Genomic DNA, 55,586 nt, shown 5'->3' on the forward strand with positions numbered 1-55,586 from the left:
CGATCGCCTTGCCGCGAACCGCCGGCGGCAGATTCCGCATCGAGGGCGGATAACGCTCGTCATTCCACGGCATGATCGATTCGACTCCTGCACGTTCGCGCCGGTCCGCACCTGCCGCTCAGCGCGGCAACGCGGCAGGATCGTAGCGATTGCGCGGATTCCACAGCATCCAGCCGTCCGTGCCCGCCGCATCGGCCGCATCGACCTGTGCGCGGATCTCGTCGGCATCGAACGGCCGGCGATCGAACGCATAGTCGCGAAACGCCTGGAGCCACGGCCGAAACCGGACACCGTCCAGTCCGGTCCGGCGCTTCGCCTCGGCCAGCGACCGTGCGACGATCTCGCCGGAATGTTCGGTGGGCTTCCGGCAGCCGGGCAAACCCCACGTAAAGCCCGATGGATAGAGCATCGGCGACACATAGTCGACGACCGGTCCGAGCGCATCGAGCCGCTGCCCGATCGAGGTGTCGTCGCTGTTCCAGCAGACGTACCCGAAAATGTCCGCCGACACGTAGAGGTTGTACGGACGCAGCCGTTCACGCGCACCGATCAGGAATCCGGTGATCGCCGCGACCCGGTTGGCCTCGGTATTGGGCTCGGCGAACCGGAGGCCGTTGGCGTCGGGAAAACGCAGGTAGTCGAACTGGATTTCGTCGAAACCCATGCGGGCGGCCTCTTCCGCGACGTCGTAGTTGTGTTGCCAGGCCGCGCGCGACGTCGGGTCGATCCAGCGCTGATGCTCGCGGTCCTGCCAGATCTCGCCGGCTGCATCGCGCACGGCCCACTCGGGGTGAGCGCGAGCCAGCGGGTCGTCCTTGAACACGACGATGCGGGCAATCAGGTAGAGACCGCGCGCGTGGAACGTCCGCAGCAGATCCGGCAGATCGGGCGGACGAACGATGGCACCGGCGACATTGCTCGCGGCACCGGAGATCTCACGCGCCAGGCTGCGATATGGCGTCACGCCGCTGTCGCCCTTCACGTCGATGACGAGCGCGTTGATCGCCGTCTTGTCCTGAAGGGACAGCGCCGCCTCGCGCAGCGTGCGGTCCGCGACGCCGTAAGCGGACAGATAGACGGCTTTCGGACGCATCGGGGTCAACCGGATTGTTTGTGCGCCCACGGCGGGTGCCAGTGTGACTTCGGTTCGCGCGTAGCCCGGCGCACGCACGCTCAGGCGTGTAACCGCCGCGTCGATCTCCAGTGAAAACGCGCCATCTCGATCCGCGGTACGGTTCGCGCCCGACGCATGGCCGATCGCGCCGGCCAGCGGGTGCCCGTTCGTCGCATCGACGACGGTGATCTTGACGGGCGCCGCGTGGACGGCGAATCCGGCGAGCGACACGAGCAGACAGGCGATCAGGCGTTCAATCATGACTTCCCCCGGCGGTTCTCAGCAATCCGTTCATGCATCGTGTGTCGCAGGCGTCCGTCATCAGATAGCGCGGCAGCGCCATTGCCGGGTCGGTGACGCGAACGGGGCGCGCATCGAGCGTGAATGCCGCGATGTAGCCCTGGCGAGCGGCCAACTGGTCGGTCTGCGCATCATGGACGCCGAACGGCCAGGCCAGCATCCGGACCGGCTGGCCGGTTTCGGACTCGAGCCGTTCGCGCGACCGGCTCAACTGGAACGACACGAAGCGCAGGTAGTCGTCCGGCGTGAGTCGGGCGCGTTCGGTGCGGAAATTCGGATGCCAGTACGTGTGGGACTCGATGTCGAACCCGCCGGACTGCCCGAGCACGCGCAACTGGTCCCATGTCATCGCATAGCTGGCGTTGGAAATGGCCGAGGGATAGATGAACAGCGTGACCGGCACGGGATGTGCAGCCAGCAATGGGCGCAGCACGTCGTAGACGGAGCGATGGCCGTCGTCGACGGTGATCGCGACCGCTCGCGCCGGCACGGCATCGGCCTGGCCGCCATGCCAGCGCACGACGTCGGCGAGCGGCACGATGCGGTAGCCGTTCGCCTCGATCGCCTGCAGCTGGTGGCGGAACGTTTCGGTACGGACCGTCATCGAATCCAGTCGCGCGGTGGCGAACCGGTGGTAGACCAGGATCAGCACACGCTGAGATGGCGAATCGACGGTCGCGACGTCGGCGGACGAAACCGGCGGCACGCACGACAACAGGAGCAGGCAGGCGAGCAGGCGAAAGGCCATGGAAGATCTCGTGGAATGGCTGCCCCATTTTTCGCGATCGCGGCGCGAAAACCGCTGAGCCAGATCAACGATTGATCGTACGGGGACGCGATCGTGCGTGCGTCAGGCCACCTGGTCGTCAGCTTGCCTGCGCAACCAGTTCGGCATGAATCCGTTCGACGTCGTCGCGCGTGCACAGCGCCGTGCCCGGGTGCTCGACCGACGCAGCCGATGCCGCCAGCGCATAGCGGCACGCTTCGTCGAACGGCACGCCGCGCGCCAGCGCCCAGACCATGCCGCCGACGAAACTGTCGCCGGCGCCGACCGTGCTGCACACCGCTGCCGGCCTGCCGGGCAGGCGCAGCGCGCCGTCGCGCGTGACGACCCATGCGCCGCGCGCACCGAGCGTCAACGCGACGATGTCGGCTTGCCCGCGCGCCACGAGTTCGCTCGCCTTCCGGCATGCCGACGTGTCGTCGAGCGGTTCGCCGGCCAGCGCGCTCAGTTCGCCGAGACTGGGCTTCACGAGATGAACACCGGCCTCGAGGGCCGCTTGCAGCGCCCGGCCCGCCGCATCGACCACGACCCGGCTGCCCCTTGCCCGTGCCGTCCGCGCGAGCGTCGCATACAGGTCGTCGGGCGCGCCGGGCGGCAGGCTGCCGCTCAGCACGAGATAGCGCGGCGCAGGTTGCATGGCGTCGATGCGGGCTGCGCAGTCGCGCCACTCGGCCTCTGTGACCAACGGCCCCGGCATCAGGAACCGGTATTCGCGCCCGGTCGCGGTCTCGGTCACGCAGACGTTCTCTCGCGTCTCGCCGGCGATCCTGATGCGCACGGCCGGCAGGCGCTCGGCTTCCAGCAGCAGCGTCAATACGTCGCCGGTCGGGCCGCCTGCCAGGTACAGCGCGACGCAGTCGCCCCCGAGGCGGTGAATGGTTCGGGCGACGTTGATCCCGCCGCCGCCGGGGTCACGCCGCGGGCGTGCGCAGCGCAGCTTGTGCGTATCGACGATGTGCTCGACGGACGTCGCGACATCGACGGCCGGATTCAAGGTAACGGTAACGATATCGGTCATGTGCGTGGTTCGCAGTCGATGGCTGGCGCGACGGCGCGGCGATTCGCGGCAACCGCCGCGTGCCGGCCGTGCCTCCACCTTACGTTCGACGCCGGTGACGGCGTTGACCGCCGTCAAGCGATGTCGCGAAGGGACACGGTTGCGCTCGATCAACGACACGTTCGGGCAGGCTCCTACAGTGAGTCATTCATCGTCGCCGAGCCCCGTCATGGACGAGCAGCCGCTTTGCACCACCGTGTTCGCCGAACGCTACGCGCAGCCCGGCGAGACGTCTCGCGCGGCCGTTTTCCATCGCGTCGCCCGTGCACTGTCGCTCGCCGAGCCGGCCGAGCTCCGTGCACAGGTGGAGCGCGCGTTTTTCGTGAACCTGCAGCGTGGCGCGATCGGCGCGGGCCGCATCCTCGCGAATGCCGGCGCGCATACCGGCGGCACGATGATCAATTGCTTCGTCCATCCGCTCGCGATTCCGGCCGACACGCCCGTTCATGACCTCGACGCAGCGCTCGCGCATGCACTCGACGACGCACGGGTCACGCTGGCGATGGGCGGCGGCATTGGCTACGACTTCTCGCCGGTGCCGCCCGCCGACGCGTACGAACGGCGCCTGTCATCCGGGCGCGGCGCATGCGCGGCGATTGACCGCTTCGATACGATGTGCCGCGCGCTGCCGTTTTCCGGCCCGCGCCGGGGCGCGCAAATGGGTGTGCTGCGCTGCGATCATCCGGACCTCGTCGCATTCGTCGCGGCCAAGCGCGGGCGCTCGCGCTGGCCGACGTTCAACCTGTCGGTCGGCGTCACGGACGCGTTCATGCAGGCGGTCCGGCACGACCTGCCGTGGGCGCTCGTCCATCACGCACCGCCAGGCTACGTATTCGGCACACCGCCCCGGCGGCCGGACGGACGTTACCTTTACGCGACGGTTCAGGCCCGCACGCTCTGGCACGAGATCGTCAACGCCGCACGCGACAGTGCCGAACCCGGGCTGCTGTTCCTCGACACGATCCGCGACGCGAATCCGCTGCGCGAACACGAGCGGATCGACGCGACGAACCCGTGCGGCGAACAGCCGCTGCCGTCGTACGGCAGCTGTGTGCTCGGGCCGATCGACCTGTCGCGGTTCGTTCTACATCCGTTCGGTGTCGACAGGAAGCCGCGCTTCGACTTCGCGACACTCGCCGACGCGGTGCGCATCCAGGTCCGCATGCTCGACAACGTGCTCGACCTGACCGCGTGGCCGCTCGCCGCGCACGAGCACGAGGCGCGGCGGACACGGCGCATCGGGGTCGGCGTGACCGGGCTGGCCGACGCGCTGACGATGCTGCGGCTGCGCTACGACAGCGTGGAGGCACGCACGCTCGCACGCGGGATCGTGCTGACGATGCGCGAGCATGCGTTTGCCGCATCGGCCGCGCTTGCAGCCGAGCGCGGCGTGTTTCCGGCCTACGACCCGGCCGCCTATCTGACCGGCCCCGCATATCGCACGCCGTTGCCGCTGAAGGTGCATCACGCGATCGCGCGGCACGGGCTGCGCAACAGCCATCTGCTGTCGTTCGCGCCGGCCGGCAGCGTGAGCCTCGCGTTCTGCGACAACTGCTCGAACGGGATCGAGCCGGCCGTCGGCTGGACGCAGCGTCGCATGGTCCGCACCGCCGACGGGCAGGTCCGGTCGTTTCGTGCGGAGAATCACGCTTACCGGCTGTTCCGCGAGCTGCATGGTGAGAGCGTCAAGCTGCCGGGCTATTTCGTCACGGCCGCGGACATCGCGCCGGAGGATCATGTCGCGATGCTCGCGGCGCTGCAGCCGTGTGTCGACGCCGGCATCTCGAAGACCGTGACGATGCCCGGCCAGTGTTCGCTCGCGGAGGTCGACGCGTTGTTCTTCCAGGCGTGGCGCGACGGGCTCAAGGGCATCACGGTTTTCCGGCCCGATCCGCGGCTCGCGTCGGTCGTGACCGATGACGCGGCGCACGCGCGGCGCGACGGCCCTGTCTGCATCGGTTGTTGAGCGATAACGATAGCCGACGGCAGGCGTCCGGTGCGATCGCGGCGGTCGTTCCTTCAGGCGGAGACGCCCGTGGTCGTTTCCGAGTCGGTTTCCGCCGGCCGGGGTGTGTCGCCGGCATCGTCCGCCGGCGCGATGAGCGCCACCAGCATGTCGTGATCGATCGATTCGTGCTGCAGCAAGCTGCACGCGATCCGTTCGAGCGCATCGCGCTGCTCGCCGAGCGTTACCGTGACCCGCGCATGCGCATCCTCGAGCAGCGCGCGCACCTCTTCGTCGATCAGTTGCGCCGTGTGCTCGCTGCAGTGACCGTCGCCCGGCGTCCACACGCCCGGCGCCGCGCCCTGGCGTGCGCCATCGTCGAGCGTCACGAGGCCGACCTTCTCGCTCATTCCGTACTGCATCACCATGTGACGCGCCAGCGCGGTCGCCCGTTCGAGATCGTTCTGCGCGCCGGTCGACACGTCGCCGAATATGATCTCCTCGGCCACGCGTCCGCCGAGCAATACGTCGAGCCGATCAAGCAATTCGCTCCGGCGCAGCACGTAGCGATCCTCGGTCGGTACCTGCTGTGTGTAACCTAGCGCCGCGATTCCGCGCGGGATGATCGACACCTTCTTCACGGGATCGCAGTGCGCGCGGCTTTGCGCGACGAGCGCATGCCCCGACTCGTGGTACGCGATGGTCCGCTTTTCCTGTTCGTTCATCACGCGGCTCTTGCGCTCCATGCCGCTCATCGCGCGATCGATGGCTTCGTCGAAATCGGCCATCCCGATCGCGGGCTTGCCCAGTTCGGCCGCATGCAACGCGGCTTCGTTGACGACGTTCGCGAGATCGGCGCCGACGAAGCCCGGCGTGCGCTGCGCCAGCTCGGCCAGGTCGACTTCCGGCGCGAGCTTCACGTGCTTCGTATGCACGGCCAGGATCTGCTTGCGCCCGATCAGGTCCGGCCGGTCGATCGCGATGTGACGGTCGAAACGCCCGGGGCGCAGCAGCGCGGGATCCAGGATCTCCGGCCGGTTGGTCGCGGCCATGATGATGACGCCCGAATTGGCCTGAAAGCCGTCCATCTCGACGAGCAACTGGTTCAGCGTCTGCTCGCGCTCGTCGTTACCCGACATCAGGCCGACACCGCGCGCCTTGCCGAGCGCATCGAGCTCGTCGATGAACACGATGCACGGCGCGCTCTGCTGGGCCTGCTCGAAGAGATCGCGCACACGCGCCGCGCCGACGCCGACGAACATCTCGACGAACGCCGAGCCGCTGATCGTGAAGAACGGCACCGCGGCCTCGCCGGCGACCGCACGGGCCAGCAGCGTCTTGCCGGTACCGGGCGCACCGACGATCAGCACGCCCTTTGGGATCTTGCCGCCGAGCCGCTGGTAGCGTTCGGGGTTGCGCAGGAACGCGACGATCTGCTGCAACTCGGCCTTCGCCTCGTCGATGCCCGCGATATCGTCGAACGTGATGCCGGTTTCCTTCTGCACGTACACGCGGGCGCGGCTTTTGCCCATGCCGCTCAGGTCCCTCATCCCGCCCGGCCTTCGCATCATGAAATTCCAGATCAGGACGAAGCCGATCAACGGGAAAATCCATGACGCGAGCGTCCCGATCCAGCCCGTATCGGTCGCGCCGCGGTAGCGAATCCCGGCAGTCGTCAGCGTGGCGACCAGGCCTTCGTCGCTCACCCGGTTCGTCGTGAAGCGCCACGGCGGGCCGGCTCCCTTCACCTCGGCCGCGTCGGACGCGGGCAGCGCGGCGCCGGCCTCCGGCATGCGCAGCGTGCCAGAGATCGACGTTTGGCCGATCTCGAGATCGTCGACGAGCCGTGCGTCCACCAGGTGGTGAAAATCGCTGTAGGAAATCGACGTCGCCGCCGGCTGGCGCGCCAGCAGTTGAACCGCCACCAGCACGGCGAACGCGATCGGGATCAGCAGCCCGGAGTAGTCGAATGCTTTTTTCATGGGATCGAACCTGACCGGTGGACTACCACACGCTCACGCGTCGTCGCGCTTCCAGTGCGCTCGCAGCACGTCCTCGCCGTCGCGATAGTTGATCTTGAGATCGCCGTGGTGCGCGTGCAGCAACGCTTCGCCGAGGCGGCGGACCATATGCATGCCCGTCGTTCGAACGATGAGCGAATCGGCGGATTTCTCGATGTCCATGATGCGTTCGAGCGCGTGCTCGCTCGTCTCCAGATCGGCCTGACGCTCCAGCAACTCGAGAATCGTCGACCGGTGCGCGCGCAGATACTCGCCGTTCAACACCAGCTCGCCCGCTGGCACGTTTTCCCGCATGCGCTTGCAGGCCGGGCATTCGAGCTGGCGCCGATCGAGCGTGGTCGCGGACCAGGTCCAGCGGCCCGCCTCGCAGACCGCGCCGCAGCCTTCGCAGATGTGGTCGCCTGTCGGCCGCTTCGGATCACGGTAACTGTCCTTCGTATGCGGCTGCATGCGCTTGTCGCGGCGCAGATGGTTTCGGCCGGGGCCGGTATGCGAACGGTTCATCGCTGTTTCTCCTGGTAGTAGACAGCACGTGCAAGCCGGTCAGGAAACGGTCAGCCGGTCGACGACCTGCCGGACCCCCTTCACCGACCCGGCCGCGCCGCATGCGGCGCGCTTTTCGGCCAGCGACGCGACCGTGCCCGTCAGCGTGACGATGCCGTCGGTTGCGTCGATCGAAATTCCCGCGGTTTCGCGCTGCGCACGACGCGCAAGCGCCTCGGCGATCCGGACGCCGACGTCCGGCACCGTATGGTCGGCGCGCACCCGGATGCGGTTCGCCACGCCGACGACGCCGATCATCCGGCTCACCATCGCTTCCGCTGCCCGGCTCTGATACGCATGATCGACTTCGCCGTCGAGCGTCACGCAGCCGTGATCGACCTCGACGCCGATCTTGTGATCGCGCAGCGCATCCTGCCATCCGAGCGCGAACGTGATTGCGATCGCCAGTTCCTGGTCCGCGCAGGCGTTCTCCGGCGGGTCGACATTCAGCTCGAGCACCAGCGCACGCGCATCGGCGATGTGCAGTGCCGTTTTCTGCGCCTCGAGCTTCTGGGCCCAGCTGTCGACCGTGCCGCGCAACGTCACGATCCGGTCGCGGACCTCGACGTCGATCCGGCGCGCATCGATCGCCGGATTCCAGAACAACGCCTGCTCGACATCCTGCTTGAGTACTGCATCGGACTTCATGTCGGTCTCCCGTCGGCCCGTGCCGGCCGCAAAGCTCGCGAGCGAATGCGTGCGACACCGTGTTCAGCATCGCCCACGGCCGCGCCGGCGGCTTGACGAGGATCAATCAAAGGCGGGCTGGCGGCAGAGTCTGGCGGGCAGGCGATGGCCGGTTTGCCCGTTGACGCAGATCAACCGCGCGACGAGGCGCGACGCGATCATGAATCCGCAGACGTCGCCAAAACCGCAGCAACACGGACGTTTCGCATTCGTATGAACGTCGACGTCCACCGCTTTCCGGGAGACCGTCATGATCCACAAACAGTACCGCATCATGCTCGCGACGCTCAGCGTGTTCATCGCGATTGCGTCGCTGGTCGGCATCGTTCACGGGATGCTGTTCGACGAGGAGGTGTTCAGGTACTCGATCGTCACGCTGATCTCCAGCATCCTCGCGTTCGTCGTGCTGCTCAATCTCAGGCCGGGCGACCGCCCGTGACGGGCACCGCGTGGTTCCGTCCGGCACGCCATCACGAAACCGGCCGAGGCACGCGGCGACCCGCGCGTCAAGCGAGGGGCCGCTCGAAACGCATTCCCGCCCAAGTGACACAGATCAAGGGGAAACCCGGCATTCGTCGGATATAAGTGAATCCGAATCGGCGACGCCTGGAGGGCTGCGCCATCCCGTATTCCTGCATTTTCGTATTCGACGAGGCATCCCATGCGCGCTGCCGCGCCTCCCGTTCGCTTTCATCCTGCCGCCGTGCGGCGCCTGCGTGCCATTGCGCTCGCGGCGGGCATGGGGCTGCTGTCGGGCTGCCTGTCGCTTGCGCCACCGGACGAGCGTCCGGTCGCGCCGATTCCCGCATCCTTTCCGGATCCTTCCGCCGACGCAACAGCGGCGGCGCCCGTGCCCGAATGGCAGGCTTACTTCGTCGACGCGCGCCTGCGCGCGTTGATCGGGCAGGCGCTCGCCAACAACCGGGATCTGCGCGCGGCGGTTGCACGCGTCGAGCAGGCTCGTGCGGTCTACGGCATCCGCAGCGCGGATCAATGGCCGACGATCGGTGCGGGCGCGGCCTATGCACGGTTTCGCACGCCGGGCGGCTTCCTCTCCCCGGCGCCCGTCATCGGCCAGGTCTATGAGGTCCAGCTGGCCGAGACGCAATGGGAGATCGATTTCTGGGGCCGCGTGCGCAACCTGAAAGCAGCGGCGCTCCAGCGCTACCTCGCGAGTGATGCGGCCCGGCAGGCGGTGACGCTGAGCGTCGTCACCGGCGTAGCGGACGCGTATCTGACGCTGTGCGAGATCGACGAACGCATCGCGCTGACCCGCGCGACGATCGACACACGCCGCGAATCGCTGCGGATCTTCCGGCTCCGTCACGCGGCCGGCGCCATCTCGCGCCTCGACCTGACGCAATCGGAGATCCTGCTGCAGCAGGCGGAATCGCTCGGCGTCCAGTTGCAGCAAGCCCGCGCGGCGGCGGCCGATGCGCTGGCGTTGCTCGTCGGTGCGCCGCCCGCGCTGGCCGCCACGCCGCTCGCGCTCGACGACGGTGCGGTGCTGCCGTCGCTCGCCCCCGGCCTGCCTTCGTCGCTGCTGACCCGGCGTCCGGACGTGATCGCGGCGGAGCATGAACTCGAGGCGACCCGCGCGAACATCGGCGCGGCGCGTGCGGCATTCTTTCCGCGCATCGCATTGACGAGCGCGATCGGTTCGGGAAGCGGCGCGCTGCATGACCTGCTGTCGTCCGGAGCGGGCGTGTGGTCGGTGATTCCCAACGTCACGCTGCCGCTCGTCGACGGCGGCCGCAATCGGTCGAATCTCGCGCTCTCGCACGCGCAACGCGACGAGGCGCTCGCGCAGTACGAGAAGACGCTCCAGCGCGCGTTCCGTGACGTGTCCGATGCGCTCGCGGCGCGCCACTGGCTGGCCGATCAGGTCGCCATCGAGCGCGCCACGCTGGCGTCGCAGGCCGAGCGGGCACGCCTCGCGAAGCTGCGCTACGACAGCGGGGCGACCCGCTTCCTCGAAGTGCTCGATGCGCAACGGGACCTGATGAACGCCGAGCAGCAACTGGTCATGACCCGTCGTGCGCTGCTCTCGAGCCGCGTCGCGCTGTACGGCGCCCTCGGCGGCGGCGTGATCGACACCGGCAAGACCGCCGCGGCAACGGCTCCCCTTTCGACAGACTCGGACAACACACCATGAAAACCATCCCGCGCCCTCTTCTGATCGGTGTCGGTGCGGCCGTGCTCGCGATCGGCCTCGCGTACTACGGGTGGACGCGCTGGCGCGACGGCCAGACGGATGCGGGGCTCGCCAGCGGCAACGGCCGCATCGAGGCGACCGAAATCGACGTCGCGACCAAGCTGCCGGGGCGCGTCACCGCCATGCTCGTCGACGAAGGCGACTTCGTGACGGCCGGCCAGCCGCTCGCCCGCATGGACGTCGTCGTCCTGCAGGCGCAGCTCGACGAGGCACGGGCGCGGGAGCAACAGGCGGTGAACACCGCGGCGAGCGTCGACGCGCAGGTCGCGCAGCGCCGCAGCGACAAGGCCGCGGCCGCGGCCGTCGTCGTGCAGCGGGAAAGCGAGCTGGACGCGGCCACGCGGCGGCTCGCGCGGTCCGAAACGCTGTCGCGCGACGGGGCGTCATCGATGCAGGAACTGGACGACGATCGCGCGCGCGCCGGCAGCCTGCGCGCGACCGTGAACGCCGCGCGCGCCCAGGTGGAAGCGGCCCAGGCCGCTGTCGATGCAACCCGGGCCCAGCTCGTCGCGGCGCGCTCGGCCGTGACGGCCGCGCAGGCGACCGTGGCGCGCGTGCAGGCCGACATCTCGGACAGCGAACTGACGTCGCCGCGCGACGGGCGCGTCCAGTACCGGATTGCCGAGTCGGGCGAAGTCCTGCCGGCAGGCGGCAAGGTGCTCAACGTCGTCGACCTGTCCGACGTCTACATGACGTTCTTCCTGCCCGAAGCGGTCGTCGGCCGGGTCCCGCTCGGCGCCGACGTGCGGATCGTGCTCGATGCGGCACCGGAATACGTGATTCCCGCACGCGTGTCCTATGTGTCGAGCACCGCGCAGTTCACGCCGAAGACGGTCGAGACGGCCACCGAGCGGCAGAAGCTGATGTTCCGGGTCAAGGCGCGCATCGATCGCGATCTGTTGCAGCGCCACCTGAAACTCGTGAAGACCGGGTTGCCGGGCGTCGCGTGGCTGAAGACCGATCCGCACGCGGGCTGGCCGGATCGCCTCGCGATCAGGGTGCCGCAATGAATGCGACGACGCCCGTCGAGACGGATGCGGGATCGATCAACGGTTCGCCGGTGTCGGCCGAGCCGCGCATGGTCGCCCGGCTGTCCGGCGTCTCGCTGCGCTACGGCGACAAGTACGCGCTCGACGACGTGACCCTCGACATCCCCGCCGGCTGCATGATCGGGCTGATCGGGCCGGACGGCGTCGGCAAGTCGAGCCTGCTTGCGCTCGTGTCCGGCGCGCGCGCGATCCAGCAGGGCCGCGTATGGACGCTCGACGGCGACCTGTCGTCGCGCCGTCATCGCGCGCGCGTATGCCGGCGCATCGCCTACATGCCGCAAGGCCTCGGCCGGAACCTGTACGCGACGCTGTCGGTCGAGGAAAACCTGCAGTTCTTCGCGAGACTGTTCGGCCACGATGCCGCGGAGCGCCGCCGCCGGATCGACGCGCTGACGCGCAGCACCGGCCTGCAGCCGTTCCTGGATCGCCCGGCCGGCAAGCTGTCCGGCGGCATGAAGCAGAAACTCGGCCTGTGCTGCGCGTTGATCCATGATCCCGACCTGCTGATCCTGGACGAACCGACGACCGGCGTCGATCCGCTGTCGCGCGCGCAGTTCTGGGAGCTGATCGGACGCATTCGCGCCGCCCGCCCGGCGATGAGCGTGCTGGTCGCCACCGCGTACATGGACGAGGCTCGACGTTTCGACCGGCTGATCGCGATGGACGCGGGCCGCGTGTTGGCAACCGGCAGCCCCGGCGAGCTGCTCGAACGCACCGGTTGCGACACGCTGGAAGCCGCGTTCATCGCGTTGCTGCCGGAGGCCCGCCGGCGCGGACACCAGCCGGTCGTGATCGAGCCGTTCCAGCCCGATCAGGCGGCCGGCTACGCGATCGAGGCCGATGCGCTGACGATGCGGTTCGGCGATTTCGTCGCGGTCGACCACGTGAGCCTGCAGATCCGCCGCGGCGAAATCTTCGGCTTTCTCGGCTCCAACGGCTGCGGCAAGTCGACGACCATGAAGATGCTCACCGGCCTGCTGCCCGCGTCTGAAGGTACGGCGACGCTGTTCGGCCGGCCGATCACCGCGAACGACATCGACACGCGCAGGCGGGTCGGCTACATGTCGCAAGGGTTTTCGCTCTATGGCGAACTGACCGTCCGGCAAAACCTCGTGCTGCACGCGCGCCTGTTCGGCGTACCGGAATCGGATGTACCCGCACGCGTGACCGAAATGATCGCGCGCTTCGGGCTCACGGACGCACTCGACGCGCTGCCCGAGCGCCTGCCGCTCGGGATGCGGCAGCGGCTGTCCCTCGCGGTGGCGATGGTGCACAAGCCCGAGCTGCTGATCCTGGACGAGCCGACGTCGGGCGTGGACCCGGTCGCGCGGGACGACTTCTGGCGGCTGATGATCGAGCTCGCGCGCAACGATCGCGTCACCATCTTCATTTCGACGCACTTCATGAACGAGGCCGCGCGGTGCGACCGCATCTCGCTGATGCATGCGGGCCGCGTGCTCGCGAGCGCCGCGCCCGAGGAACTGGTGCGCCTGCGCGGCGCGGCCACGCTCGAGGACGCGTTCATCGGCTACCTGAGCGACGCGCAGAAAGCGGATGGCGCGGGCGGTTCGGACGGCACGGCGGCCGATGCGCCGTCCGACGCCGGCTGGCTCGCCGCGCCGCCCGCAGCGGCCGGCGCCGGCCATGCGGCCGCATGGTTCAGCCCGGCGCGCGCCGGCAGCTATCTGTGGCGCGAAGTGCTGGAACTGAGGCGCGACCCGTTGCGCGCGACGCTGGCGCTGTTCGGCTCGCTCGTGCTGATGTGCGTGATCAGCATCGGGATCAGTCTCGACGTCGACAACCTGACGTTCGCGGTGCTCGACCGCGATCAGTCGATCCTGAGCCAGGACTATGCGCAGAATCTCGCCGGTTCCCGCTATTTCGTGCCGCGCGCACCGCTCGCGGACGACCGCGACATCGAGCGCCGCATGCGCAACGGCCAGCTGTCGCTCGCGCTCGAGATCCCGCCCGGTTTCGCGCGCGACGTCGCGCGGGGCCGCCGCGTGGAGATCGGCGCATGGGTCGATGGCGCGATGCCGATGCGCGCGGAGACGATCCGCGGCTACGTGGCCGGCATGCACGAAAACTGGCTGCGCGACCAGGCGAAGCGCCGCCTCGGCGTGTCGCTCGTCCCCGCCGTGGACATCGCGATCCGCTATCGCTACAACCCCGACGTCAAGAGCCTGCCGGCGATGATTCCGGCGATCATGCCGATGCTGCTGCTGATGCTGCCCGCGATGCTGACCGCGCTCGCCGTCGTGCGGGAACGCGAGCTCGGGTCGATCGTCAACCTCTACGTGACCCCCGTCACGCGGGCCGAATTCCTGCTCGGCAAGCAGGCGCCGTACGTCATGCTGGCCATGTTGAACTTCCTGCTGATGGTCGTGCTGGCCGACGTCGTGTTCGGCGTGCGGATCAAGGGCAGTTTCGCGACGCTGGCGGCCGCGGTGCTGATATTCAACGTCGTGGCCACCGGCATCGGGCTGTTCGCGTCGACGTTCACCCGCAGCCAGATCGCCGCGATCTTCATGACGATCGTCGGCACGCTGATTCCCGTCGTGCAGTTTTCGGGCCTGCTCACGCCGCTGTCGTCGCTCGAGGGCAGCGGCAAGTGGATCGGCACCGTCTATCCGGCCACCTACATGCTCGCGATCAGCCGCGGCGTCTACAACAAGGCGCTCGGGCTGGCCGACCTGTCGTCCCAGTTCTGGCCGATGCTCGCGGCCGTGCCGGTCATCCTGGTCATGACCGGCGTGCTGCTGCGCAAGCAGGAGCGCTGACCATGTCCCGCCTGCTCGTCGTTTTCCGGCTCGGGGTCAAGGAACTGTGGAGCCTCGCTCGCGACCCGATCCTGCTCGCGCTCATCGTCTATACGTTCAGCGCGTCGATCTACGTCGCCGCCACCGCCCGCCCGGAAACGCTGCACAAGGTGCCGATCGCGATCGTCGACGAGGATGCGTCGCCGCTGTCGGCGCGCATCGCGGCGGCGTTCTTCCCGCCGCAATTCGCACCGCCGCCGATCGTCGACGCCGGCGCGGCCGATCGCGGGCTGGACAACGGCGACTACACATTCTCGCTCGACATTCCGCCCGACTTCCAGCGCGACGTGCTCGCCGGCCGCCACGCGACGGTTCAGCTCAACGTCGATGCGACCCGCATGACGCAGGCGTTCACCGGCGGCGGTTACGTCCAGCAGATCGTGGCGGGCGAGATCGATGCCTTCGTGCGGCGCCATCGCGGCACGTCCTTGCCGCCCGTCGATCTCGCGATGCGGATGCGCTTCAACCCGAATCTCGACGAAGTCTGGTTCGGCGCGCTGATGGAGCTGATCAACAACGTGACGATGCTGTCGATGATCCTCACCGGGGCCGCACTGATTCGCGAGCGCGAGCACGGCACGATCGAGCATCTGCTCGTCATGCCGGTGACCGCGGCGGAAATCATGCTCGCGAAGGTCTGGTCGATGGGGCTTGTCGTCGCGACGGCGGCAGTCGCGTCGCTGACGCTCGTCGTGGGCGGCGCGCTGCACGTGCCGATTCCCGGGTCCGTGCCGCTGTTCGTGGCCGGCATGGCGTTGCACCTGTTCGCGACCACGTCGATGGGGATCTTTCTCGCGACGCTTGTGCGCAGCATGCCGCAGTTCGGCATGCTGCTCGTCCTCGTGCTGCTGCCGCTGCAACTACTGTCGGGCGGACTGACGCCGCGCGAAAGCATGCCGCCCGTCGTGCAGGACATCATGCTGGCCGCGCCGACCACCCATTTCGTCGAGCTCGCGCAGCGCATCCTGTATCGCGGCGCCGGGCTCGATGCGGTGTGGACCCAGTTTGCCGCGCTGTTCGCGATCGGCTGCGTGCTGTTCCTGCTGTCGCTCACGCGATTCCGCAAGACGATTGGTCAGATGACTTGATCGACGAGTCGCGCCCGTGACACCGGAATTTGTCCGTTGATACAGATCAATCGTGCCGGAGCGCGGCACGCGATCATGACGCCATGTCTTGCGCAACCAGTGGCAGCTACGTTGACGGCAACGCCGTCCACGGCGGCCGCTTCCCGGGAGAACGTCATGATGGGCCTGCCATACCGAAGCGCGCTTGCGACGCTCTGCGTGTTCATCGCGCTCGCTTCGCTGCTGGGCGTCGTGCATGCGATGCTGATCGACGAGACGGTCGTTCCGTACGCGATCATTGCGCTGGTGTCGGGCATCGTCGCGTTCATCGCGCAGCTCGATCCCGCGTCGTCCGGACATCAGCGGCACGGACCGAACGCGCTGGATTCGTCATCGTGAACGGTATCCTCCGTCTCGCGTTCAAGCTGCTCGTCAACGACAGTGCGAAATTCACGGCGTTGACCGTCGGCATCACCTTCTCGGTGCTGCTGATGATCGAGATGACGTCGCTATTCGCCGGCATCCTGAACAAGTCGTCGGCGTCGGTCATCAATATTGGCGCGAAGGTCTGGGTGATGGACCCGGCCGTGAAGACGATCGCGAACAGCATCGGCATGCCCGACTACGTGCTCGACGCCGTGCGCAGCATCGACGGCGTCAAGTATGCGGTGCCGCTTTATTCCGGCGGCGCGCTCGTCAAGCTGCGTTCCGGCACCTACCAGGCCGTGACGGTCGTCGGCCTCGACGACGCCAGCCTGTTCGGCCGCCCGACGATGCTGCAGGGCCGCATCGAGGACATCTACGCGGAAAACGGCTTCATCGCGATTCAGGATCCCGAGTTTCGGAAGCTCGAGAATCCGTCCGTCGGCACCGATTTCGAGTTGAACGATCATCGCGGCGTAATCGTCGGCATCGCGAAGGTCGCCGCGAGCGGCCTGTTCGGCACGCCGACGCTCTACACCACGTACGCGCGCGCGATCCGCTACATTCCGTCGCCGCGCTTCACGACCTCGTACATCCTCGTCGAGCCGAAGTCCGATGCGGACGTTGCACACATCAAGGCGGTGGTGACGTCGCTCGGCTATCGCGCGTACACGCGCGACGAATTCATCGCGCAGATCGCGCGCTTCTACAAGTACGAGACGGGCCTCGGCACCAACATCATGCTGATGACGATCATCAGCTTCATCATCGGCCTGTCGATTTCAGGGCAGACGTTCTACGCGTTCATCCTCGAGAACCTGGACAAGTTCGGCGCGCTGAAGGCGATCGGCGCGAAGAGCCGCGAGCTGGTCGCGATGATCCTGTTCCAGGCGACCTTCACCGCGCTGACCGGCTACGGTATCGGCGTCGGGCTGTGCGTGCTGATGATCACGGTCGCCAAGCTGAGGATTCCGGACTACGCGGCGCTCATCACTTACGGCAACCTGTCGCTCGCGTTCGGCATGGTGGTCGTGATCGCAACGATCTCGAGCTATCTCGGCGTGCGGCGCGTGCTGCGCATCGAGCCGTTCGACATCTTCCGGGGCTGACGATGGCCGGCATCGCGATCGACGCGCGCGGCGTCAGCAAATGGTTCGGCGAAGGCGATGCACGCACGCAGGCGCTGCGCGACGTATCGATCCAGGCGAACTTCGGCGAGATGCTGCTGATCGTCGGGCCGTCCGGTAGCGGCAAGACAACGCTGCTCAGCGTGATCTCGGGCATCCTGCGGCCGGATGACGGCTCAGTGTCGATCGACGGCGTCGATCTGTGGGCGCAGTCGAACGATTCGATCGCCGATTTCCGGCTGAACCGGATCGGCTTTGTGTTCCAGGACTACCACCTGTTCCCGCGGCTCACGACCGCGGAAAACGTCGCGATCCCGCTGATCCTGAAGCGCCGGCCGTGGGATGACGCGATCAAGGAAGCGCACACGTACCTGGATGTCGTCGGGCTCGCGAACCGCGCGCAACTGCCGCCCGTCAAGCTGTCCGGCGGCGAGCAGCAGCGCGTCGCGATCGCGCGCGCGATCGTCAGCCAGCCCGACCTGCTGATCCTCGACGAGCCCACCGCGTCGCTCGACGGCGACACGGGCCGCATGATCATCGACTTCGTCAAGCACAAGGTGCTGAGCGACACGCGCTGCATCGTGATCGTCACGCACGACGCGCGGATCTTCGAATACGCGGATCGCATCCTGCGGATGGAAGACGGCAGGCTGAACGGGATCGAGCGCGGAGGTGCGCGATGAAGCACCGCCTCGTGTTCGTGCTGGCCGTGCTCGGCTTCCTGGCAAGCGTCGCCGCCGCGTGGCTCTACAGCCGCCAGGAACCGCCGCAACCGCCGGTATTCAAGCCGGCCGCCAATCCGTACGCGCGCGGCGTCTATGCGAACGGCATCGTCGAGAGCGAGCAACCCGCCGGCGCGAACGTGAACGTCTATCCGGACGTCTCGGGCGCAGTGACGCGCATCCTCGTGCACGACGGCGATCCGGTGAAGGCCGGCGACGCATTGCTGACGATCGACGACGCGGTACAGCGCGCCACCGCCGCCCAGCTCGCGGCGCAGGCCGACGCGGCCGTCGCCCTGCTCGACGAACTGAAGGCGCAGCCGCGCCGCGAGGTGCTCGACGTGGCCAGTGCGCAGACCGCGGCCGCGCAGGCGAGCCTGAAGCTCGCCCAGGACCAGTACGACAAGCAGCGGCACGCGTACGACATCGATCCGAAGGCGGTGAGCCGCGACGCGCTCGACACGGCCGCGAACGCGGTGCGCGTCGCGGCGGCCAACCTGGACGTCGTGACGCGGCAGTATCGCCTGACGAAAGCCGGCGCCTGGGGCTACGACGTGCGCAACCAGGAAGCGCAGGCCATCGCGCTGCGACGCGCGGCGGATGCGGCGGCCGCCCTGCTCGCCCGCTACACGCTGCGCGCGCCGGCCGACGGGACCGTTCTGGCGATGAACGCGGCGGTCGGGGCCTACCTGAACTCGCAGGGGCTCTACGACACCTATACGCGCGGCAGCACACCGGTCGTGGTGCTCGGCACACCGGCCGACCAGCTGCAGGTGCGCTGCTACATCGACGAAATCCTGATCCACCAGCTACCCGACCTGCATGCGTTGAAGGCGCACATGTTCGTGCGCGGCACGTCGGTCGAGGCCGACCTTCAGTTCGTGCGCGTGCAGCCGTACGTCACGCCGAAGATCGAGCTGTCCGACCAGCGCACCGAGCGCGTCGACGTGCGCGTGCTGCCGGTCATTTTCCGTATCGTGCCGAACAGGAACGTGCGGCTGTTTCCCGGGCAGATCGTCGATGTCTACGTCGCAGGCAAATAACGGAGCGCGTCGCGCACCCGCGCTGCGCCGCGGAGCCGGCGCGCTGGCCGTCGCCGTGCTGCTCGCCGGATGCACGGTCGGGCCGAATTTCGTCCCGCCGCACGCGCCGCGCGTCGCGCACTTCGTGCCGCCCGACGATCCGGGCGCGGCGTCCGGCCCCTGGACCGGCGATGGACGGACGCAGGCCTTGTCGGCGGACACGGCGCTCACGCGCGACTGGTGGACGCGCTTCGGCAGCCGCGCGATCGACTTGACCGTCGACGAAGCACTGACCGGCAGCCCGACGCTCGATCTCGCCGAAGCGACGCTGCGGCGCAGCGAGCACGCGCTGCGGGCCGGCCAGGGGATCTTCTTTCCGCAGGTGGATGCACAGGCCGGCGCGGCGCGCCAGCGCGCCACGCCGCTGCGCACCGGCCAGGCATTGCCGGCATCGATCTTCAACCTGTTCACGCTGTCGGCGACGGTCAGCTACACGCTCGACCTGTGGGGCGGCGAACGGCGCCAGGTCGAAGCGCTCAAGGCCGACGTCGATGCGCAACGGCAGGCGCTGGCGGGCGCGTATCTGATGCTGACCGCGAACGTCGTCAATACGATGGTCGCGCGCGCGGCCTATCACGACGAAGCCGCGGCGACGCGCGAGATGATCGGCCTGCTCGACGAGCAGATTCGTCTGACGCGCATACAGGTGGCGGCCGGCGCGGCGGCCTACGTCGCGGTGCTGACGCTGGAATCGCAGCGGGCATCGCTCGAGGCGACGCTGCCCGCGCTCGACCAGAAGCGTGCGCAGGCCGACGATCTGCTCGCGCTGCTGGCCGGCCGCTACCCGGTCGACTGGCGAACGCCGGACCTTTCGCTCGACGGGATCGAATTGCCCGCCAGCCTGCCGGACACGGCGCCGTCTTCGCTGGTGCGCCGCCGCCCCGACATTCTGCGGGCCGAAGCCGAACTGCACGTGGCCAGCGCGCAGGTCGGTGTCGCGACGGCCGCGCTCTACCCGAACCTCACGCTGTCCGCATCGGGCGGGTTCGAAAGCGTCGTCGCCGGCACGCTGTTCGCGCCGGCCAGCCGCGCATGGAGTGTCGGCGCCGGGCTCGCCGCGCCGATCTTTCATGGCGGCACGCTGCTGAACCAGCGGCGCGCCGCGCAGGATGCGTATGACGAAGCCGATGCGACCTATCGGCAGGTCGTCCTGTCGGCGTTCTCGCAGGTGGCCGACACGTTGCGCGCGCTTGCGAACGACGCGGCGGCGCTCGATGCGCAGGCGCGCGCAATGGCCGCGGCCCGTGACGCGCTGAAACTCACGCAGGCCGGTTACGACGCGGGGATCTCCGGTTACGTCCAGTTGCTGGTCGCCGACGTGCAATACCATCAGGCGCGGATCGCGTGGCTGCAAACGGTCGCGCAGCGCCTGCAGGACACAGTCGCGTTCTACGTCGCGCTCGGCGGCGGCTGGGGGGACGCGGGCTGACACGCGCGCCGCACGGGCATTCAGCTCCGTTTTCAGGCCCATTCCAGCCCGTCTGGCCCCATTCAGCCCGTCTGCGCCGCGACGTCGGGCCGCTGCCACGGCGGCAATTCCGCCCAGCCGAGCGGCCCGTAGACGGTGCCGCCGGCGGCCTCGATCCTTTCGACGAACGTGGCGAGCGTCGCCCCGGCCGGCACGGTCAGCGTCAACGCATCGACGAAATCCTCGCTGCGCAGCCATGGCGCCGCGCCGTGGTTGATCTGCTGGACGCTCCACGCATGCCCGTGCCGCCCGGCCTCGGGCGGCAAAAGACTCGGCGCGTCGAACGCGACCCGGAGCAATTGCGCGCGCGAATCGCTGTACGGCGGTTTCGCGGCATTCTGGTACGGCACGTCCGCCCAGCGCTCGCCGCACTGCTCGTCGAGCGGCAAGCATGTGAACCACGCCCACGGCGAGCGGACGAAGCACAGCCGGTAAAGGGGCCCGGCGCCATCCAGATTGGCGATCAACGTCATGATGGGTTCATCCCGAAAGACTCGTGATGCCGATACGCATGGCGCGCACGGCATGCGCGGATAACGGGTCACGACACGACACCGCATGCGCGCACGAAATCACTATCCTGCCGCCGCCGCGGCTCGCAGTTGATCGTCGTCAACCCGGGCGCCGTCGTGGAATCTCGCCCGGACGGCATGGTGATCCCTCAATTCCTGATTTCGGTCAACCGCTGCCCGCGCGTTCGGAATCTAATCGACTTACTGTTCCGTCGACTTCCGGTGAGGCAATCCATGAAACTGACATTTCTCGGCGCGACCGAGACTGTGACCGGCTCGAAGTATCTGGTCGAGCACGGCGGCCGGCGCGTCCTGGTCGATTGCGGCCTGTTCCAGGGGACGAAGAACCTGCGGCTGCGCAACTGGGGAGCGCTGCCGCTCGCGCCCGACACGCTGAGTGCGGTCGTGCTCACGCACGCGCACATCGATCACAGCGGCTATCTTCCGGTGCTGGTACGCGAAGGCTATCGCGGGCCGGTGTACTGCACGGCGGCCACGGCCGAACTCTGCGACATCATGCTGCGCGACAGCGCGCGGCTGCAGGAAGAGGAAGCCGACTTCGCGAACCGGCACGGTTACTCGAAGCATCATCCGGCGCAACCGCTCTACACGCTGGACGACGCGCAGCGCGCGCTACGCCTGCTGAAGCCCGTCGCCTTCGACGAATGCACGGCGCTGGGCGGCAGCCTGTCGTTCCGCCTGCTCCCGGCCGGGCACATCCTCGGCGCGGCGAGCGTCGTGATGCACTGGGACCACAAGGTGCTCGCGTTCTCGGGCGACCTCGGCCGGTATCACGACCCGATCATGCAGCCGCCGCGCCCGCCCGCGCATGCGGACTATCTGGTCGTGGAATCGACATACGGCGACCGGCTCCATCCGACGTCGGATCCCGAGAACGAACTGGCCGCGATGTTCGACAAGACCTTCGCGCGCGGCGGAGTCGTCGTGATGCCCTGCTTCACCGTCGGCCGCGCGCAGGAAATCCTGCACTACATCGCGCGGCTCAAGGCGTCCGGCCGCATGGCGCGCGTCCCGGTGTTCCTCGACAGCCCGATGGCGACGGACGTGACCGAGATCTATCGTCACCATATCCTCGAGCACCGCCTGACCGTCTCCGACGCGAATGCGCTCGGCCACGCGGCGACGATGATCCGCTCGGTCGACCAGTCGAAGGCGATTGCCGAACACCACGGCCCGATGGTCATCATCGCCGGCAGCGGGATGGCGACGGGCGGGCGCGTGCTGCATCACCTGACCCGCTATGCGCCCGATGCGCGCAACACGATCGCGCTGGTCGGCTACCAGGCCGCCGGCACGCGCGGCGCGGCGCTGGCGGCGCACGAGCCGACGGTGAAGATTCATGGCGAGTACGTTCGCGTGCGCGCTCAGGTCGAGTCGATCACGACGCTGTCGGCCCATGCCGACTACGAAGAGATTCTGAAGTGGCTCGGCACGATGCAGTGCGCGCCCGTGCGGACGTTCGTCACGCATGGCGAACCCGCTGCTGCGGACGCCATGCGCCGGCGCATCTCGGAGAGCCTGCACTGGCGGTGCGAGGTGCCGACCTACGGGCAGTGCGTCGATCTGGACGAGGCTGAATCCAGCAACACGCAGGAACCCGCCGCGCTGTCGTCCTGACTGCCGGCGAATTGCCGACGAATCGCGGGCGAAATGCCCGCCGCGCGTGACGGGAGGCGGAGGCCGCCGGTTCCCGCCGCGCACGGCCCGGCAATCAGCCGACTTCGATGATGACCTTCAACGCATGGGTTTGCGCGGCGCGCCCGAACGTGTCGTACGCGCGTTCCACGTCGTCGAGCGAGAACCGGTGCGTGATCAGGCGCGCCGGATCGAGGCGTCCGGCGCCCACGGTTTTAAGCAGCATCGGCGTGCTGACCGTGTCGACGAGCCGCGTCGTGATCGAGATGTTGCGATCCCACAGCTTCTCGAGGTGCAGGTCGGCCTTGACACCGTGCACGCCGACGTTCGCGACGACCCCGCCGGGCGCCACGAGCGACGTGCACATCTCGAACGTCGCCGGAATGCCGACCGCTTCGATCGCGCAATCCACGCCCACGCCGTCGGTCAGCTTCATGACTTCCGCCACCGGGTCGCCGCCGCTGCCGTCGAAGCAGTCGGTCGCGCCGAAACGCCGTGCAACCTCGAGCCGGTTGCTGTCCGGATCGATCATGATGACCCGCGCGGGCGAATAGAACTGCGCGGTCAGCAACGCGGCCAGCCCGATCGGCCCCGCGCCGACGATCGCGACCGAGCAGCCCGGCTGCACCTTGCCGTTCAGCACGCCGCATTCGAATCCGGTCGGCAGGATGTCGGACAGCATCACGAGCGCGTCCTCGTCCGAACCTGCCGGAATCCGGTACAGGCTGGTCGGCGCATGCGGGATGCGCACGAACTCGGCCTGCGTGCCGTCGATCCGGTTGCCGAGTATCCAGCCGCCGGTCGTGCAATGCGAATACAGTCCGCGACGGCAATACTCGCAGCGGCCGCACGACGAGATGCACGAAATCAGCACGTGATCGCCGGGCTTCAACGAATCAACCGCGGCGCCGACCTGCTCGACGATGCCGACGCCTTCATGACCGAGAATGCGGCCCGGTTCGCACGTCGGCACGTCGCCCTTGAGAATGTGCAGATCGGTGCCGCAGATCGTCGTGCGCGTCACGCGGACGATCGCGTCGGTGGGCGACTGCAGTTCCGGTTTGGGCCGCCGTTCGAGCGCCTTGCGCCCTGGGCCGTGGTAAACGAGTGCTTTCATCGCGATTCCTCCATCGAAAGGGGGGCCTGTTCAGGCATGGGGGCGGCGTCAGGCCGGACCTGTGCCAGCAACACCGCGAGCGCACACGATGCGATCCGGACGGCGACGCCGTCGGCGCGGCTCGTCAGCACGATCGGCACGCGCGCGCCCACGACGACGCCCGCGTTGGCGGCACCGCCCAGGTATTCGAGCTGTTTCGCGAGCATGTTGCCCGCTTCGATATCGGGCACGACCAGGATGTCGGCACGGCCGGCAACCGGCGAGTCGATCCCCTTCTCGCGCGCGGCCCGCAGCGATATCGCGTTGTCGAACGCGAGCGGGCCGTCGACGATCGCCCCCGTGATCTGCCCGCGCTCGGCCATCTTCGCCAGGGCCGCCGCGTCGAGCGTCGAGCGCATCGCCGGATTGACGGTCTCGACCGCGCACAGCACGGCCACGCGCGGGCATGCAACGCGCAGCGCATGCGCGACGTCGATCGCGTTCTGCGTGATGGCCGCCTTCTGCGCGAGATCCGGTGCGATATTGACGGCCGCGTCGGTCAGCAGGAACGGGCGCGGATAGGCGGGCGCCTCGATCAGGAAACAGTGAGACATGCGCTTGTCCGTGCGCAGGCCCGATTCCGCGGCGACGACCGCGCCCATCAGCTCGTCGGTATGCAGGCTGCCCTTCATCAGTGCGCCGACGCGGCCCGACTTCGCGAGCTCCACCGCCCGGGCCGCCGCCGCGTGGCTGTGCGGCACGTCCTCGATCGTCCATTTCGACAGATCGACGCCCGCCTCGTCCGCCACGCGCAACACCTTCGCACGCGGCGCGACGATCAGTGGCTCGATCGACGCGCCCAACGGCGACGCATTGATCGCGGCAAGCGCGACGAGACTGGCCGTGTCGCACGGATGCACGACGGCCACCGTCAGCGGCGGCGCGTGGCGCGCACGCTCGATGAGTTCGGGAAGTTCGCCGTCCGCGCGCGGCAACAGCCCGGGCAGGCACGCGCCGACGGACACATCCGGATGCAGGTTCATGTTCATGTCTCGAGCACGTAGGTGCCGGGTGCGGCGCCGAAGCCGGCGGCCGGCACCCGCGCCGGCACGTCGCCCGACGAATGCGCGCGCAACCAGTCGCGCCAGCATGTCCACCACGATCCGTCGACCGCGGGTGTTTCGCTCACGAAGTCGTGCCGGCTGCGGTAAGGCGCGCCGGGCGCGCGCGTCGCGCAGCGATAGTGGCGCCCCGGATGCCCGGGCTCGGACACGATGCCGGCATTGTGGCCGCCGGAGGTCAGCACGAACGTCAGCGCGTGGTGCGTGAGCAAATGCAGCTTATAGACGGAGCGCCAGGGCGACACGTGATCGCGTTCGGTCCCGACCGCGAACGTCGGCACGACGATATCCGACAGCGCGACCGGTCGCCCGTCGACGCAGTAGCGGCCGGCCGCGAGATCGTTGTCGAGAAAGAGCCGCGTCAGGTATTCCGTATGCATGCGATACGGCATGCGCGTGGTGTCCTCGTTCCACGACATCAGGTCATTCGGCTTGGTGCGCGTGCCGAGCAGGTATTCGCTCATCATGCGCGACCAGATCAGGTCGCGCGCGTTTAGCAGCTGGAACGCGGCGGACATCTGCGCGCCGTCCAGGTAGCCCTGCCGCCACATCAGCGCATCGAGCGCAGACAGTTCGCTCGCGTCGATGAAGAGGCCGAGTTCGCCGGGTTCGCTGAAATCGGTCTGGGCCGCCAGCAACGTGACCGACCGCAATGCGTCGTGCTGCCGCCCGTCGCGCGCGAGCGCCGCCGCAGCGATCGCCAGCAGCGTGCCGCCGAGGCAGTAGCCGACCGCGTGGACGGCTTCGCCGCAGATCGACCGGACGGCGTCGAGCGCCGCCATGCACCCGTCACGCAGATAATCGTCGAGCCCGAGCTCGCGCGCTTCCGCGCCCGGATTGCGCCACGACACGGCAAACACCGTGTGGCCGGCATCGACCAGGAAGCGGATCAGCGAATCGTGCGGCTGCAGGTCGAGGATGTAGTACTTCATGATCCACGACGGCACGATCAGGATCGGCTCGCGTGCCACGGTGGGCGTCGTCGGGTCGTATTGCAGCAGCTCGCACAGCGCGTTGCGCCACACGACGCGGCCCGGCGTGATCGCCACGTCGCGCCCCGGCAGATAGCTGCGAGTGTCGCGGGCCCGCGTGCCGCTTGTGCGATCGAGCAGTGCATTCGCGTCGTCGAGCCAGTTCCGGAAGCCTGCCGCGAGATTCGCGCCGCCGCTGCGCATCGTCGCGTCGAGCACGACCGGGTTGGTCGCCAGGAAATTGCCCGGCGAGCACGCGTCGAGCCACTGTCGCGCGATGAATCCGACCAGTTCCTCGTGGTGCCGTTCGACACCCGGCACGCCGCGCGTCGCGTCGCGCCACCAGCGCTGGATCGACAGGAAGACGTCGCGATACGCGCAAAACGGCCATCCGGCCCACGCGGGCGCCGCGAAGCGCGGGTCGGCCTGCCCGGCGTGCACGGCCAGGCCGCTCGTGTCGGCCTCGTCGGCCTCGCCCTCGCCCCGGCTTGCGGCCGGGGTAGCGGCAGCCAGCCACGCCTGCGTCGCAAGCTCGAAGCATTTTCCCGGCGACACGGCCAGATGCGCACCCCAGTCGAGCATGGCCAGCGCCATCGACACGGGCGACAGCCCGAAGGTCATCGCGGCCACGTTCGCATGCGCGGCGCGGTTCCATTGTTCGGCGGGCGACGTGCGGACCGGCGTGCATTCGGCCGCGCGCGACGCCGGTTCGCTCGTACCCGTTGGCCGCATCGATTCGTGCTCGATCGGCAAGTGCATGACGGATGCTTTCATCGCATGTGCATGCCGCCGTTGACGTCGAATTCCGCGCCCGTCGCGAAAGCCCCCGCGTCGGAACACAGGAAGGCGACGAGCTCGGCGATTTCGTCAGGATTGCCAAGGCGGCCGACCGGAATCTGCGGCAGGATCTTCGTGTCGAGCACTTCCTTCGGCACCGTCTCGAGCATTGCGGTCGCCAGATAGCCAGGCGCAACCGTGTTGACCGTGACGCCGTGGCGCGCGAGCTCGAGCGCCAGCGCCTTCGTGAAGCCGTGGATGCCAGCCTTCGCGGCCGCGTAGTTCGCCTGCCCGTATGCGCCGCGCGAACCGTTCACCGAGCCGATGTTCACGATCCGCCCGAAGCCGGCCTCGATCATCCCCGGCACGAACGGCTTCGTCATGTTGAACATGCCGTCGAGATTGGTGCGCAGCACCGCATCCCACATGCTCTTGGTCATCTTCACGAAGGTGGCGTCGTGCGTGATCCCGGCGTTGTTGACGAGCACGTCGACGCGCCCGAACTCGGCCAGCACGCGGGCCCCGCAATGCTGGCACGAATCGTAGTCGGCGACGTCGACCTCGAACGCGTGGAACGTCCTGCCCGCCTCGCGTTCGTGCGTGAGCCACGTCGCGACGTGGTCGTTGCCTTCGGTGTGCGACACCGCCACCGTCATGCCGGCATCGTGCAGGCGACGGCTGATCGCGGCGCCGAGCCCGCCCATGCCTCCCGTAATGAAAGCGACACGTTCAGCGCGCATGGCCGTTCTCCCGTGCGCCAGCCATGCCGTTCAGGCGGCGGGGGGTACCCGGCGCCGCGCCGGCCTCGTCCTCGATCCCGTGTTCCAGTGCCGTCATCCAGTCTGCCCACGGCATGCTGGCTTCGTTGACCACGGCCAGTCGTTCCAGATCGGGCAACCAGTCGGTCTGATAACGCGACAGCGCGCCTGCGCCGTATTCGCGCGCCCAGGTGCGCCATGCGCCGGCGCTCTCGTATTGCGCTCGCATGCACAGCTCGGTGGCATCCTGCCAGATCGCGACGCTCGCGATCGCGTAGTCGCGCATCACCTGCCGGGCCGCCTCGCCGAAGGCCGTCCACTCCTTCGTGTCCGCAAGCGCCTGCTGCAGATGACGAACCGCGTCGCGGTCGCGCTCGATGCGCCGCCCTGCCAGCGCATGCCATTCATGCTGCCAGTCGCGGTTCTGCGCGACCATGCGCAACGCGAGATCGCAGCCCGCGCGGCAAACGTCATTCGGTGTCGTCAAAGCGTACGTACTCATCGGCTTTCCTCTTTCGATCCGGTCAATGGGTTGGCATTCCGCCACATGCCGCCTGCCCGGGATCGGCATCGCGACCGCTTCACTGTGCGGGCATCGCGCAAGGGGGCCGTTGATCTGAGTCAAGTACGCGGAAACCCTGCTCCGTAGACTGGATTGCACTGGCGGTTCCCCCGTCGATGGAGCGATCCCGATGAGCTACAAGAGCATAGTCGTGCACCTCGATTCGAGCGCCCGCGCGCATTCGCGGCTCGAGCTCGCGTTGCGTCTCGCCCGGCGCTTCGGTGCGCATCTGACCGGCCTGTACGCGGTCTACACACCGGAACCGCATTCGTTCTACGTGATGGCCGGGTCCGCCGATTACTTCCGTGAACACCGCGAACAGCGCGACGAACGGCTCGCCGCGCTGGAACGCCTGTTCCATGCGGAGACGGCCCGCGCGAAAGTGCAGGCCGCCTGGGTGCGTGCCGACGATCGCGCCAACCTGGCCGTGCCGCGCGCCGCACGCCTGGCCGACCTCGTGATCGCGGGCCAGAGCGACCCGAACGATCCCGAGACCTTCATCGACGACCAGTTTCCTGAAAACCTCGTGTTGTCCGCCGGTCGCCCGGTGCTGTTCGTGCCTTACACCGGCGAATTCCCGTCGATCGGCGAACGGGTGTTCGTCGCGTGGGACGGCAGCCGGGAAGCGGTCCGCGCCGCGCAGGACGCGATTCCCTTTCTCGAGCACGCGAAGCGCACGACGGTCGCCGCCGTGATCGACGGCAATTCGGAAGCGGCAACCACGCGTATTCCGGCCGCCGACGCCGCGCTGATGCTGGCGCGCCATGCACGCGACGTGAACGTGCTCGATATCGATGCCGGCGCCGGCTCGGCGATCGGCGACACGTTGCTGTCGCGCGCTTATGAAACGGGTTCCGACCTGCTCGTGATGGGCGCCTACGGCCATCCGCGCTGGCGCGAGCTGGTGATGGGCGGCGCCACGCGCACGGTGCTGGCGTCGATGACGCTGCCAGTGCTGATGTCGCACTGAGCCGGCCGATGCGTACGCTCGCACTGCTCGTCGTGAATGCCGGTTCGTCGAGCGTCAAGTTCTCGATCTTCGCGTATCCGCCGCACGGCGATCCCGTGCGGCAGCCGTTGCACGGCGGCGAAGCGGTCGCGGCCGGCAACAGCGTGTCGATCCGGTTCGATGCCGATTCGGACGGTTCGCTGCCGCTCGTCGGGGGCGATCCCTACCGCGCCGTGCTCGCGCAGATCGCGATGTGGATTCGCGTACGGTTGCCGCACATCACGCTGGGCGCGATCGCACATCGCGTCGTACACGGCGGCGCGCGATACGTGGAGCCGATGGTCATCGACGGTGAAGCGCTGGACGCGCTGCGCACGCTGACGCCGCTGGCACCCTTGCATCAGCCGCACAGCCTGGATGCGATCGACGCGCTGCGCGACGCGTTTCCGGATGTCCCGCAGATCGCCGTGTTCGACACCGCGTTTCATCGCACGCTGCCGCGCGTCGAGCAGCTGCTGCCGTTGCCGCATGCGTGGTTCGACCAGGGCGTGCGCCGCTACGGATTCCATGGGCTGTCGTACGAATACCTGTCCATCGCGCTCGCCGAATCGTTCGGCGCACGTGCGCATGGCCGCGTGATCGCCGCCCATCTCGGCAGCGGCGCGAGCCTGTGCGCGCTGCGCGACTGCCGCAGCGTCGCGACGACCATGGGCTTCTCCGCGCTCGACGGATTGATGATGAGCACCCGCTGCGGGACGCTCGACCCTGGCGTCGTCCTCCACCTGCTCGAGGTCGGCAAGCTGTCCGGCGACGCCCTGGGACACCTGCTGTATCACGAGTCGGGGCTCAAGGGCGTGTCGGGGGCATCCGGCGATCCGCGCGTGCTGCTCGCTTGCGAAGCGGCCGGCGACGAGCCGGCCCGCGACGCGCTGGCGCTGTACGTCCATCGCATCGTGCGTGAAACCGGCGCGCTGACCGCGCTGCTGGGCGGCCTCGACATGCTGGTCTTCACCGCCGGCATCGGCGAACACTCGGCGGAACTGCGCGAGCGGATCTGCGCGTCGCTCGGGTGGCTCGGCATCGCGCTCGACGCGCGCGCGAATGCCGCCCACGCGCATGTCGTGTCGTCCGCGTCGAGCGCGGTCACCGTGGTCGTCGAGCCGACCAACGAAGCCTGGGTCGCGGCGCGCGCCGCAGTGCGCGTGCTGCGCGGCAACCGCGACGGTTGATCCAGATCAGCGCGATCGGCGTGCGCGCGCCGATGATGATTGCATCAACATCCGTTCAGGGGACACGTCATGTACTCGAACATTCTGGTTGCGCTCGACGGCAGTGATACGTCGTCCCGCGCACTCGACGCCGCGCTGAACCTCGCGTCGGAGACGGGTGCACGGCTGACTCCCGTCTATGTCGTCGATTTCCTGGTGCCGGCCTACGACACGTACGGATACGACCCGTCGATCCTGATCGATGCATTCCGCGAGGAAGGGCTGCGCGTCACGGAAGACGCGGCGAAACGCATGAAAGCGCGCGACGTGGCCGGCACGCCGCGGATCTCCAATGTCGCGCCGGCGGGTGAAGACGTCGCGCAACACATCGTCGGTCTCGCCGGCGAGATCAACGCCGACCTGATCGTGATGGGCACGCACGGCCGGCGCGGTTTCCAGCGCCTCTTCCTCGGCAGCGTGGCCGAGCGCGTGCTGCGTCAGGCCAGGTGCCCGGTCCTGATGATTCCGGCGAGCAGCGCGGCGAAGGCGTCCGCCGAGACCACCGCGGCATCAACCGAAAAGGAGCCGTCATGAGCTACAAGACCCTGCTCGTTCATCTCGACGACAGCGAGCGCTGTGCGACGCGCGTCGACCTCGCCCTCGAACTCGCGGGACGCTGGAACGCCCATCTGATCGGCCTCTACGTGGTTTGCCAGGACCTCTTCGAGCCGTTGCGACGGCCCGACGAACCGCTGAAGCTGGCGGTCTACGAACGCCTGTGCGACCAGCGGCGCAAGGACGCGGAAGAAAGGTTCCTGATCGCCGCCGAACGCGCCGGGCGCAGCGTCGAATGGCAAGCGCCGACCGGCAACGTCACCGAGGCCGCGGTCCTGCATGCGCGCCACGCCGATCTGCTGGTGCTCGGCCAGGAGAACCCCGACGACCGCCTGACCTACGTCGCACGGCATTTCGTCGAGGACGTCGTGATGGGCAGCGGGCGCCCGGCGCTCGTCGTGCCCTACGCGGGCGACGTGCGCACGCTCGGCGAGAACGTGCTGATCGGCTGGGACGGTGGGCGCGAGGCCGCGCGCGCGATGGCCGACGCACTGCCGCTGCTCACCCGCGCGCGCTTCGTCAACGTCGAGACGGTCGCCCGCGGGCAGCCCGATCCGGACAAGACGCCGGCGGGTGTCGACGTCGCCGCGTATCTCGAACGGCACGGCATTCGCGCGTCGTTCTCGACCACGCCGCGCGAACGGTCGGTGAGCGTGGGTGCGACGCTGCTGAACCGGGCGACCGACCTGCACGCGGATCTGCTGGTGATGGGCCTGTACAGCCATGCCCGCATGCACGAACGCGTGCTGGGCGGCGCGACGCGCACGATCCTCGAGACGATGACGGTGCCGGTCCTGCTGTCTCACTGAGCGAACCCAAACGGGGTCGGCCACTCGCGGCTGCCCCGTTTCCTGCTCCGACCGTCACAACATGCTGGCGCAGGCGCCCGGCCCCTCCCGTACGACCAGCACCGGCCGATTTGCGATTCGCACCAGCGATTCGGCGACGCTGCCGAGCAACGCACGGCGCACGCCGCGCCGGCCATGCGTGCCCATCACGATCAGATCCGCATCGCATTCGGCGGCGGCTCGCGCCAGCACGTCCGAGATGTCCTCTCCGCACGCGTCGATCGTTTGCGCGATGCCACGCACGCCGGACAGCTGGAACGCGGTTTCCGCGTCCGAGACCGCGACAGCGGCCCTGTCCGCGTCCAGTCCGGCCGGGTCGCGCTGGTCGATATAGCCGCTATCGACGTCGGCCAGCCGTGGCGCATCCGATACCACGCACATGGCGATGACCAGGCTGCCCGAATCGCGGGCGAGCGAAATCGCCTCGTCGAGCGCGAGCCGCGCACTGCGGCTGCCGTCGAGTGCCACAAAGATCCTTTGGTACATGGTGCCTCCCTGCCGTCGTCCGGATTCGACCGGTTCGTGAAACCAGTCTGATCCCGGCGGGCGCCTTTCCGTTGACACGGGTCAAGCACGCACGGTGCCGCCCGTACGAATCGGTCCCGATTGGCGAACGTCAGGAAAGCGCGCACAATCCGGGGCGATATCGCAGTTGCGGCCCGCCACGCTGTTCGTGCCTCGCGTCCGGCCCGCCGCCAGCCAGCCACCGACGAAGTCGGTCAGGATCAACGGCAATGACAACGAATTCGCCCCCCTTCAGGGCCGGGCCGGCGTCGCGCCGGATCCGGCCCGCGCGATATGCAGCCATGGCCGCGCTGCTGACGCTGGCGCTTGGCCTGACTGCAACGTTTGCGGCGTCCCGGGCACTGCAGAACGGGGCACGGCACGTCGCCCAGGCGAGGTTCGAGCAAACCGCGATACTCGCGACGGCCGACCTTCGGCGCACCCTCCTCGGCGCGGCTGCCGTATTGCGCAGCGCGCGCGGCTTTGCATCAACCCTGCCCGCGCCGCAATCCGGGGCTGCGTGGCGCCGCTATCTCGCCAGTCTGAATCTGGACGGATTGCAGTCGCCCGTCCGCAGCCTCGGGAGAATCGAGCCGAGCGCGGCGGAGGACAATCAGGCGACCCGGCAGGCGCTGCAGCGCACGGCGGAAACCGGCAGGGTCGCGCTCGCCGCGAACGCGATCCAGGACAGCACTGATTCAATGATTGCCCGGACGGACCTGACGCTGTACCTGCCGATTTATGGGAGCGCTCAAGATATCGCTTCGTCCGGGCCGCAGCACGCGACGGCCACCGGGTACGTTTTTGCGGCGCTGAATCCGGATCGCCTCGTCGATTCGTCCGTTCTCGACCGCTTGCACCTGGAAATCACGGCCGACAATCCGGCCGCGCCGGTGTACTCCGGAGGCGTCGGCGACTCGACTGCCGCACGCGACATGCTCCAGCGAACCGATTCGCTGACGTTCGGCGGCACGCCGCTCTCGCTGCGCTACAGCGCGCCGCGCGCCGACACGTCCGGCTTCATGATGGCCGTCCTGCTGGCCGGCACCGTGCTCTCGCTGACGCTGGCCGCGCTCGTGCAGCAGGTCGTCGCGAAGCGAGGGCTCGCCGGTATGCCCGCCGGCGACAGCCAACCCACCGAGGCGCGGATGATGGGCATCATCCGGTCGTCGATGGAGGCCATCATCACCGTCGACGAAAGCCAGACGATCGTGATCTTCAACCCGGCCGCCGAACGCGTGTTCGGCGTCTCCGCGATGGAGGCGGTCGGCGCTCCGCTGTCCCGCTTCATCCCCGAGCGCTTCCGCGCCGCGCATGCGCGACACGTCGAGCAATTCGGCGTGACGGGCGTGTCGGAGCGCCAGATGGGGCGGCAGCGCGTGCTGTTCGGCTTGCGCGCCGACGGCACCGAGTTTCCGATCGAGGCGTCGATCTCGCAGATTCGCGACGGCACCGGCAAGCTATACACGGTCATGCTGCGCGACGTGACCGAGCGCATGCGCGCGGAAAATGCCCTCAAGCAGTCACGCGAGGAACTGCGCGACCTGTCCGCCAACCTGCAGAACGTGCGCGAGGAAGAGAAGACGCGCATCGCCCGCGAGTTGCACGACGACCTCGGCCAGCAACTCACCGCGCTCAAGATGGATCTCTCGGCCGTCGAGCTGGGGCTCGGTGGTGTTGTCGCCCCCAATACCGGTGTGCGCGAGCAGTTGGGCGGCATGCATCGCCTGATCGATTCGATCGTTGCGTCCGTGCGGCGCATCGCGGCCGATCTGCGGCCGGTGATGCTCGACGACCTGGGCCTCGTTCCGGCGATCGAATGGCTTGCAAACGATTTCACGCGCCGCTACCGGATCACGGTCGACCGGGACATCGCGCCCGTCGACACCGCGTTCACGGGCACCGGCTCGACCACGCTGTTCCGCATCGTGCAGGAGGCGCTGACCAACGTCGCGCGGCACGCGGACGCGACGCACGTGAAGCTCGCATTGAAAGTGGAAGACGGATATTGCATGCTGCGCATCGCGGACAACGGTCACGGCGCGCCGGAGCACACCCGCGATGCGCAGGAACGCCCGTCGTTCGGCCTGATCGGCATCCGCGAGCGCGCGCACATGCTCGACGGGACGGTGACGATCGACAACCGGCCAGGCGCGGGATTCACGATCACCGTGGCGCTGCCGCTTCACGCCATCCAGCAAGGAGATGTGCTGTCATGATCAGGGTACTCATCGCCGACGACCACGCACTCGTCAGGGAGGGTCTTCGACACATCCTGCAGAGCGCGAGCGGTTTCGAGGTCGTCGGGGAAGCGCACGACGGTGCCTCGACGATCGCGCTCATGCGCGACAGGGACGCCGACGTGCTGGTGCTCGACCTGTCGATGCCCGGCCGCAACGGTGTCGAACTCATCAAGCAGGTCAAGGACGAGAAGCCGGGATTGCATATCCTCGTGCTGACGATGCATGCCGAACAGCAATATGCGGTGCGTGCGTTCCGGGCGGGCGCCTCGGGCTACATGACCAAGGAAAGTGCCAGCGCCGAACTGGTCGCTGCATTGAGCAAGATCGCGGCCGGCGGCGTCTACGTCAGCCTGACCATGGCCGAGCAGTTCGCGCAGAGTCTGAACGAGCCGACCGATCTCCTGCCGCACCAGCGCCTGTCCGACCGCGAGTTCGACGTCTTCCGGCGCGTCACCATCGGCGAGTCGATTTCCGAAATCGCGCAGGCGCTCTGCGTCAGCGTCAAGACCGTCAGCACGTACAAGACGCGGATCCTCGAGAAGATGCAGATGCCGAACGACACGGCACTCGTGCGCTACGCGATGCGCCACAAGCTGTTCGAGGACCCGGACGACCTCTGACGGCGGCATCCGGCATGGCCGCGCCCCGGTCTTGATGCCCCGAAAGTATCGCTGACGACGGCCATGCGGGCGCGGCGACGCTCGCGACAAGTTGCCGCGCCTTTGTAGGAACCCCCCTACAAGACTTCCATCTCACCTACGCCAACTTCAATTCCGGCTGATTTTCTTGACGTTGCGCAACATCCATACTGCACATCAAGAAAAGCGAACACACGTGCCTCCCGGAGCCAAGGCCGCATCATCGACGAGACCGGCATATCGGTCTCCCGGCGCGTCCGGTGGGGTTTTCCCGACAGGAAGGCGGCAGAGACCAAGGCCGCCGGTACAACGGTCAGCGCACCCCGCCCGACGGCAAGCCGCCGCTGCCCCCGAACTGGAGCCGATCATGCAGAGCAGTGCCGAAGTCTCGACGGCCATGCCGTTACGCCCGTTCATCCCGCTGCACGCCGTCGAACCGACGGATCAGCCCAAGCGCGCCGCGTCCCGTTGTTCGACGTGTGCATTGCGCACCGTCTGCCTGCCGCCCGATCTTTCGCCCGACGATTTCGTGCGCGTCGACGCGATGATCTGCACGACGCGCCACGTCAGGCGCGGCGAAACGCTGTTCCGCGCGGGCGACGCATTCAACAGCATTTATGCAGTGAGAACCGGATCGTTCAAGACCATCGTGATGCATCGCGACGGCGACGAGCAGATCACCGGCTTCCAGATCGTCGGCGAATCGCTCGGGCTCGATGGCGTGCACACCGGGCACCACAACGGCGACGCGATCGCGCTCGAGGACAGCACGGTCTGCATCATCCCGTTCGGCCAGCTCGAGCAGATGTGCCGTGAAGTGCGGCCCATGCAGCATCACGTGTATCAAATGATGAGCGGCGAGATCGTGCGCGAATCCTCCCAGATGCTGCTGCTCGGCACGATGAGTGCCGAGCAGCGGGTGGCCGCGTTCCTGCTGAATCTTTCCGCGCGCTTCAAGGCGCGCGGCTACTCGGCCGCGGAATTCGTGCTGCGGATGACGCGCGACGAAATCGGCGAATATCTCGGCATGAAGCTCGAAACGGTCAGCCGCATGCTGTCGAAGTTCCAGCACAAGGGGCTCCTCGCAGCGCAAGGCAAGCAGATCCGGATCGTCGATTCGGACGGCCTGCGGCAGATCTGAGCGCGCCGCGAAGCCGTCGAGGCGATCAACCGCGCATGCCCAGCACGGCGGCGCCCGATACGCGCCCGCCGCGCAGGTCGTCGAGTGCGCGGTTCGCATCCGTCAGCGCGTAGCGCACCGCCTCGACCCGCAGCGGCATCGCGGCGGCGATCCGCATGAATTCGACTGCGTCCGCACGCGTCAGATTGGCCACCGATGCGATGCGGCGCTCGCCCCACAGCCACGCGTACGGAAAGCCCGGGATGTCGCTCATGTGAATGCCGCCGCACACGACGATCCCGCCTTTGTCGACCGCGCGCAGCGCCGCCGGCACCAGCGCGCCCACCGGCGCGAAAATCAGCGCGGCATCGAGCGGCTCCGGCGGCGCTTCGTCGCTGCCGCCGGCCCACGCGGCACCCAGCGACAGCGCGAGCTGCTGCGCCGCCACGTCGCCGGGCTTCGTCAGCGCGAACACCTTGCGTCCTTCGAAATGCGCGACCTGCGCGACGAGATGGGCCGCCGCCCCGAAACCGTAGATGCCGATGCGGCGTGCGCCGCCCGCCATGCGCAAGGTTCGATAACCGATCAGGCCGGCGCACAGGAGCGGCGCCGCCTCCAGATCGGAATAGCGTTGCGGCAGATGCACGCAATAGCGGTGATCGGCGACCGCGCACTCGGCATAGCCGCCGTCGATCGTATAGCCGGTGAATCCGGGGCTGTCGCACAGGTTCTCGCGGCCGGACGTGCAGTACGCGCAATGCCCGCACGTCGACCCTAGCCAGGGAACGCCTACCCGGTCGCCTACGGCGAAGGCCGTCACGCCTTCGCCCAGTCGGCGCACCGTTCCGACGATTTCGTGCCCTGGAATCAGCGGCAGCTTCGGGTGCGCGAGCTCGCCGTCGACGACGTGCAGATCGGTCCGGCACACGCCGCATGCATGTACGTCGATCAGCAACTGGCCCGCCGCGGGCGACGGATCCGGCACGCGCGCTTCGCGCAAATGCGGTGTCGTGCCGTCAAACATCATCGCAAGCATGCTCGCCTCCCTGCGCGACCGGTTTCGCGCGCTTCGCTTCCCAAGCGTAGTCGTCGGGGACCGCCTGCGTTGGCCCCGATGAAGGGCGCTTGACGTGGGTCAACGGCCGCGGGACGGTTGCTGACACGATGAAGTGGCGTGACGCCGCCCGCGCGGCAACCTGGAGATGATCGATGATATCCGTTCCCCCGCTTGCCGCAAGCGCCCGTCCCGAGCATCAGTTGAGGGAGTTGCTGGGCTACGCGGTGCTGGCTCCGTCCAGCCACAATTCCCAGCCGTGGCGCTTCCTGGTCAACGGCGCCACGATTTCCTTGTGCGCGGATCGCGTTCGCGCGTTGCCCGTGGTCGATCCGTTCGATCGCGAACTGATCATCAGCTGCGGCGCGGCGTTGCTCAACCTGCGTGTCGCGCTCGATCACGCCGGGCTCGCCCACACGATCAGCACGTTCCCTTCCGAAGTCGACCCCGATCTCCTTGCGACGGTCCGGATCTGTGACGACGGCTATTCCGATGCGTCCCTCGGCGCGCTGTTCGACGCGATTCCTGACCGCGTCACGACGCGCGCCCCTTTCGAATCGACGGCCGTGCCGGACGAAATCCAGCAAGCGTTGATCGCGGCCGGTGTCGCGGAAGGCGCCGATGTCGCGTGCGTCGACTCGATCGCGCATCGCGCACGCGTCGCGGAGCTGGTCGCCGAGGCCGACCGTCAGCAGTTCGCGGACCCGCGCTTCAGGCGGGAGCTGGCGAGCTGGATCGATCCGCGCCGGCACGTCGACGGCATGCCGGCATTCGCGGCAGGCGTGCCGACGTTGCTGGACTTCGCCGCGCCCGTCGTGACGATGGCGGTACGGACCTTCGATCTCGGCAACGGGCTGGCCGCGCTGCATCACCAGCTCGTCGGCGCATCGCCGTTGATCGTGTGCATCGCGACCTTGCGCGACGATCGCGAAGCGTGGCTCGCCGCCGGCCAGGCGCTGGAGCGCATCCTGCTCGTTGCGACGCGCGCGGGCTATACCGCGTCGTACCTGAACCAGCCGATCGAGACGGCCGGGTTGCGTGCCCATCTATGCCATATGCTCGGACTGCGCGGCCAGCCGCAGTTGCTGCTGCGCGTCGGGCGCGGTCCGCATACGCCGCATTCGCCGCGTCGCCCGCTCGACGAAGTGGTCTCCTTCTCCTGATCTCGACGAGGAAACGAACATGAGCATCATGCGTTGCGCCGCCCTCTGCGCGATCGCCGTGACAACGGGCATGGCCGGCATGGCCGCCGCGCAGACGACCGTGCCCGAGCCGACCGAGCTCGTCAACGCGCAGCACTGCATGTTCTGTCATACGCAGGACATGACGTTCCTCGGGCCGTCGTTTCACGAGATCGCCGAGCGGTACCGCGACGATCCGCACGCCGCCGCGGAGCTGGAGAGCAAGCTGCGCGTCGGCGGTCGTATGCATTGGGGCGACACGCCGATGCCGTCGGCCATCGATCGCGGCGGGCCGCTGTCTGCCGACGACGCGCACCGGCTCGTGCAATGGGTGCTGAGCCAGTGACCGTCGCACGGCGCTTCCGTTGATGTCGACCACCGTCAAACGCGCTCCGGCCGGCATGGCAAAAGGCAACGCACGCCGCCGTCCCGCCCCCGTAGCGACCATCGCGAAGGCGCCTGGCAAACGGCTACGCACGAGGCCCGATGCCATCGTCCGCATGGATGGCATCCAGCGCATCTCACGCCGCGCGCGGCGCACCGCCAAAATCCCGAACCGCACCCGGGCCAACGACGATGCGACCGTTCTGGAAGGCTCCGGCATGCGCGGTATCCGGCTGCAATTCGATTACTGGAAAGCCGAGGAGCGCCTGCAGAACGAGCGGATCGGCCATGCGGTCGTGATTTATGGCAGCACGCGTATCGTCGCGCCGTCGGTCGCCAACGCGCGGCTGGACGAAGCGAATCGCCTGCTCGCGGAGCGTCCGCACGACCCGAGCCGGCGGCGCGCCGTCGCGATCGCCAGCCGGCTCGTCGAATACGGCGTGTATTACCGCGTCGCGCGCGAGTTCGGGCGCATCGTCGCCCATGCCGACCGGTGCACGCGCACCGCGCGGCTGGCCATCGTCACCGGCGGCGGCCCCGGCATCATGGAAGCCGCCAACCGCGGCGCCTACGAGCGCGGCGCCCCGAGCATCGGCTTCAATATCGAGCTGCCGCGCGAGCAGGCGCCGAATCCGTACATCACGCCGGATCTCTGCTTCCGGTTTCACTATTTCGCGATCCGCAAGCTGCACCTGCTCGAGCGCGCGAAAGCGGCCGTCTTCTTCCCTGGCGGCTATGGCACGTTCGACGAGCTGTTCGAGGTGCTGACCCTGCTGCAGACGCGCAAGATCGCGCCGCTGCCGGTCGTCCTCGTCGGCGAGGCGTACTGGCGCCGCGCGGTCGACCTGGCGTTTCTCGCGGACGAAGGGATGATCGACCGCCGCGATCTGGAACTGTTCACGTATTGCGAATCCGCCGCGGCGATCTGGCACGCGATCGGAAGCTGGTATGCGCGGCGTCGGGAACGCGCGCCGGCACGCTGCAAGGCGTCTGCGAAGCCCCGCGCAGTGTAGGAATCCGCCGACGACGCGGGCGTGTTTCCTACCGCGACTTCAGGGCCGGCTGATTGAATCGGGGGTGCGCGGCAACGATACTGAAACTACGGATACCGGCCGACCGGCACACCGATCGCACAACAACCTGGGAGAGACGTCATGTCACACGCCGACTATCGTTCCGATTCGGAGATGCGGGCCGCCACATCTGACACGTCCGACACAGCCGCGCTCGACACGGTGGCACTCGTCGCGCTCGCTCGAGACGCCGGCATGCTCGTGATACTCGACGGGCAGATCGGGCGCGAGCGGTACGAAAGCGTGACGGGATCGATCGCCACACTGGCCCGCTTCGCCCAGGCGCTGCAGCTTTCCACGCTCAAGGTGGCGTGATGCGCGGCGTCGTGGCGTCGTGCCTCGGCCTCCGTCGCTGCTGCGACGGCCCCTGTTGCTGCGCGGTTTCACGCGTCTATTCGGGGGCGGCCACATTCCGATGAACGTCTGGCTGTCGGGGCAAGGCACCCCTTTCGTCCCGACCTTTCCGCGATGAACCGCGCGTTATCCGGACGGATCACCCGCATGCTCCCGGGTGTAGCGCTGCTCGCGCACTATCGTCGTGCGTGGCTTTCGCGCGACCTGTACGCGGGGATCGCGCTTTCGGCCGTCCTGGTGCCGGTCGGCATGAGCTACGCGCAGGCAGCCGGGCTGCCCGCCATCACGGGCCTCTATGCGTCGATTGCTGCATTGCTCGCCTATGCGCTGCTCGGCCCGAGCCGGATTCTCGTTCTCGGCCCGGATTCCGCGCTGGCGGCGCTGATCGCGGGTGCCATCGTCCCGCTTGCCGCCCATGATCCGCAGCGCGCGATCGCGCTTTCCGGCGCGCTGGCGCTCTCGGCCGGCGCGATCTGCATCCTGCTCGGCGCGCTCGGTCTCGGCTTCGTCACCGATCTGCTGTCGCGCCCGATCCAGTACGGTTACCTCAACGGCATCGCCATCGCACTCGTGGTCGGGCGGCTGCCCGAACTGTTCAGCATGCCGGTGTCGGGCAGCGACGTGTTTTCCAGCGTGCCGCACATCGTGCATGCCTTCGTCGACGGTCGTTTTTCCACCGCTGCCGGTTTGCTCGGCGTCGCGGTGCTGGCGACCATCATCCTGATCAAACGCGTGACGCCGCGCTGGCCCGGCATATTGATCGCCGTGCTGGCGGCAACGCTCGCCGCTCGCCTGCCGTCGTTGCACGGCGTCGCCACGGTCGGCGCTTTGCCGGCCGGCATGCCCACCCCGCACCTGCCGGCCGTCTCGCTTGCCGACGTGGGCGCACTTGCGTCCGGCGCGATCGCCGTCGCACTGGTGTCATTCGCCGACATCAGCATGCTGTCGCGCGCGCTTTCCGCACGGGCAGGCGACGCGCCGGACCGCAACCAGGAACTGATCGCACTGGGCGCGGCCAATCTGCTCGCCGGCGTGACACAGGGCTGCGCGGTCAGCAGCAGCGCGTCCCGCACACCGGTCGCGATCGCCGCGGGCGCGCAAAGCCAGGTCACGAATGTCGTCGCGGCCGCGTGCATCGCGATTCTGCTCGTTGCCGCGCCGATGCTGCTCACGTTCGTCCCGCGCACGGCGCTGGCCGCTGTCGTGATCTATGCGGCGTTCGGCATCGCCGACGTGCGCAGCGTCGTGCGGCTATACCGGATGCGCCGTGGCGAATGTCTGATTTCGATGCTCTGTTTCGCCGGCGTGATCGGCATGGGCGTCGTACCCGGCATCCTGCTCGCCAGCGCGCTGTCGCTGCTGTCGTTCGTCTGGCGGGCCTGGCATCCGTACGACGCGGTGCTGGGCCGGCTGACGGGCGTGCGCGGCTATCACGACGTCGCGCGGCATCCGGACGCGGTGCAAACGCCCGGGCTCGTGCTGTTTCGCTGGGATGCGCCGCTCTTCTATGCGAACGTCGAGATCTTCTGCGAACATCTGCTCACGGCGATCGCGCGAGCGGCGGGTCCGGTCACGCGAATCGTGGTCGCCGCCGAGCCCGTCACCGACATCGACGTCAGCGCCGCGGATCGGCTCGTGGCACTGCACGCGGAACTCGGGGAACGCGGCATCGCGATGAATTTCGCGGAGATGAAGGGGCCGGTGAAGGACCGCCTGCGCGCCTACGGCCTGTTCGACGTGTTCGGTGCGGCCAGCTTCTTTCCGACCGTGACCGATGCGGTTGCCAGGCATGTTCGACGGCCGGAGCGACATACGCGTGGGTGCAAGAGAAAGCGCGCGCAGCGCCGGCGCGTCTCGCACAAGACGCGCTAGACGACTGCGGCGCGAATCGATGTGGCGATCGCCGCATCGCGCGACGGGACCGACCGCCTTCGTCGACCTGCCCCGCCCACCGGTTCAGAGCGTGAAGGTGTTCGACTTCTTCATCTCGATCCACGTCATCCCGGCTCGCAGCGCGTCGATCGCGGCTTCGCGCTCGGTTGCATGCGTCCTGCTTTGCGAGAACGTTCGCTCGCAAGCGCCGTCCGGCGATTTGAGCGTGACGTGGATCCGGCAACGGAAGCCGCCGGATTCGGCCGCGACCGTCTCGATCGCGACCGACCAGTCCGCTTCGTGAAGTTCACCCGAAAGTGTCATCCGACCGCCCTCCTGGCCCGCCGCGAATCGCACATCCGCCAGCGGGATTTACTCGACCACCAGATCATCGACGACGGCGCGCACGCCGCGCGCCGACCACGCGGCACCGCGCACGGCCTTGCGCTCGGAAAACGAGCCGACCTTGCCGGACAGCCGCACGGTGCCGTCGTGCACGTCGATGGCGATGTGCTTCGCCTCGCGCTCCGCATGACGCATGATCGCGCGCTTGATGTTCCCGCCGATGTCGTCCGCACCGACCGTCCCCTGTACCGCGATGTGGTCGGTCACGCCCGTCACGCTGCGCATCTGCGAGATCGTGCGCACGGCCAGGTGGCTCTGGTACGCCCAGTCGACCCTGCCGGACAACGTGATCCAGCCGCGTTCGACCTGCACCTTGACCGCATCGTCATGCAGACCGACCGTCCAGTGCAGCACCGAGCGCACCGCTTTCGCGATGTCCTCGTCGGTACGCACGTCGTCGTCCGGCAGATGCACGGTCATGTCGACGACGAGCGCCTTGACACCGGCCACGCGGTTCGCCGCGCGCTCGATCGCCAGTTTCTCCGCGTAGCTCGGCGGGTGCCCCGAAAGCGTCACGATCCGGTCGGTCACCTCGACGCCAATGCGTGTCGAATCGATCGACGGGTCGGACTCCAGTTCGTCCTCGACATCCTGCTTCAACTGCTTGTCGGTTTTCATCGTCTGCTCTCCTGTGAGCCGCGGCGTGCCTGTCCGCCGCACCTAGCCAGATTTGCACACGTGCGGCGCCCGATCGCTGATACAGGTCAACGGATGCCGCGCGCCGCACATCGCGGCCGGCCGGTGCGCCACTTGACGGAAGTCAAGCCGCTACGGCCCGGCCGTCTTATCGTGAAATCGCCGATGCGCGCCGTTCCAGGCACGCGCAATCACGCTTCAAGGAGACTCGAATGACCGAACAGCAGCTGTTGACCTATTCGCCGGCGCCCGTGATGCAGCCGGCGTCGCCCGAGGGCGACTCGCCGGCGATCGTCGATCTGCCGCGCCCGATGCTCGACAACGACGTGCCGCTGATGGCGGCGCTCGCGACCCGAATGAGCACCCGCGAATTCGCCTCCACACCGCTCCCGCCGATGACGCTCGGCACGATGCTGTGGGCAGCGGACGGCATCAACCGCCCGGCGAGCGGCGGTCGTACCGCGCCGTCCGCGCACGCATTCAATGAAATCGACATCTATGTCGCGCTGCCGTACGGCGTCTATCGCTACGATGCGCCCGCGCATCGGCTGGTGCTGAAACACGCGGTCGATGCGCGCAACCTCACGGGCTATCAGGACTTCGTCGGCCGCGCGCCGCTGGATCTCGTCTACGTCGTCCGGACGGGCGCGATACTCGACATGCCGCCGCAGCAACGCGACGTGTTCTCGGCGATCGCGGCCGGCGCCATCGCACAGAACGTCTCGCTGTATTGCGCGGCGGCCGGCCTCGGAACGGTCGTGCGCGGCTGGATCAATCACCGCACGCTCGCCGACGCGCTGCGGCTGAACGAGGACGAGCTGCCGATCCTCGCGCAGACGGTCGGCTATCGGCCCGGCAGTACGCCATCGCATGCGTGAGGGCAAATGCTTGCGTTCCAACGAAACAGCGCGCGGATCGCTCCGCGCGCCGGGTTCTCCCGATGGGCGATGCGTGCCTGCATCGCCCGTTGCCCGTCGTCCGATCAGCTGATCGTGAGTTTCTTCTGCCCGACCTGCGCCTTCTTCGGCAGCGTCAGCGACAGCACGCCATCCTGATACGTCGCCGTCGCGCTGGCGTCATCGATGTCGCCGGGCAGCGAGAACGTGCGGCTGATCGCACCGCTGTAGCGCTCGCGCCGGATCACGCGTTCGCCGTTCTTCTGTTCGGTGTTGCGCTCGATCTTCGCGTTGACCGATACGGTATTTCCCGTCACCTGGACGTCGATGTCGTCCTTTGCGACGCCGGGCAGTTCCGCGTTGACCGTATACGCCTTGTCGTTTTCGGAGACGTCGATCTTCATCGACGCAAGATCGGGCTCGTCTGCCAGTGCCATGCCGCGTAGCGGCCTGAACAGCCCCTGGAACAGATCGGACACGGGTTCCATCGAAAACGGATCGTAACGCGTCATGTTGCTCATGGTTCGTACTCCTCATACGGTGACATGCGACCGGCGCTTTCGTCCCGACAGCATCGGCCGCAATGAAGATCGGATGGCGCGACACCACATGCCGCGCATGGGACGAATGATCTTTCGAAATCCAGCGTACCCGCACGCCCCGGCACGCGCTTGATGCGCGTCAAGGGTGGCGGCCGATTACGTACAGAACCGGAAATGGCCGCTGTGGAGCAGGATCGGCCGTCCGCCGATTTCCTCGAGCAGCCAGCGGGCAGTGCGCTCGATGGCGGGACGATGTCGCGCAAAGGCCTCGACGAGATCCTGCTCGCGAGGCGACGCCGCGCGGAAGTGGTCTTCCAGCGCGGCCGAGGTGATCGCGCAGCGCACGCGGCGACCTTCGACGAGCGCCGGAAAGCTCAGCGCGGAATCGAGGTCGCAATACGTCGGATGTTCGGAAGGAAACGATATCTGCATGATGATCACCTGCACAGGTGGCGCACTGGCCCTAGGCCGCGACCGTGGCGTGTGAGGTGTCCCCGCCGCGCACGAGCATGACCGCGCAACTCGATGCGCGAAGGAAGCGTTCGGCGACGCTGCCGAGCACCAGCCGCCGGACACCGCGTCGACCGTGCGTGCCGACCACGGCCAGATCGATCGAACGATCGACGACGTAGCGCTGCAGGCGCTCCGCGACGTCCTGCCCCAGATCGGTCTCGATGATTTCCGTCTCGCCGTTGACTGCCGCGCGCGAGATCGTCCGGTCGGCGTCTCGCAAGATCGCGGCGCCATGGCGCCGGATCTCGTCGAGCAAGGCTTCCGGCTCCATGCGGCCGCCGTAGGCGAACAGCGTGGATTTGTCGACGACGAACACGGCAAACAGGCGGGCGCCGCATAACCTGGCCATCCTGAGGCCTTCGTCGAGCGCCTGATTCGCCGAAGGACTACCGTCCGTGGCGACCATGATATTCGTGTACATGCGAACCTCGCTGATGAAGCGACGCGCGGGCGGCGTCCGGATTCGCTTCCATCATCGGTGCTCGCCGCAAGCAGGCGTTGACCGAGGTCAACGGTTTGGAGCCGCGGCGAAACCGGCACGAGAAGAAACGGGCGCCGTTGGCCGGCATCCGGCCGACCGAGAGGCGAGACGCCGCATTGCCGACGGCTGACGGAATCTGTCGCTAGCCCGGCGGTTTCTCGTCTGACCGGAAGTCTTGCTCGATTTGAAGGATTTTCCTGGCGCACACATCGTATTGCCATCCCGGGCCGCCGTTGCTGTCATACATGCCCTTGCACATCGCCTTGAGCCGGATCACCGAGCCGCCGCCCGATTCCGCGCGTGATGCCCACAGATAGACTTCTCCAGCCAGATACGGTTGCGCCGTTTCGATCCGGTCCGCACTGAATTGCGTGATTCGGGTTGACGAATGATCCTGGACGTAGCGCCGCGTGCGGCTCCACGCGCGGTCGCATTCGGACGGGGTCGAACACTGCAGCGATGCGGCCTGACGCATCGCAAGTAGTTGCGTCTCCGTCGACCTGAAGGTCGCGAGCCGGTCCGGTCCTGCACACGCATCCAGCGCAAGCAGCACGCCAACCATCAACATCCGTCGTTTCATCGCCAATGCCTCGCGAGGCCGTGAGTTCCGCTCGCAACGGAACGGCATGATCGCGCTCGGCATCAAGCCGACCGCATCGCGACTGGCATGCGGCATTTCGCATGCAGTCACGCACCACCATTGCGCAAGCGCTGAATTCAACTGTATTGCCACTCCGCCGAACGCGGTTGATGTGTGTCAATCGCGCCTGTGCAGCGAGCGGCGGTGCGCCGATGCCGACCGCGCCGGTGCAGCGTCGGAGAAAGCGGCGCACGCTGCATCGATGCCGTTGACCAGCGTCAACGCCGACGAATCGGCGTGCGGTAGCGTCATTACAGGCAAGCAACGAGAACACCACTCGCGGCCCAGGCGCGCCGCCCTCGTCACTCGCGTCCATGTGCCGCTATCCATCCGGTTACTTCACAATGTCAGCTCCCGTCAACACGGCTCCTGCGGAACCGGCGCGCCAGACGGCGCACTCCTCGCCGGAACTCGCGGCACCGCCCGGCCTGTCGAGCGCAGAAGTACGCTCGCGCAAGGCCGAATTCGGCGCGAATGCGGTCAGGGAAACGACGCCTTCGTTCGGTCGAATGCTCCTGTCCAAACTCTGGGCGCCGGTACCGTGGTTGCTCGAAGCCTCGATCGTCCTCCAGCTCGTTATCGGTGCGGATATGGAAGCAGCGGTGGTCATCGTTCTGCTCGCATTCAACGTCGTACTGTCCCTGATACAGGAGCAGCGTGCGGCAGCCGCGCTATCGGTGCTGCGCAAGCAGCTCGAACCGACGTCCCGGGTCCGTCGCGACGGCCGCTGGATCCGCGTTCCGGCCGCCGATCTCGTACCGGACGATGTCATCGAGCTGCCGATCGGGGCGGTTGTCCCGGCAGACGTGCGCGTGATGAACGGCTTCGCGACCGTTGACCAGTCGATGTTGACAGGCGAATCGACGCTGATGGACGCCCCCGCCGGATCGACGGTCCACGCAGGTTCGATCGTGAAGCGCGGTCGTGCGCTCGGCATCGTCACGGCAACGGGCACGCGGACCTATTTCGGTCGAACCGTCGAACTGGTGCGCATAGCCCATGCTCCGAGCGCCGAACAGCATGCGGTGCTGGCGGCGGTCAGGAATCTGGGGATGATCAACGGCACCATCGCGCTCGTCGCGCTCGGCTATGCCCGTCACCTTGGTTTCTCCTCCGGCGAGTTGCTCCGCCTCGCGCTCACGATGCTGCTCGCGACCGTCCCGGTGGCGCTGCCCGCGACCTTTACCCTGTCCGCCGCGCTCAGCGCACTTTCGCTCAGTCGGCGCGGTGCGTTGCCGACACGCCTGTCGGCCGTTCACGAGGCCGCGGCCATGGACGTGCTTTGCTCCGACAAGACCGGCACGCTCACACGGAACGCGGCGGAAGTCACCGAAGTCGCGCCTCAGCCCGGTTACACACCGGAACAGCTGTTGGACCTCGCGGCACTCACTTGCGAACCGGCCGGAGACGATCCGCTCGATGCCGCGATCCTTCGCGCGGTGGCCATGCGAGGCGGCGAACCGCGTCCGGACCGAACGGTTCGCCGCGTGCCGTTCGACCCCGACACGAAGATGTCGCAAGCCTTCGTGCAAAACACCGACGGAGAACCGATGCGCGTCGTAAAGGGCGCGTTGCAGGCGCTCGAACGGATCATGGTGTGCAGTTCCGACGTGCGCACGAAATCAGACGCGTTCGCGCGCGACGGACAGCGCATCATCGCGGTCGGTGTGGAGGCGGCGGGCGGCCGACGCAGCCTGGTCGGACTCATCGCACTCAGCGATCCGCCGCGCGCGGACGCCGCGACGCTGATCGAGTCGCTCCGCGCGCTGGGCGTGCGCACCGTCATGGTGACGGGCGACTCGGCCGCGACGGCCGCCGCCGTCGCGCACGACATCGGTCTGCGGCCGACGCCGTACCCGGGCGTCGACGGTTTCGATCGAGCGAAGCTGTCGCGGTTCGACGTATTCGCGCGCGTGATGCCCGAGGACAAGTACCGCCTCGTCCAGGAACTGCAGGGAGCCGGTCACGTGGTCGGCATGTGCGGCGACGGCGTCAACGATGCGCCCGCATTGCGCCAGGCCCAAGTGGGCATAGCCGTGTCGAACGCCAGCGATGCGGCGAAGGCCGCCGCGGCGATCGTGCTCACGGAACCCGGACTGTCTGGAGTCGTCGCGGCCGTCAGCGAAGGGAGGATGGCGTCCCGGCGGTTGCTCACCTATACGTTGAACATGCTCGTCAAAAAGATCGAGATCGTATTGTTGTTGACGTACGGCCTCGTCGCCTTGCACCGACCATTGATCACGCCGATGATCATGATCATCCTGCTGGTCACGAACGACTTTCTGACGATGTCGCTGACCACCGATCGCGCGGAGCCTGCGCAAGTCCCGCAGCGCTGGAACATGCCCCGCATCGTTCTTGTCGCAACGCTCTTCGGTTTTGGCAAGCTCGCGTTTTCGGCTTGCGTGATTGCCTTCGGCGCATTCGAGGGCCATCTGGCGCCCTCGTCCATCCTGACGCTAGGTTTCCTGGCGATTGCGTTCGGCAATCAAGCGATGATCTACGTGCTCCGGTCGCGCAGGCATCTCTGGAGTTCGATGCCGAGCCTCTGGCTGCTCACTTCTTCCGTCGTCGACGTCGCGATCGTCTGTGCGCTCGCCCTGTCCGGCACCCTGGTGAGCGCGCTCCCGCTACAGTGGATCGTCGGCGTCGCCGTGGCGGCATCGGGATTCGCGCTCGTCGTGGATCAACTGAAGGTTCTTGCCGGCCGTGGACTGAACATCGGCTAGCATGCCAGCCGCATGCCCGGACCGCGTGCCGGGCCGCCCGCCTTGCCGTCTGCACGGCGCGGCGATGTCACACGGCAAGCGTGGCAGTCTACGATCGGCCCGCCCTCCCAGTCAGCCCTGCTTGACGGACATCAAGTCGAAACATGCGTGGGTCGGCTGCAATAGAGGGCGTCGAATCGGCGACCCTTGGCCGGTCAACCCGATCCAGTGACATCGAGCTGGCGAGAACCTGCCATGCCCGATGCTCGTTTCGAACCCACTCCAGCGGGTGCGGCAACCCGAACGCGCGCCCCGTATAACCGACCCGTTCATCATGCCCCGATCGCCGCATGTTCCGTTCGCGCTGAGTCGCGGAGATGCACGACGAAAGTCGACGCAATTCGATCGCGCAATGCGCCGACCCGCCACCTATCCCCACCCCGCGGGCCGGATCGAGCGGATCGAAACCCATCTGTCCGTCGTTTATCTGGCCGGGCGCTACGCGTACAAGCGCATCAAGCCGGTGCACTTCGCCTTCGTCGATCTCATGCGGCCCGCACTGCGGCGCCGCTGCGCGCTCGCGGAGTGCACGCTCAATCGGCCGTTCGCCGGCCCGCTGTACCTGGGTGTCTGGCCGCTCATCTCGCACGGCCGGCGATGCGCGTTCGCTGCACCGGTGCCGACCGGCGGGCGCCGGCGCCGGCGCCAGCAGCAGACGGTGCCGGGCGAGTACGTGGTGCGCATGCGCCGGTTCGACGCGCGGGCGATGTTGTCGGTTCGCAGCGCATCGCACGACGACGGTCTGGCGGATGCGGACGCCCTCGCCGAAACGCTGGCCCGCCATCATCTGCACGCGTCGCGCCGTGCGCCACGCGGCCGTGCCGGCAGCGCAGCGAGCGTCGCCGCCCAGTGCCGACCCTTGCTCGACACGCTCGACGTCACGGTGCCGGACGAAGCCGCGCTGCGCGCCTGGTACGAAGCCGAACTGACCCGCATCGCACCGCTGCTCGCCGATCGGCATGCGCTCGGCTTCGTGCGCGCGTGCCATGGGGACCTGCATCTCGACAACATCGTATGCTGGCGGAACCGGATCCTGATGTTCGACTGCATCGAATTCGACGACACGCTGCGCTGGATCGACGTGGCGAGCGATCTTGCGTTCGCGCTGATGGATTTCTCCGCTCACGGACGCGCGGATTGTGCCCACCGCCTCCTTTCCGGCTGGCTGGCACGCACGGGCGACCATGCGGCTCTGGGCGTGCTGCCGTGCTACTTCGTCTACCGTGCGCTGGTACGCGCGCTGACCGCCCGACTGCGCGGCGACGAAGCGGCGCGCGCCGGCTACTTGCGCATTGCGTCGGCGATGGCCGATGCGCGACGCGAAGCGCAACCGGTGTTGCTCCTGTGTCACGGGGTTTCCGGCTCGGGCAAATCGCTGGCCAGCCGGGCGCTGGCCGCGCAACTCGGCGCCATAAGGTTGTCCAGCGACGTCGAGCGCAAGCGCCTGGCCGGTGCATCGACCGACACCCGCCTGTCCCCCGGCGCCTATTCGGACACGGCGATCGACGAGATTTACGAAAGACTGCTTTCGGAGGCGCGTGTGGTCCTCGACAGCGGCTACACGGCGATCGTCGACGCGACGTTCCTGCGCCAGCACAACCGTTCCGCGTTCGTCGCCCTCGCCGCACGGCTCGGCGTGCGCGTCGCAATGCTCGATTTCACCGCGAGTCCGGCAACGCTCACCGCGCGCGTCGCTGCCCGGGCGGCGCGCGGACGCGATGCCTCCGATGCCGACACCGCCGTGCTGGCCCGGCAGATCGGGCATGCCGACCCGCTCACCGAAGCCGAAGCCGCGATCGCGATTCGTTTCGACACCGATTGCGATGCCGCGGCGTACGAAAGCCCCGCGTTCTGGGCGCCGTTGCTCGCCACGCTGCGCACATGAGCGCGCGGGGCGCATGCCTCGGGCAAGCCGCCCGGCCGCGCCGGGCGCCGGCCGCGCAACGTCACGCGCGGAAACGCTGCTCCTCGATCTGCTGCAGCTTGCCGACTTCCACGACGCCGCTGAGCAACCCCGCGAGATGCTCGACGATATCGTCGAGCGTCACGATACCGACGAGGCGGCCTGCGTCGTCGACGACCGGCAGTCTCCGAATGCCCGACCGGCGCATCTCCTCGAGCGCGACGCCGATCTCGTCCGTGTCGGACACGACGACGAGACCCCGCGACATGATCTGGCCGGCCGTCACGTCGCCCGGATCGTCGCCGCGGGCCATCACCTCGATCACCAGGTCGCGGTCGGTAATCAGGCCGATCGGAATGGCTTCGCCATTGCGGTACTCAATCACGACGATGTCGCCGACGTGCGCGTGCCGCATGCGATCGGCCAGTTCAAACGCACTGCATTCGGCCGTGCACGTTTCGACCGGTTGGGTACTGATTCTTCCGATGTGCATGATGAGGCTCCCATTGCCCTTTGCATGGACGATACGCATGCGCACCGCCCCGCGGCGACGCATGTTTCCCGAGTTCAGGGTAAGCGCGGCGCCCCGGGCAGGCTTGACGCACGTCAACCTGCCGCTCGCCGTCGGGGCCTGACGCGGCGCGGACGGCGAGGCGGCGACCGGCCATGATCTGCCTCAACGGCCACGCACGTGCCACCGATAACGTGGCGGTATGTCGTGAAATTCGATTCCGGCCGCACCGCTGGCCGGCAACGCCACCTCCGTCCCGCGGATTCCGTCGCCATGACCTACGCATTGATTCTGGTGAACTTCGCCGTGTTCATCGCCGAGGCGAGCGGCTGGCCGGTGCTCATCGATCTGTTCGCGCTATGGCCGCCGGCACGACCGGGCGTGCCGGCGGCACCGGGTTTCCACGTCTGGCAGTTGCTGACCTACAGCGTGCTGCATGCCAGCCTCGCCCATATCGCGTTCAACATGTTCGGGCTCTACATGTTCGGACGCGACGTCGAACGCGTGCTCGGGCGCGCGCGCTTTCTCGCGCTCTATCTGGCGAGCGTGCTGGCCGGCGCGATCACGCAGCTCGCGGTGATCCGGGCCCTGCCGCCCAGCGACGCACCGACCGTCGGTGCGTCGGCCGGCGTTTTCGGCGCGCTGATCGCCTATGCCGTGCTGTTTCCGAAACGACGCGTCGTGCTGCTGTTTCCACCGGTACCGATGCCCGCATGGCTCTTCGCGACCGGCTATGCGTTGACCGAACTGCTGTCCGGCCTCAGCGGCGACACGAGCGGTGTCGCGCATTTCGCCCATCTCGGCGGAATGCTCGGCGCGCTCGCGTGCCTCGCCTTCTGGCGAACACGCGCGGACGAGCGCGCGTGACGCCGGTTCCCGCCGATGGCGGGAACGCACTCTAGATGCTGAGATATCCCTGGAACAGCCACGGTGGACCGGCTTTCTCGCCGGTCGCGCAACCGCTCGCGGCGGGCGCGCAGACGCCCGAGAAACCGGGCGACCCGTCCTGCCAGAACGACGGCACGAAGGAAAATTCGCCGTTGACCGTCACGACGAAGTCGCAATTGAACTGCGACGGCGCGAAAATCGTCACCTCGTGGAAGAACGACGTGGCCTCGTCATGCGCCGTGCTGCGCGCGGCAAGCAGCCCCCTGGAGTCATAACGCGCCGGCAGCGTGTAGATCTTCCCGCCGCGCTCGACCGCCTCCGCCGGTGTGAAAACGAGTTCCACGCCCGGGTACGGCAGGCGGTAAGGCTCCCGACAGATCGGGCCGTCGGGCCCGAGCGCGAGCGGCGGATGGACCCAGAGCGAAAGCGCGAGCGGGCTCGTGCGCTGGGCGAAGTATTCGGAAAGCCAGTTCATGGTCAGTCCTCCCGTGAACGGTCATTGACGTCGAGTTACGGAGCGTGTCTGCCGGATCGACGCGGTTGCGTCGACGGTTCATCCAGCGTCGCACGCCCGGCCGTGAGACGCTTGATGCCGATCAAGCACGCGACCGACATGCTGCCCGAGCGGTCAGCGGCCGAACGTGCGGGTATGGTCGTCGTAGTCGAGCAATCCCGCGTAGCGGCCCCAGTCGATCACGCCCCGCAGCGCCTGGTCCGCGCTGCGCGGATCGAGATGATCCTCGAGTTCGAGCTCGAAACGCTCGCGCGGCGCGCGATGCCCTTCGCGTTCGCCCAGCACTTCGTCGATATGCTCGGCGAGCGGCACGACCGGACGACATGCTCGCGAAACAGACACCGCCGGGCATCGTCGTCGCTTTGCGCGAATACATGGCCCGCGGCACTCAGCCGGATGGACCGGTCGCGCCATTCGGCAAACGCGAGCAGATCGAGCGCGGCCGCCGTCGAATACAGCGCGTCGGTCCGGAGCGCGAGCGCCGATGCAATCGTGCCGAGCAGCGCCCGCCGCGCACTACCTCCGCATGGTGCTCCACGACGCCTCTCCCCGCCGATGATGGTGGCTCGTGTTCCCGGGCGGGGCGGCCGGCAGGCTTGACCTGCGTCAACCGCCCGGCAATGCGCGGCGCCACGATTGCAGCGAGTCCTGCCGCGCAACGGCCACCGTTCAGGAGCGTCCCGATGACATCCGTTCCGGCTACGCCGTACCGCACCGACGAGCGCGCCTGCGTCGGCTCACGCGGCGGGGTACGCGTTCGCGAGCGCCTCGACGAACGCGTCGAGGCGCTCCGGCGCGAGCCGGTTGATGCCGGCCGCCCCTTCCCGGCCACCGCCCTCCGGAAATGCGCGACAAAGACGATCGGCGCCATACGGCGCGGCGACGGGCGCGCGAACGCTGACGGTGTACCCACCCGAGACCGACAACGTCAGCACCGCGTGAGCGCGTGCCGCGTCGCCACGCGCGAGCCGATTGGCGAAAACGCCGCGCACGCGACGCGCCCAGCGCGTGGCGGGGAGGATATAGACGTCCGCCCCCGGCAGCGCGATGTTCGCGCGCTGTCGCTCCGCACGCGCGATATCGCGTCGCCGGTTGGCGTCGAGCCGCCGCGCGAGGGGCGACCTCGCGAACTCGAACGGGTTCGCATATTGCCGCACCGCCGCATACACGGCCAGCGGTGCCATGAAGAGATCGTCCGGGCGATCGCCGTAACCGTTGTAGTTCACGGATTCGCCAAGCACCTGCAGACGGTAGGCATCGGCATCCGTCAGGCCGCAGGCGGCGGCGAGCTTGCCGGCCACGCCGACGAGATTGTCGCCATAGGCACCGACCACCGCCCAGAGTCGCTGCCGGCCCGCCAGGTACCGATCGACGATGATGCTCGTACAGGTGTCCGGCGCCGTGTCGATATGCGCGCGAAGGTGCGGATGAGCGGGCACGGCGCCGGGAATGTGGTGATCGAAATAGTCGACGTCGACCCCGCGCGCCAGCAGCGCATCGAGTGCCGCGCGGTTCGCGTCGAGCGAAACGTCCAGGACGGTGACGATGTCGCCTCGGGCGGCCGGCACGCGCGCGAGCAGCGCGATGTCGCGCTTGGGCCCCGTCACGAGCACCGACTCGGCCGGCATCTCGAGCCGGAGCTGCTGAAGCGAACAGATGCCGTCCGCATCACCGTTGAACACGTCAAAGCGCGTCATGATTCGCAACGCCCGATAACCGCATGAATCGAGGTAGCCATGCCATGGAACGACTCCCTTTCAGCCTGTTTGCCTTCGCCTCGTGTCGCGCCTTCGGTGAACGAATCGCGGCCCGTCTCGGCGTCACGCTCGCCGCGCACGAGGAACGTCCGTTCGAGGACGGCGAACACAAGACGCGTGCGCTTGTCAGCGTGCGCGGACACGACGTCTACGTCGTGCAGTCGCTGCACGGCGAGCCAGGCAGTTCCGTCAACGACAAGCTGTGCCGGTTGCTGCTGTTCATCGGCGCGTTGAAGGACGCGTCGGCCGCACGCGTTTGCGCGGTGACGCCCTACCTGTGCTACTCGCGCAAGGACCGCCGGTCCCAGCCGCGCGACCCGGTATCCACGCGCTATGTCGCCACATTGCTCGAAGCTGTGGGCGTCGATCGCGTCGTCACGATCGACATCCACAACATCGCGGCGTTCCAGAACGCGTTTCGCTGCCCGACGGAGCATCTCGAGGCGAACGGCATGCTGGTCGAATGGTTCGCCGGGCAAGCCAGCGACCGGCCGGTCGTGGTCGTATCGCCCGACGCAGGGGGCGTGCGGCGAGCCGAGGATTTCCGTGCACGGCTGGAAGCGCGCACCGGGCGCCCCGTCGACGCGGCGTTCGCCGGCAAGCTGCGCAGCGGCGGCATCGTGACACCCAAGCCGATCGTGGGCGAGGTCGCCGGCCGTTGCGCCGTCATCGTCGACGACCTGATCGGCACCGGGACGACATTGGCCCGCACGGCCGAGGATTGCCGCACGCTCGGCGCGCAATCCGTCTACGCGGTCGCGACGCATGGGATGTTCTTTGAAGACGCGGCCGACCTGCTCGGCGGCGACGCGCTCGCCGGCATCGCCGTGACCGACACGGTGCCGCCCTGGCGCGTGCCGGCCGGGCCGCTCAGGGACAAGCTCGCGATACTCGACAGCGCGCCGCTGTTTGCCGAGGCGATTGCGCGTATCCATCGCGGCGGCTCGCTCACGGACCTGTTGCGGCGCTGACATGGCTTGCCACCCACGCAAGCTCGCAGTCGTCGGCGTGCCGCCGGGCGAGCGCGACGTACGTGCTCGCGCGATCGCGCCAGACCGGCGTCGCCCTGAATGCGGGCTCGCGCAGGTGCCACGCGGCGAGCCGCGCGCGCGTCATGGCCCGGCAGCTCTGGTAGAAATTCACGCATCCGTCATCGACATCATCGCCGCTCGCGGAGCGATAGGCATTGACGAGCGCGTCCGCGAAACCCGGT

54 protein-coding genes and 1 pseudogene (2 of these 55 only partly in view) are annotated in these 55,586 nt (G+C 67.9%); 29 read left to right on the forward strand and 26 right to left on the reverse strand.

Going from position 1 to position 55,586, the window contains the following annotated elements:
* The 4 genes from BTE28158_RS13835 to BTE28158_RS13850 form a co-directional block, all read right to left on the reverse strand.
* Positions 1–73: the 5' end (the start) of a DUF2188 domain-containing protein gene (locus BTE28158_RS13835; RefSeq protein ID WP_151048687.1), read on the reverse strand. Its footprint begins 116 nt before the window's first position; only the first 73 of its 189 coding nucleotides appear in the window; it begins with the start codon at positions 71–73; its stop codon lies off the left edge, out of view.
* 45 nt (positions 74–118) lie between these two features.
* Complete coding sequence (locus tag BTE28158_RS13840) at positions 119–1,375, reverse strand: putative glycoside hydrolase (RefSeq protein ID WP_151048688.1); 1,257 nt, start codon at positions 1,373–1,375, stop codon at positions 119–121.
* Positions 1,368–2,162: a polysaccharide deacetylase family protein gene (locus tag BTE28158_RS13845; RefSeq protein ID WP_151048689.1), complete on the reverse strand. Its 795-nt coding sequence runs from the start codon at positions 2,160–2,162 to the stop codon at positions 1,368–1,370. Before BTE28158_RS13845 ends, BTE28158_RS13840 begins: the two co-directional genes overlap by 8 nt.
* 118 nt (positions 2,163–2,280) lie before the next feature.
* Positions 2,281–3,216, reverse strand: a complete 936-nt coding sequence (locus tag BTE28158_RS13850; RefSeq protein ID WP_124625222.1) for a 1-phosphofructokinase family hexose kinase — start codon at positions 3,214–3,216, stop codon at positions 2,281–2,283.
* Positions 3,217–3,424: 208 nt separating this feature from the next.
* Here BTE28158_RS13850 and BTE28158_RS13855 point away from each other — a divergent pair, with 208 nt between their 5' ends.
* On the forward strand, positions 3,425–5,221 hold the full coding sequence (locus tag BTE28158_RS13855; protein ID WP_151048690.1) for an adenosylcobalamin-dependent ribonucleoside-diphosphate reductase: 1,797 nt from the start codon (positions 3,425–3,427) through the stop codon (positions 5,219–5,221).
* 53 nt (positions 5,222–5,274) lie between these two features.
* Here the strand turns inward: BTE28158_RS13855 and ftsH are convergent, their stop codons facing one another.
* From ftsH to BTE28158_RS13870, 3 genes are read right to left on the reverse strand one after another with little or no spacing between them, the layout of a single operon-like run.
* Entirely contained in the window at positions 5,275–7,182 is a 1,908-nt protein-coding gene (gene ftsH, locus BTE28158_RS13860; RefSeq protein ID WP_151048691.1) for an ATP-dependent zinc metalloprotease FtsH, read from the reverse strand.
* A gap of 33 nt (positions 7,183–7,215) precedes the next feature.
* Positions 7,216–7,725, reverse strand: a complete 510-nt coding sequence (locus tag BTE28158_RS13865) for a BCAM0308 family protein (RefSeq protein WP_151048692.1) — start codon at positions 7,723–7,725, stop codon at positions 7,216–7,218.
* A gap of 39 nt (positions 7,726–7,764) precedes the next feature.
* Positions 7,765–8,412, reverse strand: coding sequence for a BON domain-containing protein (locus tag BTE28158_RS13870; RefSeq protein WP_124625235.1), 648 nt, complete (start codon positions 8,410–8,412; stop codon positions 7,765–7,767).
* A gap of 289 nt (positions 8,413–8,701) precedes the next feature.
* Here BTE28158_RS13870 and BTE28158_RS13875 point away from each other — a divergent pair, with 289 nt between their 5' ends.
* The 10 genes from BTE28158_RS13875 (at position 8,702) to BTE28158_RS13920 (ending at position 20,384) form a co-directional block, all read left to right on the forward strand.
* Positions 8,702–8,890: a DUF2964 family protein gene (locus BTE28158_RS13875; protein ID WP_059602737.1), complete on the forward strand. Its 189-nt coding sequence runs from the start codon at positions 8,702–8,704 to the stop codon at positions 8,888–8,890.
* 222 nt (positions 8,891–9,112) lie between these two features.
* Entirely contained in the window at positions 9,113–10,606 is a 1,494-nt protein-coding gene (locus BTE28158_RS13880; protein ID WP_151048693.1) for an efflux transporter outer membrane subunit, read from the forward strand.
* Positions 10,603–11,676, forward strand: a complete 1,074-nt coding sequence (locus BTE28158_RS13885) for an HlyD family secretion protein (RefSeq protein WP_174919924.1) — start codon at positions 10,603–10,605, stop codon at positions 11,674–11,676. The genes BTE28158_RS13880 and BTE28158_RS13885 overlap by 4 nt, the downstream gene beginning before the upstream one ends.
* Positions 11,673–14,495: a ribosome-associated ATPase/putative transporter RbbA gene (gene rbbA / locus BTE28158_RS13890; RefSeq protein ID WP_275404645.1), complete on the forward strand. Its 2,823-nt coding sequence runs from the start codon at positions 11,673–11,675 to the stop codon at positions 14,493–14,495. The genes BTE28158_RS13885 and rbbA overlap by 4 nt, the downstream gene beginning before the upstream one ends.
* Positions 14,496–14,497: 2 nt before the next feature.
* A complete protein-coding gene (locus BTE28158_RS13895; RefSeq protein ID WP_124625249.1) occupies positions 14,498–15,622 on the forward strand; it encodes an ABC transporter permease in 1,125 nt (374 codons plus the stop codon).
* Between the two features lie 156 nt (positions 15,623–15,778).
* Positions 15,779–16,000, forward strand: coding sequence for a DUF2964 family protein (locus BTE28158_RS13900; protein ID WP_151048012.1), 222 nt, complete (start codon positions 15,779–15,781; stop codon positions 15,998–16,000).
* Positions 15,997–17,133: an ABC transporter permease gene (locus tag BTE28158_RS13905; protein WP_124901629.1), complete on the forward strand. Its 1,137-nt coding sequence runs from the start codon at positions 15,997–15,999 to the stop codon at positions 17,131–17,133. The genes BTE28158_RS13900 and BTE28158_RS13905 overlap by 4 nt, the downstream gene beginning before the upstream one ends.
* On the forward strand, positions 17,130–17,834 hold the full coding sequence (locus BTE28158_RS13910) for an ABC transporter ATP-binding protein (RefSeq protein WP_174919943.1): 705 nt from the start codon (positions 17,130–17,132) through the stop codon (positions 17,832–17,834). Before BTE28158_RS13905 ends, BTE28158_RS13910 begins: the two co-directional genes overlap by 4 nt.
* On the forward strand, positions 17,831–18,916 hold the full coding sequence (locus BTE28158_RS13915; RefSeq protein ID WP_059602711.1) for an HlyD family secretion protein: 1,086 nt from the start codon (positions 17,831–17,833) through the stop codon (positions 18,914–18,916). Before BTE28158_RS13910 ends, BTE28158_RS13915 begins: the two co-directional genes overlap by 4 nt.
* Positions 18,894–20,384: an efflux transporter outer membrane subunit gene (locus BTE28158_RS13920; RefSeq protein ID WP_151048011.1), complete on the forward strand. Its 1,491-nt coding sequence runs from the start codon at positions 18,894–18,896 to the stop codon at positions 20,382–20,384. Before BTE28158_RS13915 ends, BTE28158_RS13920 begins: the two co-directional genes overlap by 23 nt.
* 62 nt (positions 20,385–20,446) lie before the next feature.
* On the opposite strand, the gene BTE28158_RS13925 is transcribed toward BTE28158_RS13920, so the two are convergent.
* A complete protein-coding gene (locus tag BTE28158_RS13925; protein WP_124625261.1) occupies positions 20,447–20,896 on the reverse strand; it encodes a hypothetical protein in 450 nt (149 codons plus the stop codon).
* Between the two features lie 273 nt (positions 20,897–21,169).
* On the opposite strand from BTE28158_RS13925, the gene BTE28158_RS13930 reads away from it, so the two are divergent.
* Positions 21,170–22,573 carry an MBL fold metallo-hydrolase RNA specificity domain-containing protein gene (locus tag BTE28158_RS13930; RefSeq protein ID WP_151048010.1) on the forward strand — a complete coding sequence of 468 codons (1,404 nt, stop codon included), beginning with the start codon at positions 21,170–21,172 and terminating at the stop codon, positions 22,571–22,573.
* 94 nt (positions 22,574–22,667) lie between these two features.
* On the opposite strand, the gene BTE28158_RS13935 is transcribed toward BTE28158_RS13930, so the two are convergent.
* The 5 genes from BTE28158_RS13935 to BTE28158_RS13955 are packed head-to-tail and all read right to left on the reverse strand — an operon-like array spanning position 22,668 to position 27,816.
* The gene (locus BTE28158_RS13935; protein WP_124901624.1) at positions 22,668–23,708 is read right to left on the reverse strand and encodes a zinc-dependent alcohol dehydrogenase family protein; all 1,041 of its coding nucleotides are present in this window, start codon (positions 23,706–23,708) and stop codon (positions 22,668–22,670) included.
* Positions 23,705–24,736, reverse strand: coding sequence for a bifunctional enoyl-CoA hydratase/phosphate acetyltransferase (locus tag BTE28158_RS13940; RefSeq protein WP_151048009.1), 1,032 nt, complete (start codon positions 24,734–24,736; stop codon positions 23,705–23,707). The genes BTE28158_RS13935 and BTE28158_RS13940 overlap by 4 nt, the downstream gene beginning before the upstream one ends.
* Positions 24,733–26,553, reverse strand: coding sequence for a PHA/PHB synthase family protein (locus BTE28158_RS13945; protein WP_151048008.1), 1,821 nt, complete (start codon positions 26,551–26,553; stop codon positions 24,733–24,735). The genes BTE28158_RS13940 and BTE28158_RS13945 overlap by 4 nt, the downstream gene beginning before the upstream one ends.
* The gene (locus tag BTE28158_RS13950) at positions 26,550–27,296 is read right to left on the reverse strand and encodes a beta-ketoacyl-ACP reductase (RefSeq protein WP_124625275.1); all 747 of its coding nucleotides are present in this window, start codon (positions 27,294–27,296) and stop codon (positions 26,550–26,552) included. Before BTE28158_RS13950 ends, BTE28158_RS13945 begins: the two co-directional genes overlap by 4 nt.
* Positions 27,286–27,816: a hypothetical protein gene (locus tag BTE28158_RS13955; RefSeq protein ID WP_151048007.1), complete on the reverse strand. Its 531-nt coding sequence runs from the start codon at positions 27,814–27,816 to the stop codon at positions 27,286–27,288. Before BTE28158_RS13955 ends, BTE28158_RS13950 begins: the two co-directional genes overlap by 11 nt.
* Before the next feature lie 190 nt (positions 27,817–28,006).
* On the opposite strand from BTE28158_RS13955, the gene BTE28158_RS13960 reads away from it, so the two are divergent.
* The 4 genes from BTE28158_RS13960 (at position 28,007) to BTE28158_RS13975 (ending at position 31,457) form a co-directional block, all read left to right on the forward strand.
* A complete protein-coding gene (locus BTE28158_RS13960; RefSeq protein ID WP_151048006.1) occupies positions 28,007–28,846 on the forward strand; it encodes a universal stress protein in 840 nt (279 codons plus the stop codon).
* Between the two features lie 8 nt (positions 28,847–28,854).
* The gene (locus tag BTE28158_RS13965) at positions 28,855–30,054 is read left to right on the forward strand and encodes an acetate/propionate family kinase (RefSeq protein ID WP_124901620.1); all 1,200 of its coding nucleotides are present in this window, start codon (positions 28,855–28,857) and stop codon (positions 30,052–30,054) included.
* 69 nt (positions 30,055–30,123) lie between these two features.
* Positions 30,124–30,627 (forward strand): universal stress protein, encoded by a 504-nt coding sequence (locus BTE28158_RS13970; RefSeq protein WP_124901619.1) that lies wholly within the window; start codon positions 30,124–30,126, stop codon positions 30,625–30,627.
* Positions 30,624–31,457, forward strand: coding sequence for a universal stress protein (locus BTE28158_RS13975; protein WP_124901618.1), 834 nt, complete (start codon positions 30,624–30,626; stop codon positions 31,455–31,457). The genes BTE28158_RS13970 and BTE28158_RS13975 overlap by 4 nt, the downstream gene beginning before the upstream one ends.
* Positions 31,458–31,511: 54 nt before the next feature.
* Here BTE28158_RS13975 and BTE28158_RS13980 read toward each other — a convergent pair whose 3' ends face one another.
* Positions 31,512–31,982 (reverse strand): universal stress protein, encoded by a 471-nt coding sequence (locus tag BTE28158_RS13980; RefSeq protein ID WP_151048017.1) that lies wholly within the window; start codon positions 31,980–31,982, stop codon positions 31,512–31,514.
* A 248-nt stretch (positions 31,983–32,230) separates the two neighbouring features.
* Between BTE28158_RS13980 and BTE28158_RS13985 the strand changes: the two genes are divergently transcribed.
* From BTE28158_RS13985 to fnr, 3 genes are all read left to right on the forward strand, one after another.
* Positions 32,231–34,219, forward strand: coding sequence for a PAS domain S-box protein (locus BTE28158_RS13985; RefSeq protein ID WP_151048005.1), 1,989 nt, complete (start codon positions 32,231–32,233; stop codon positions 34,217–34,219).
* Positions 34,216–34,863 (forward strand): response regulator, encoded by a 648-nt coding sequence (locus BTE28158_RS13990; protein WP_124901616.1) that lies wholly within the window; start codon positions 34,216–34,218, stop codon positions 34,861–34,863. The genes BTE28158_RS13985 and BTE28158_RS13990 overlap by 4 nt, the downstream gene beginning before the upstream one ends.
* A gap of 385 nt (positions 34,864–35,248) precedes the next feature.
* Positions 35,249–36,022, forward strand: a complete 774-nt coding sequence (gene fnr / locus BTE28158_RS13995) for a fumarate/nitrate reduction transcriptional regulator Fnr (protein WP_151048004.1) — start codon at positions 35,249–35,251, stop codon at positions 36,020–36,022.
* 25 nt (positions 36,023–36,047) lie between these two features.
* On the opposite strand, the gene BTE28158_RS14000 is transcribed toward fnr, so the two are convergent.
* Complete coding sequence (locus BTE28158_RS14000; protein ID WP_124625305.1) at positions 36,048–37,037, reverse strand: zinc-dependent alcohol dehydrogenase family protein; 990 nt, start codon at positions 37,035–37,037, stop codon at positions 36,048–36,050.
* Positions 37,038–37,210: 173 nt separating this feature from the next.
* Here BTE28158_RS14000 and BTE28158_RS14005 point away from each other — a divergent pair, with 173 nt between their 5' ends.
* From BTE28158_RS14005 to BTE28158_RS14025, 5 genes are all read left to right on the forward strand, one after another.
* Positions 37,211–38,218, forward strand: a complete 1,008-nt coding sequence (locus tag BTE28158_RS14005) for an Acg family FMN-binding oxidoreductase (protein WP_151048003.1) — start codon at positions 37,211–37,213, stop codon at positions 38,216–38,218.
* Positions 38,219–38,237: 19 nt separating this feature from the next.
* A complete protein-coding gene (locus BTE28158_RS14010; protein ID WP_059602656.1) occupies positions 38,238–38,582 on the forward strand; it encodes a c-type cytochrome in 345 nt (114 codons plus the stop codon).
* Between the two features lie 22 nt (positions 38,583–38,604).
* Positions 38,605–39,633, forward strand: coding sequence for an LOG family protein (locus tag BTE28158_RS14015; RefSeq protein ID WP_151048002.1), 1,029 nt, complete (start codon positions 38,605–38,607; stop codon positions 39,631–39,633).
* A gap of 174 nt (positions 39,634–39,807) precedes the next feature.
* Positions 39,808–40,008 (forward strand): hypothetical protein, encoded by a 201-nt coding sequence (locus BTE28158_RS14020; protein WP_226117513.1) that lies wholly within the window; start codon positions 39,808–39,810, stop codon positions 40,006–40,008.
* Positions 40,009–40,161: 153 nt separating this feature from the next.
* A complete protein-coding gene (locus BTE28158_RS14025; protein WP_151048001.1) occupies positions 40,162–41,919 on the forward strand; it encodes a SulP family inorganic anion transporter in 1,758 nt (585 codons plus the stop codon).
* 84 nt (positions 41,920–42,003) lie between these two features.
* On the opposite strand, the gene BTE28158_RS14030 is transcribed toward BTE28158_RS14025, so the two are convergent.
* A complete protein-coding gene (locus BTE28158_RS14030; RefSeq protein WP_059602642.1) occupies positions 42,004–42,243 on the reverse strand; it encodes a hypothetical protein in 240 nt (79 codons plus the stop codon).
* 48 nt (positions 42,244–42,291) lie between these two features.
* Positions 42,292–42,942 (reverse strand): BON domain-containing protein, encoded by a 651-nt coding sequence (locus tag BTE28158_RS14035; RefSeq protein WP_124901609.1) that lies wholly within the window; start codon positions 42,940–42,942, stop codon positions 42,292–42,294.
* 230 nt (positions 42,943–43,172) lie between these two features.
* Between BTE28158_RS14035 and BTE28158_RS14040 the strand changes: the two genes are divergently transcribed.
* Positions 43,173–43,838 (forward strand): nitroreductase family protein, encoded by a 666-nt coding sequence (locus BTE28158_RS14040; protein WP_124625330.1) that lies wholly within the window; start codon positions 43,173–43,175, stop codon positions 43,836–43,838.
* Positions 43,839–43,942: 104 nt separating this feature from the next.
* On the opposite strand, the gene BTE28158_RS14045 is transcribed toward BTE28158_RS14040, so the two are convergent.
* The 4 genes from BTE28158_RS14045 to BTE28158_RS14060 all read right to left on the reverse strand — a co-directional run bounded on the left by BTE28158_RS14045 (position 43,943) and on the right by BTE28158_RS14060 (position 46,113).
* A complete protein-coding gene (locus tag BTE28158_RS14045) occupies positions 43,943–44,377 on the reverse strand; it encodes an Hsp20/alpha crystallin family protein (protein ID WP_151048000.1) in 435 nt (144 codons plus the stop codon).
* A 177-nt stretch (positions 44,378–44,554) separates the two neighbouring features.
* Positions 44,555–44,830: a DUF1488 family protein gene (locus BTE28158_RS14050; RefSeq protein ID WP_059602631.1), complete on the reverse strand. Its 276-nt coding sequence runs from the start codon at positions 44,828–44,830 to the stop codon at positions 44,555–44,557.
* Between the two features lie 31 nt (positions 44,831–44,861).
* Entirely contained in the window at positions 44,862–45,332 is a 471-nt protein-coding gene (locus BTE28158_RS14055; protein ID WP_151047999.1) for a universal stress protein, read from the reverse strand.
* A gap of 202 nt (positions 45,333–45,534) precedes the next feature.
* Positions 45,535–46,113, reverse strand: coding sequence for a hypothetical protein (locus BTE28158_RS14060; protein ID WP_254597372.1), 579 nt, complete (start codon positions 46,111–46,113; stop codon positions 45,535–45,537).
* A gap of 263 nt (positions 46,114–46,376) precedes the next feature.
* Here BTE28158_RS14060 and BTE28158_RS14065 point away from each other — a divergent pair, with 263 nt between their 5' ends.
* Positions 46,377–48,761, forward strand: coding sequence for an HAD-IC family P-type ATPase (locus BTE28158_RS14065; protein WP_151047998.1), 2,385 nt, complete (start codon positions 46,377–46,379; stop codon positions 48,759–48,761).
* A 313-nt stretch (positions 48,762–49,074) separates the two neighbouring features.
* A complete protein-coding gene (locus BTE28158_RS14070; protein WP_151047997.1) occupies positions 49,075–50,685 on the forward strand; it encodes a bifunctional aminoglycoside phosphotransferase/ATP-binding protein in 1,611 nt (536 codons plus the stop codon).
* Positions 50,686–50,746: 61 nt separating this feature from the next.
* Here BTE28158_RS14070 and BTE28158_RS14075 read toward each other — a convergent pair whose 3' ends face one another.
* Positions 50,747–51,196, reverse strand: a complete 450-nt coding sequence (locus BTE28158_RS14075) for a CBS domain-containing protein (protein ID WP_059602622.1) — start codon at positions 51,194–51,196, stop codon at positions 50,747–50,749.
* 291 nt (positions 51,197–51,487) lie between these two features.
* Between BTE28158_RS14075 and BTE28158_RS14080 the strand changes: the two genes are divergently transcribed.
* Positions 51,488–52,081, forward strand: coding sequence for a rhomboid family intramembrane serine protease (locus BTE28158_RS14080; RefSeq protein ID WP_151047996.1), 594 nt, complete (start codon positions 51,488–51,490; stop codon positions 52,079–52,081).
* A 31-nt stretch (positions 52,082–52,112) separates the two neighbouring features.
* Here the strand turns inward: BTE28158_RS14080 and BTE28158_RS14085 are convergent, their stop codons facing one another.
* The 3 genes and pseudogenes from BTE28158_RS14085 to BTE28158_RS14100 all read right to left on the reverse strand — a co-directional run bounded on the left by BTE28158_RS14085 (position 52,113) and on the right by BTE28158_RS14100 (position 54,313).
* Positions 52,113–52,577: a hypothetical protein gene (locus BTE28158_RS14085; protein WP_151047995.1), complete on the reverse strand. Its 465-nt coding sequence runs from the start codon at positions 52,575–52,577 to the stop codon at positions 52,113–52,115.
* Between the two features lie 153 nt (positions 52,578–52,730).
* Positions 52,731–53,275, reverse strand: a pseudogene (locus BTE28158_RS32955) (AAA-associated domain-containing protein).
* Between the two features lie 78 nt (positions 53,276–53,353).
* Positions 53,354–54,313, reverse strand: coding sequence for an acetyltransferase (locus BTE28158_RS14100; protein ID WP_151047994.1), 960 nt, complete (start codon positions 54,311–54,313; stop codon positions 53,354–53,356).
* 44 nt (positions 54,314–54,357) lie between these two features.
* On the opposite strand from BTE28158_RS14100, the gene BTE28158_RS14105 reads away from it, so the two are divergent.
* Positions 54,358–55,344, forward strand: a complete 987-nt coding sequence (locus BTE28158_RS14105; RefSeq protein WP_174919926.1) for a ribose-phosphate diphosphokinase — start codon at positions 54,358–54,360, stop codon at positions 55,342–55,344.
* Here BTE28158_RS14105 and BTE28158_RS14110 read toward each other — a convergent pair.
* Positions 55,322–55,586 carry the final stretch of a hypothetical protein gene (locus BTE28158_RS14110; RefSeq protein WP_151047993.1) on the reverse strand. 812 nt of this gene lie beyond the right edge of the window, so 265 of the gene's 1,077 nt are visible here — the last part of the coding sequence; the start codon falls outside the window, past its right edge; it ends in the stop codon at positions 55,322–55,324. The genes BTE28158_RS14105 and BTE28158_RS14110 overlap by 23 nt on opposite strands.

Origin of the sequence: Burkholderia diffusa (assembly GCF_902499115.1) — a bacterium.
Taxonomy (GTDB): domain Bacteria; phylum Pseudomonadota; class Gammaproteobacteria; order Burkholderiales; family Burkholderiaceae; genus Burkholderia; species Burkholderia diffusa.

Excerpts from the sequence above, each read along its gene's own strand:
- BTE28158_RS13840 (WP_151048688.1), bottom strand. The coding sequence starts at position 1,375 with ATGATTGAACGCCTGATCGCCTGTCTGCTCGTGTCGCTCGCCGGATTC.
- BTE28158_RS13845 (WP_151048689.1), bottom strand. The coding sequence starts at position 2,162 with ATGGCCTTTCGCCTGCTCGCCTGCCTGCTCCTGTTGTCGTGCGTGCCG.
- BTE28158_RS13850 (WP_124625222.1), bottom strand. The coding sequence starts at position 3,216 with ATGACCGATATCGTTACCGTTACCTTGAATCCGGCCGTCGATGTCGCG.
- BTE28158_RS13855 (WP_151048690.1), top strand. The coding sequence starts at position 3,425 with ATGGACGAGCAGCCGCTTTGCACCACCGTGTTCGCCGAACGCTACGCG.
- ftsH (WP_151048691.1), bottom strand. The coding sequence starts at position 7,182 with ATGAAAAAAGCATTCGACTACTCCGGGCTGCTGATCCCGATCGCGTTC.
- BTE28158_RS13865 (WP_151048692.1), bottom strand. The coding sequence starts at position 7,725 with ATGAACCGTTCGCATACCGGCCCCGGCCGAAACCATCTGCGCCGCGAC.
- BTE28158_RS13870 (WP_124625235.1), bottom strand. The coding sequence starts at position 8,412 with ATGAAGTCCGATGCAGTACTCAAGCAGGATGTCGAGCAGGCGTTGTTC.
- BTE28158_RS13875 (WP_059602737.1), top strand. The coding sequence starts at position 8,702 with ATGATCCACAAACAGTACCGCATCATGCTCGCGACGCTCAGCGTGTTC.
- BTE28158_RS13880 (WP_151048693.1), top strand. The coding sequence starts at position 9,113 with ATGCGCGCTGCCGCGCCTCCCGTTCGCTTTCATCCTGCCGCCGTGCGG.
- BTE28158_RS13885 (WP_174919924.1), top strand. The coding sequence starts at position 10,603 with ATGAAAACCATCCCGCGCCCTCTTCTGATCGGTGTCGGTGCGGCCGTG.
- rbbA (WP_275404645.1), top strand. The coding sequence starts at position 11,673 with ATGAATGCGACGACGCCCGTCGAGACGGATGCGGGATCGATCAACGGT.
- BTE28158_RS13895 (WP_124625249.1), top strand. The coding sequence starts at position 14,498 with ATGTCCCGCCTGCTCGTCGTTTTCCGGCTCGGGGTCAAGGAACTGTGG.
- BTE28158_RS13900 (WP_151048012.1), top strand. The coding sequence starts at position 15,779 with ATGATGGGCCTGCCATACCGAAGCGCGCTTGCGACGCTCTGCGTGTTC.
- BTE28158_RS13915 (WP_059602711.1), top strand. The coding sequence starts at position 17,831 with ATGAAGCACCGCCTCGTGTTCGTGCTGGCCGTGCTCGGCTTCCTGGCA.
- BTE28158_RS13920 (WP_151048011.1), top strand. The coding sequence starts at position 18,894 with ATGTCTACGTCGCAGGCAAATAACGGAGCGCGTCGCGCACCCGCGCTG.
- BTE28158_RS13925 (WP_124625261.1), bottom strand. The coding sequence starts at position 20,896 with ATGACGTTGATCGCCAATCTGGATGGCGCCGGGCCCCTTTACCGGCTG.
- BTE28158_RS13930 (WP_151048010.1), top strand. The coding sequence starts at position 21,170 with ATGAAACTGACATTTCTCGGCGCGACCGAGACTGTGACCGGCTCGAAG.
- BTE28158_RS13935 (WP_124901624.1), bottom strand. The coding sequence starts at position 23,708 with ATGAAAGCACTCGTTTACCACGGCCCAGGGCGCAAGGCGCTCGAACGG.
- BTE28158_RS13940 (WP_151048009.1), bottom strand. The coding sequence starts at position 24,736 with ATGAACATGAACCTGCATCCGGATGTGTCCGTCGGCGCGTGCCTGCCC.
- BTE28158_RS13945 (WP_151048008.1), bottom strand. The coding sequence starts at position 26,553 with ATGAAAGCATCCGTCATGCACTTGCCGATCGAGCACGAATCGATGCGG.
- BTE28158_RS13950 (WP_124625275.1), bottom strand. The coding sequence starts at position 27,296 with ATGCGCGCTGAACGTGTCGCTTTCATTACGGGAGGCATGGGCGGGCTC.
- BTE28158_RS13955 (WP_151048007.1), bottom strand. The coding sequence starts at position 27,816 with ATGAGTACGTACGCTTTGACGACACCGAATGACGTTTGCCGCGCGGGC.
- BTE28158_RS13960 (WP_151048006.1), top strand. The coding sequence starts at position 28,007 with ATGAGCTACAAGAGCATAGTCGTGCACCTCGATTCGAGCGCCCGCGCG.
- BTE28158_RS13965 (WP_124901620.1), top strand. The coding sequence starts at position 28,855 with ATGCGTACGCTCGCACTGCTCGTCGTGAATGCCGGTTCGTCGAGCGTC.
- BTE28158_RS13970 (WP_124901619.1), top strand. The coding sequence starts at position 30,124 with ATGTACTCGAACATTCTGGTTGCGCTCGACGGCAGTGATACGTCGTCC.
- BTE28158_RS13975 (WP_124901618.1), top strand. The coding sequence starts at position 30,624 with ATGAGCTACAAGACCCTGCTCGTTCATCTCGACGACAGCGAGCGCTGT.
- BTE28158_RS13980 (WP_151048017.1), bottom strand. The coding sequence starts at position 31,982 with ATGTACCAAAGGATCTTTGTGGCACTCGACGGCAGCCGCAGTGCGCGG.
- BTE28158_RS13985 (WP_151048005.1), top strand. The coding sequence starts at position 32,231 with ATGACAACGAATTCGCCCCCCTTCAGGGCCGGGCCGGCGTCGCGCCGG.
- BTE28158_RS13990 (WP_124901616.1), top strand. The coding sequence starts at position 34,216 with ATGATCAGGGTACTCATCGCCGACGACCACGCACTCGTCAGGGAGGGT.
- fnr (WP_151048004.1), top strand. The coding sequence starts at position 35,249 with ATGCAGAGCAGTGCCGAAGTCTCGACGGCCATGCCGTTACGCCCGTTC.
- BTE28158_RS14000 (WP_124625305.1), bottom strand. The coding sequence starts at position 37,037 with ATGCTTGCGATGATGTTTGACGGCACGACACCGCATTTGCGCGAAGCG.
- BTE28158_RS14005 (WP_151048003.1), top strand. The coding sequence starts at position 37,211 with ATGATATCCGTTCCCCCGCTTGCCGCAAGCGCCCGTCCCGAGCATCAG.
- BTE28158_RS14010 (WP_059602656.1), top strand. The coding sequence starts at position 38,238 with ATGAGCATCATGCGTTGCGCCGCCCTCTGCGCGATCGCCGTGACAACG.
- BTE28158_RS14015 (WP_151048002.1), top strand. The coding sequence starts at position 38,605 with ATGTCGACCACCGTCAAACGCGCTCCGGCCGGCATGGCAAAAGGCAAC.
- BTE28158_RS14020 (WP_226117513.1), top strand. The coding sequence starts at position 39,808 with ATGCGGGCCGCCACATCTGACACGTCCGACACAGCCGCGCTCGACACG.
- BTE28158_RS14025 (WP_151048001.1), top strand. The coding sequence starts at position 40,162 with ATGAACCGCGCGTTATCCGGACGGATCACCCGCATGCTCCCGGGTGTA.
- BTE28158_RS14030 (WP_059602642.1), bottom strand. The coding sequence starts at position 42,243 with ATGACACTTTCGGGTGAACTTCACGAAGCGGACTGGTCGGTCGCGATC.
- BTE28158_RS14035 (WP_124901609.1), bottom strand. The coding sequence starts at position 42,942 with ATGAAAACCGACAAGCAGTTGAAGCAGGATGTCGAGGACGAACTGGAG.
- BTE28158_RS14040 (WP_124625330.1), top strand. The coding sequence starts at position 43,173 with ATGACCGAACAGCAGCTGTTGACCTATTCGCCGGCGCCCGTGATGCAG.
- BTE28158_RS14045 (WP_151048000.1), bottom strand. The coding sequence starts at position 44,377 with ATGAGCAACATGACGCGTTACGATCCGTTTTCGATGGAACCCGTGTCC.
- BTE28158_RS14050 (WP_059602631.1), bottom strand. The coding sequence starts at position 44,830 with ATGCAGATATCGTTTCCTTCCGAACATCCGACGTATTGCGACCTCGAT.
- BTE28158_RS14055 (WP_151047999.1), bottom strand. The coding sequence starts at position 45,332 with ATGTACACGAATATCATGGTCGCCACGGACGGTAGTCCTTCGGCGAAT.
- BTE28158_RS14065 (WP_151047998.1), top strand. The coding sequence starts at position 46,377 with ATGTCAGCTCCCGTCAACACGGCTCCTGCGGAACCGGCGCGCCAGACG.
- BTE28158_RS14070 (WP_151047997.1), top strand. The coding sequence starts at position 49,075 with ATGCCCCGATCGCCGCATGTTCCGTTCGCGCTGAGTCGCGGAGATGCA.
- BTE28158_RS14075 (WP_059602622.1), bottom strand. The coding sequence starts at position 51,196 with ATGCACATCGGAAGAATCAGTACCCAACCGGTCGAAACGTGCACGGCC.
- BTE28158_RS14080 (WP_151047996.1), top strand. The coding sequence starts at position 51,488 with ATGACCTACGCATTGATTCTGGTGAACTTCGCCGTGTTCATCGCCGAG.
- BTE28158_RS14085 (WP_151047995.1), bottom strand. The coding sequence starts at position 52,577 with ATGAACTGGCTTTCCGAATACTTCGCCCAGCGCACGAGCCCGCTCGCG.
- BTE28158_RS14100 (WP_151047994.1), bottom strand. The coding sequence starts at position 54,313 with ATGACGCGCTTTGACGTGTTCAACGGTGATGCGGACGGCATCTGTTCG.
- BTE28158_RS14105 (WP_174919926.1), top strand. The coding sequence starts at position 54,358 with ATGGAACGACTCCCTTTCAGCCTGTTTGCCTTCGCCTCGTGTCGCGCC.